The organism is Streptomyces sp. NPDC090088, from assembly GCF_044747345.1.
Classification (GTDB): domain Bacteria; phylum Actinomycetota; class Actinomycetes; order Streptomycetales; family Streptomycetaceae; genus Streptomyces.
Genome location: NZ_JBIVDZ010000003.1, coordinates 1 through 57,671 on the forward strand (window position 1 = coordinate 1; position 57,671 = coordinate 57,671).

At 72.3% G+C, this 57,671-nt stretch carries 39 protein-coding genes, 6 tRNA genes and 1 riboswitch; of the genes, 21 read left to right on the forward strand and 24 right to left on the reverse strand.

Going from position 1 to position 57,671, the window contains the following annotated elements:
• Nucleotides 1-396 precede the first annotated feature (396 nt).
• The gene (locus ACIPSJ_RS15960) at nucleotides 397-945 is read right to left on the reverse strand and encodes a MarR family transcriptional regulator (protein ID WP_359211666.1); all 549 of its coding nucleotides are present in this window, start codon (nucleotides 943-945) and stop codon (nucleotides 397-399) included.
• Between the two features lie 129 nt (nucleotides 946-1,074).
• Here ACIPSJ_RS15960 and ACIPSJ_RS15965 point away from each other — a divergent pair, with 129 nt between their 5' ends.
• Nucleotides 1,075-2,358, forward strand: coding sequence for an MFS transporter (locus ACIPSJ_RS15965; RefSeq protein WP_359212166.1), 1,284 nt, complete (start codon nucleotides 1,075-1,077; stop codon nucleotides 2,356-2,358).
• A gap of 117 nt (nucleotides 2,359-2,475) precedes the next feature.
• Here ACIPSJ_RS15965 and ACIPSJ_RS15970 read toward each other — a convergent pair whose 3' ends face one another.
• Both ACIPSJ_RS15970 and ACIPSJ_RS15975 read right to left on the reverse strand, forming a co-directional pair.
• Nucleotides 2,476-4,122 carry a SpoIIE family protein phosphatase gene (locus tag ACIPSJ_RS15970; RefSeq protein ID WP_359211669.1) on the reverse strand — a complete coding sequence of 549 codons (1,647 nt, stop codon included), beginning with the start codon at nucleotides 4,120-4,122 and terminating at the stop codon, nucleotides 2,476-2,478.
• A 182-nt stretch (nucleotides 4,123-4,304) separates the two neighbouring features.
• A complete protein-coding gene (locus tag ACIPSJ_RS15975) occupies nucleotides 4,305-5,684 on the reverse strand; it encodes an NAD(P)/FAD-dependent oxidoreductase (RefSeq protein ID WP_401346288.1) in 1,380 nt (459 codons plus the stop codon).
• 424 nt (nucleotides 5,685-6,108) lie between these two features.
• Between ACIPSJ_RS15975 and ACIPSJ_RS15980 the strand changes: the two genes are divergently transcribed.
• Together ACIPSJ_RS15980 and ACIPSJ_RS15985 are read left to right on the forward strand one after the other, a co-directional pair.
• Nucleotides 6,109-6,882, forward strand: a complete 774-nt coding sequence (locus ACIPSJ_RS15980) for a helix-turn-helix domain-containing protein (RefSeq protein WP_355728103.1) — start codon at nucleotides 6,109-6,111, stop codon at nucleotides 6,880-6,882.
• A gap of 224 nt (nucleotides 6,883-7,106) precedes the next feature.
• Entirely contained in the window at nucleotides 7,107-9,002 is a 1,896-nt protein-coding gene (locus ACIPSJ_RS15985) for a sigma-70 family RNA polymerase sigma factor (protein WP_401346290.1), read from the forward strand.
• Here ACIPSJ_RS15985 and ACIPSJ_RS15990 read toward each other — a convergent pair.
• Together ACIPSJ_RS15990 and ACIPSJ_RS15995 are read right to left on the reverse strand one after the other, a co-directional pair.
• Entirely contained in the window at nucleotides 8,989-12,285 is a 3,297-nt protein-coding gene (locus tag ACIPSJ_RS15990; protein WP_401346292.1) for a BTAD domain-containing putative transcriptional regulator, read from the reverse strand. The genes ACIPSJ_RS15985 and ACIPSJ_RS15990 overlap by 14 nt on opposite strands.
• A 323-nt stretch (nucleotides 12,286-12,608) precedes the next feature.
• Complete coding sequence (locus ACIPSJ_RS15995; RefSeq protein WP_359211681.1) at nucleotides 12,609-14,687, reverse strand: asparagine synthase-related protein; 2,079 nt, start codon at nucleotides 14,685-14,687, stop codon at nucleotides 12,609-12,611.
• Between the two features lie 759 nt (nucleotides 14,688-15,446).
• Here ACIPSJ_RS15995 and ACIPSJ_RS16000 point away from each other — a divergent pair.
• From ACIPSJ_RS16000 to ACIPSJ_RS16015, 4 genes are all read left to right on the forward strand, one after another.
• The gene (locus tag ACIPSJ_RS16000; RefSeq protein ID WP_359211684.1) at nucleotides 15,447-16,871 is read left to right on the forward strand and encodes an MFS transporter; all 1,425 of its coding nucleotides are present in this window, start codon (nucleotides 15,447-15,449) and stop codon (nucleotides 16,869-16,871) included.
• 152 nt (nucleotides 16,872-17,023) lie between these two features.
• Nucleotides 17,024-18,244 (forward strand): L-2-hydroxyglutarate oxidase, encoded by a 1,221-nt coding sequence (lhgO, locus tag ACIPSJ_RS16005; RefSeq protein ID WP_401347405.1) that lies wholly within the window; start codon nucleotides 17,024-17,026, stop codon nucleotides 18,242-18,244.
• A gap of 54 nt (nucleotides 18,245-18,298) precedes the next feature.
• Complete coding sequence (trmB, locus tag ACIPSJ_RS16010; RefSeq protein WP_359211687.1) at nucleotides 18,299-19,180, forward strand: tRNA (guanosine(46)-N7)-methyltransferase TrmB; 882 nt, start codon at nucleotides 18,299-18,301, stop codon at nucleotides 19,178-19,180.
• Between the two features lie 10 nt (nucleotides 19,181-19,190).
• On the forward strand, nucleotides 19,191-20,543 hold the full coding sequence (locus tag ACIPSJ_RS16015; protein ID WP_359211690.1) for a PrsW family intramembrane metalloprotease: 1,353 nt from the start codon (nucleotides 19,191-19,193) through the stop codon (nucleotides 20,541-20,543).
• 138 nt (nucleotides 20,544-20,681) lie between these two features.
• Here ACIPSJ_RS16015 and ACIPSJ_RS16020 read toward each other — a convergent pair whose 3' ends face one another.
• From ACIPSJ_RS16020 to ACIPSJ_RS16040, 5 genes are all read right to left on the reverse strand, one after another.
• Nucleotides 20,682-21,626 (reverse strand): aldo/keto reductase, encoded by a 945-nt coding sequence (locus tag ACIPSJ_RS16020; RefSeq protein WP_401346296.1) that lies wholly within the window; start codon nucleotides 21,624-21,626, stop codon nucleotides 20,682-20,684.
• Nucleotides 21,627-21,811: 185 nt separating this feature from the next.
• Entirely contained in the window at nucleotides 21,812-22,852 is a 1,041-nt protein-coding gene (locus ACIPSJ_RS16025) for a M23 family metallopeptidase (RefSeq protein WP_359211696.1), read from the reverse strand.
• A gap of 7 nt (nucleotides 22,853-22,859) precedes the next feature.
• A riboswitch (cyclic di-AMP (ydaO/yuaA leader) is annotated at nucleotides 22,860-23,019 on the reverse strand.
• 263 nt (nucleotides 23,020-23,282) lie between these two features.
• Nucleotides 23,283-24,476 (reverse strand): PP2C family protein-serine/threonine phosphatase, encoded by a 1,194-nt coding sequence (locus ACIPSJ_RS16030; protein WP_401346298.1) that lies wholly within the window; start codon nucleotides 24,474-24,476, stop codon nucleotides 23,283-23,285.
• Nucleotides 24,477-24,654: 178 nt separating this feature from the next.
• Nucleotides 24,655-24,728 (reverse strand) — tRNA-Met (locus ACIPSJ_RS16035).
• An 89-nt stretch (nucleotides 24,729-24,817) separates the two neighbouring features.
• Nucleotides 24,818-25,948 (reverse strand): dihydrofolate reductase family protein, encoded by a 1,131-nt coding sequence (locus ACIPSJ_RS16040; protein ID WP_359211702.1) that lies wholly within the window; start codon nucleotides 25,946-25,948, stop codon nucleotides 24,818-24,820.
• 76 nt (nucleotides 25,949-26,024) lie between these two features.
• On the opposite strand from ACIPSJ_RS16040, the gene ACIPSJ_RS16045 reads away from it, so the two are divergent.
• The 3 genes from ACIPSJ_RS16045 to ACIPSJ_RS16055 all read left to right on the forward strand — a co-directional run bounded on the left by ACIPSJ_RS16045 (nucleotide 26,025) and on the right by ACIPSJ_RS16055 (nucleotide 27,996).
• The gene (locus ACIPSJ_RS16045) at nucleotides 26,025-26,546 is read left to right on the forward strand and encodes a MarR family transcriptional regulator (protein ID WP_359211704.1); all 522 of its coding nucleotides are present in this window, start codon (nucleotides 26,025-26,027) and stop codon (nucleotides 26,544-26,546) included.
• A 153-nt stretch (nucleotides 26,547-26,699) separates the two neighbouring features.
• Entirely contained in the window at nucleotides 26,700-27,341 is a 642-nt protein-coding gene (gene ribA, locus ACIPSJ_RS16050; RefSeq protein WP_401346301.1) for a GTP cyclohydrolase II, read from the forward strand.
• Between the two features lie 67 nt (nucleotides 27,342-27,408).
• Complete coding sequence (locus ACIPSJ_RS16055; RefSeq protein WP_401346303.1) at nucleotides 27,409-27,996, forward strand: O-methyltransferase; 588 nt, start codon at nucleotides 27,409-27,411, stop codon at nucleotides 27,994-27,996.
• Between the two features lie 38 nt (nucleotides 27,997-28,034).
• Here the strand turns inward: ACIPSJ_RS16055 and ACIPSJ_RS16060 are convergent, their stop codons facing one another.
• The 14 genes from ACIPSJ_RS16060 to ACIPSJ_RS16125 all read right to left on the reverse strand — a co-directional run bounded on the left by ACIPSJ_RS16060 (nucleotide 28,035) and on the right by ACIPSJ_RS16125 (nucleotide 46,174).
• Complete coding sequence (locus ACIPSJ_RS16060; protein ID WP_401346305.1) at nucleotides 28,035-31,178, reverse strand: caspase family protein; 3,144 nt, start codon at nucleotides 31,176-31,178, stop codon at nucleotides 28,035-28,037.
• On the reverse strand, nucleotides 31,165-31,581 hold the full coding sequence (locus ACIPSJ_RS16065; RefSeq protein ID WP_401346307.1) for a hypothetical protein: 417 nt from the start codon (nucleotides 31,579-31,581) through the stop codon (nucleotides 31,165-31,167). Before ACIPSJ_RS16065 ends, ACIPSJ_RS16060 begins: the two co-directional genes overlap by 14 nt.
• Before the next feature lie 116 nt (nucleotides 31,582-31,697).
• Nucleotides 31,698-32,426: an NAD(P)H-binding protein gene (locus tag ACIPSJ_RS16070; RefSeq protein ID WP_359211718.1), complete on the reverse strand. Its 729-nt coding sequence runs from the start codon at nucleotides 32,424-32,426 to the stop codon at nucleotides 31,698-31,700.
• A gap of 80 nt (nucleotides 32,427-32,506) precedes the next feature.
• Nucleotides 32,507-33,175 carry a nitroreductase gene (locus tag ACIPSJ_RS16075; protein ID WP_359211721.1) on the reverse strand — a complete coding sequence of 223 codons (669 nt, stop codon included), beginning with the start codon at nucleotides 33,173-33,175 and terminating at the stop codon, nucleotides 32,507-32,509.
• 46 nt (nucleotides 33,176-33,221) lie between these two features.
• Nucleotides 33,222-33,749 (reverse strand): MarR family winged helix-turn-helix transcriptional regulator, encoded by a 528-nt coding sequence (locus ACIPSJ_RS16080; protein WP_401346310.1) that lies wholly within the window; start codon nucleotides 33,747-33,749, stop codon nucleotides 33,222-33,224.
• Between the two features lie 53 nt (nucleotides 33,750-33,802).
• A complete protein-coding gene (locus ACIPSJ_RS16085; protein ID WP_359211727.1) occupies nucleotides 33,803-34,393 on the reverse strand; it encodes an ATP/GTP-binding protein in 591 nt (196 codons plus the stop codon).
• A complete protein-coding gene (locus ACIPSJ_RS16090) occupies nucleotides 34,374-34,772 on the reverse strand; it encodes a DUF742 domain-containing protein (RefSeq protein ID WP_359211730.1) in 399 nt (132 codons plus the stop codon). Before ACIPSJ_RS16090 ends, ACIPSJ_RS16085 begins: the two co-directional genes overlap by 20 nt.
• The gene (locus ACIPSJ_RS16095; RefSeq protein WP_359211733.1) at nucleotides 34,769-35,200 is read right to left on the reverse strand and encodes a roadblock/LC7 domain-containing protein; all 432 of its coding nucleotides are present in this window, start codon (nucleotides 35,198-35,200) and stop codon (nucleotides 34,769-34,771) included. Before ACIPSJ_RS16095 ends, ACIPSJ_RS16090 begins: the two co-directional genes overlap by 4 nt.
• On the reverse strand, nucleotides 35,197-37,698 hold the full coding sequence (locus ACIPSJ_RS16100; protein ID WP_401346313.1) for a nitrate- and nitrite sensing domain-containing protein: 2,502 nt from the start codon (nucleotides 37,696-37,698) through the stop codon (nucleotides 35,197-35,199). The genes ACIPSJ_RS16095 and ACIPSJ_RS16100 overlap by 4 nt, the downstream gene beginning before the upstream one ends.
• Before the next feature lie 391 nt (nucleotides 37,699-38,089).
• Nucleotides 38,090-38,162, reverse strand: a tRNA-Lys gene (locus ACIPSJ_RS16105).
• A 109-nt stretch (nucleotides 38,163-38,271) separates the two neighbouring features.
• A complete protein-coding gene (locus tag ACIPSJ_RS16110) occupies nucleotides 38,272-39,798 on the reverse strand; it encodes an amino acid permease (protein WP_359211739.1) in 1,527 nt (508 codons plus the stop codon).
• A 48-nt stretch (nucleotides 39,799-39,846) separates the two neighbouring features.
• Nucleotides 39,847-42,915, reverse strand: coding sequence for an FG-GAP-like repeat-containing protein (locus tag ACIPSJ_RS16115; RefSeq protein WP_401346315.1), 3,069 nt, complete (start codon nucleotides 42,913-42,915; stop codon nucleotides 39,847-39,849).
• Nucleotides 42,916-43,151: 236 nt separating this feature from the next.
• On the reverse strand, nucleotides 43,152-45,326 hold the full coding sequence (locus ACIPSJ_RS16120; protein ID WP_359211745.1) for a DEAD/DEAH box helicase: 2,175 nt from the start codon (nucleotides 45,324-45,326) through the stop codon (nucleotides 43,152-43,154).
• A 320-nt stretch (nucleotides 45,327-45,646) separates the two neighbouring features.
• Complete coding sequence (locus ACIPSJ_RS16125; RefSeq protein ID WP_401346317.1) at nucleotides 45,647-46,174, reverse strand: hypothetical protein; 528 nt, start codon at nucleotides 46,172-46,174, stop codon at nucleotides 45,647-45,649.
• Between the two features lie 205 nt (nucleotides 46,175-46,379).
• On the opposite strand from ACIPSJ_RS16125, the gene ACIPSJ_RS16130 reads away from it, so the two are divergent.
• From ACIPSJ_RS16130 to ACIPSJ_RS16180, 11 genes are all read left to right on the forward strand, one after another.
• Entirely contained in the window at nucleotides 46,380-46,790 is a 411-nt protein-coding gene (locus ACIPSJ_RS16130; protein ID WP_401346319.1) for a hypothetical protein, read from the forward strand.
• Nucleotides 46,791-46,908: 118 nt separating this feature from the next.
• Nucleotides 46,909-47,259, forward strand: a complete 351-nt coding sequence (locus ACIPSJ_RS16135; protein WP_355713737.1) for a metallopeptidase family protein — start codon at nucleotides 46,909-46,911, stop codon at nucleotides 47,257-47,259.
• Nucleotides 47,260-47,328: 69 nt separating this feature from the next.
• On the forward strand, nucleotides 47,329-48,819 hold the full coding sequence (locus tag ACIPSJ_RS16140; protein ID WP_359211754.1) for a metallophosphoesterase: 1,491 nt from the start codon (nucleotides 47,329-47,331) through the stop codon (nucleotides 48,817-48,819).
• Nucleotides 48,820-48,900: 81 nt separating this feature from the next.
• Nucleotides 48,901-48,973, forward strand: a tRNA-Glu gene (locus tag ACIPSJ_RS16145).
• A gap of 47 nt (nucleotides 48,974-49,020) precedes the next feature.
• A tRNA-Asp gene (locus ACIPSJ_RS16150) sits at nucleotides 49,021-49,095 on the forward strand.
• A gap of 24 nt (nucleotides 49,096-49,119) precedes the next feature.
• Nucleotides 49,120-49,193, forward strand: a tRNA-Phe gene (locus ACIPSJ_RS16155).
• Nucleotides 49,194-49,428: 235 nt separating this feature from the next.
• The gene (locus ACIPSJ_RS16160; protein WP_401346322.1) at nucleotides 49,429-52,260 is read left to right on the forward strand and encodes a PKD domain-containing protein; all 2,832 of its coding nucleotides are present in this window, start codon (nucleotides 49,429-49,431) and stop codon (nucleotides 52,258-52,260) included.
• Nucleotides 52,261-52,307: 47 nt separating this feature from the next.
• Nucleotides 52,308-52,634 (forward strand): hypothetical protein, encoded by a 327-nt coding sequence (locus ACIPSJ_RS16165; RefSeq protein ID WP_401346323.1) that lies wholly within the window; start codon nucleotides 52,308-52,310, stop codon nucleotides 52,632-52,634.
• A 71-nt stretch (nucleotides 52,635-52,705) separates the two neighbouring features.
• Nucleotides 52,706-56,674: an ATP-dependent RNA helicase HrpA gene (gene hrpA / locus ACIPSJ_RS16170; protein ID WP_401346324.1), complete on the forward strand. Its 3,969-nt coding sequence runs from the start codon at nucleotides 52,706-52,708 to the stop codon at nucleotides 56,672-56,674.
• Nucleotides 56,675-56,767: 93 nt separating this feature from the next.
• Nucleotides 56,768-56,842, forward strand: a tRNA-Asp gene (locus tag ACIPSJ_RS16175).
• Nucleotides 56,843-57,217: 375 nt separating this feature from the next.
• Nucleotides 57,218-57,412 (forward strand): DUF6274 family protein, encoded by a 195-nt coding sequence (locus tag ACIPSJ_RS16180; protein ID WP_359211766.1) that lies wholly within the window; start codon nucleotides 57,218-57,220, stop codon nucleotides 57,410-57,412.
• The last annotated feature ends 259 nt before the right edge of the window (nucleotides 57,413-57,671 follow it).

The window sequence follows — 57,671 nt, forward strand, 5'->3', positions numbered from 1 at the left end:
TGCGTTTCCGACTCTATCAGACCGTTTTCCGATCCGATTTCCTCGGTGCTTTCCAGGTTTCCGCTCTCGCGTTTCCCTTTCCGGCGGTTCCGACTCTATCAGATCCTTTCGGCGTCTGATTCCCAGTCAGCGGGGGTTGCCTTCCCGGCTGTTGGGCCGTTCCGACGTCTCAAACCTTAGCGGATCCGCTCGGCGATTCCCAATCGGGGCCGCCGATCCCTATTCGAATTGAATTCGGGCACGCCGAAATCAACCCGGTCGGGAGATCGTACTGATGGTTTGAGGTGCCGCTCGGGGCGGCGGAGTTGCTACCGCAGAACCGTTCCGGCTCTGCGGCAACCCGAAGAACTTTACGGATCGGCCAGGGGCGTGTCAAGTACCCCTTGTCAAGATCTTTTAGTCCAGGTCGGTGAGCCGGCCGCCTGCGTCCGGCTGGGCGTGCTCCACGCGGCGCAGCAGGCGGGTGAGGACCTCGCCGAGCACCGAGCGTTCCGCCGGGGTGAGGTCCTGGAGGAGGTCCTCCTCGAAGCCGGAGGCGAGGCGCATGGCCTCCAGCCACTTCTCGCGGCCCTCGGGGGTCAGCTCGACGATCACCCGGACGCGATTGGACTCGTCCCGCTCCCGGGTGACCAGACCCTCGGCGACCATCCGGTCGATGCGGTGGGTCATCGCGGCCGGGGTGAGCCCGAGGCGCTTGGCCAGCTCGCTGGGGCCCATGCGATAGGGGACGCCGGAGAGGACGAGGGCCTTGAGGACCTCCCACTCCGCGCCGCTGATGCCGAGGGCGGAGGTCTGGCGGCCGTAGGCGACGTTCATCCGGCGGTTGAGCCGGGACAGCGCCGAGACGATCTTCTCGACCTGGGGGTCGAGGTCCCGGAACTCACGCTGGTAGGCGGCGATCTGCTCGTCGAGGGTCGGCTCGCCGGCGCCGGTGGTGTCGGCCATGGGCCGAAGTATCGCACGAACGAGCTTGGCGTTGAAGTCCTTCGAGATGTACTCTTTAGCTTCGAACTTTAGGTTCTAAGTCTTCAGACTTCAGCAGTCCGCTGAGTCAACTACCTGAGAGAGGTGAACGTGACCAGGGCGATGGGCGCAGCGATGCGCCGGATCCACGTGGGCAACGCACTCAGTGCATTCGGGCTCGGCTTCACCGTCCCCTACCTGTACGTCTATGTGGCGCAGGTACGGGGACTCGGTGCCATGACGGCGGGGATCGTGCTCGCCGTCTTCGCCGTGGCCGCGCTGATCGTGCTGCCGTTCGCCGGCCGGGCGATCGTGCGGCGCGGCCCGCTCCCGGTCCTGCTCACCGCCCTGGTCCTGGCCGCGACGGGTGCGTTGAGCCTGGGGCTGGCGGGGAGCGCGCCGACCGTGCTGACCGCGGCCGCGCTGCTCGGAGCCGGGCAGGCCGTGATGCAGCCGGCGCTGGCGACGATGATCGTGGACTGCTCGTCGGCGGAGACGCGCTCGCGGGCCTTCGCGACGCAGTTCTTCCTGCAGAACCTCGGGCTGGGTGTCGGTGGCCTCATCGGCGGTCACCTCGTCGACACGACCAGGGTCTCCTCCTTCACGCTCCTCTTCGCGATCGAGGCGGCGATGTTCCTGCTGCTGGCCGTCGTGATGTCGACGGTGCGGATGCCGCAGGCACCGCGGATCGCCGGTGCGCCGTCCGCGTCCACCAAGGGCGGCTGGAAGCAGCTGCTCGGCAACCGCGCGATGGTGCAGCTGTCCGTACTGGGCTTCGTGCTGTTCTTCGCCTGCTACGGGCAGTTCGAGTCCGGGCTGAGCGCGTACGGCGTGGAGGCGGCGGGGATATCGACGTCCGCGCTCGGTACGGCGCTGGCCGCGAACACGCTGATGATCGTGGTCGCCCAGTTCGCCGTGCTGAGGTTCGTCGAGCGCCGGCGGCGGTCCCGGGTGATCGCGGGCGTCGGTCTGATCTGGGCCGTGGCCTGGGTCGTGGCGGGGTACGCGGGGCTGGGGCACGGCAGCCAGGAGATGGCGACGGCCGCCTTCGTCTCGACGTACGCGCTGTTCGGGCTGGGTGAGGCGATGCTGTCGCCGACGGTCGCCCCGCTGGTGGCCGACCTCGCCCCGACGGGCCTGGCCGGGCAGTACAACTCGGCGTTCGCCCTGGTGAAGCAGCTGGCCCTGGCGGTCGGCCCGGCGGTGGGCGGCCCGCTGGCCGCCTCGCTCCCGGCGCCGTACGTGGTGACCTTCCTGCTGTTCTCACTGGGGATCAGCGTGCTGGCGATACGGCTGGGCAAGCGGCTGACCGAGGTGCAGGACCGGCCTTGGCTCGCGTCGAGGAGCGTGGTCGTGGCGCGGGGCGGTGCGACCGCGGAGTCCGTGAGCGCATAAGAGACCCCGTGGACAGCGCCCCTTGCGGGGCGCTGGGGGTACCCCCGGCCGAAGGCTGGGGGAGGAACTGCGCGAGCAACCCCCACGCACCCGCAGCCGCGCGACAACCACACCCCCCTACCCCTTAGGCAGCACGAACTCGCACCACACCGCTTTCCCGCCCCCGGGTGTCCTCCGCGACCCCCACCCGGACGCGATCGTCGCGACGATGGCGATCCCCCGCCCCGACTCGTCCCCCGGTTCCGCGCGCCGCCGCCGCGGCAGGTGGTCGTCGCCGTCCGTGACCTCGATGATCAGTCGGCGGTCGGTGCGGCGGAGCCGCAGCCGCATGGGCGGGATGCCGTGCTGGAGGGAGTTGGCGACCAGTTCGCTGGTGGCGAGGACACCCAGGTCATGGAGGTCGGCAGGGAAGCGCCAGCTGGTGAGGACGCCGGAGGCGAACGCACGGGCGCGGGGTGCCGCCTCGATGCCGCCGAGGAGTTCCAGCGCGGCGTTGCGGAACAGGTCGCCGTCCGGGCCGGTGCGGGCCGGGTGCTGGAGGACCAGGACGGCGACGTCGTCGTAGTGGTCGGCGGTGACGCCGGCCGAGCGGACCAGGCGGTCGCAGACCACCTGGGGGGTGCCGGTGGCTCCGGCCAGCGCGCGTTCCAGCGCGGCGATGCCCTCGTCCAGGTCCTCGTCGCGGCGCTCCACCAGGCCGTCGGTGTAGAGGACGGCCGTGGAGCCGGGGCCGAGCGGTACCGAGCCGGAGGCGTGGATCCAGCCGCCGGTGCCCAGCGGCGGGCCCGTCGGTTCGTCGGCGCGGAGCACCGTGCCGTTCTCGTCGCGGACCAGGATCGGGAGGTGGCCGGCGGAGGCGTACACCAGCCGGCCCTCGTTCGGGTCGTGGACGGCGTACACGCAGGTGGCGATCTGGTTGGGGTCGATCTCGGCGGCGAGGACGTCGAGGAGCTGCAGGACCTCGTGCGGCGGCAGGTCCAGGCGGGCGTAGGCGCGGACCGCGGTGCGGAGCTGGCCCATGACGGCCGCCGCGCGGACGCCGCGGCCCATCACGTCGCCGATGACCAGGGCCGTACGGCCGCCGCCGAGGGTGATGACGTCGTACCAGTCGCCGCCGACCGCGGCCTCGGTGCCGCCGGGCTGGTAGGTGGCGGCGATGCGCAGGTCGTCCGGTTGTTCGAGTTCCTGGGGGAGCAGGCTGCGCTGGAGGGTCACCGCGGTCTCGCGCTGGCGGCGTTCGCTGGCACGGAGGCGTTCGGCGGCTTCGGCGTGGTCGGTGACGTCGGTGGCGAAGAGGAGGACGCCGCCGTCGCGGTCGCCGTTCTCGGCGACGGGGGTGCAGGTGAACGTGTAGGTGCGGCCGTCGAGGGCCTTGCGGGACTTGAGGGTGCGGGGTTTGCCGCTGCGCAGGACCTGGTCGAGGAGGGGGAGCAGACCGAGTTCGGCGAGTTCGGGGAGTGCCTCGCGGGCGAGGGCGCCCGGGGGCCGTACGCCGAAGGCCGTCGTGTAGGCGTCGTTGACGTAGGCGATGCGGTGGTCGAGGCCGTGGACGAGGGCGACCAGGGCCGGGACGCGGTCGAGGACGTCGCGGGCGGGCAGTTCGTCGACGGCGGGAACGCAGGGCGGGCCGTCGGTCAGCTGTTCGGCGCGGGCAGCGGGCACGGAGCCTTCTCCCCGTCGGTCCGGGGGGACCGTGTGCTCGGTCCGCGCTGCGGCGCGGCGCTGCGTTCCGGGGAGCCGGGCGCTCCAGCGCGTGAAGTTCACGAAACCTTGCCTCGTGTCGTCGTCTCCGGCCGGCTACGGGAGCGGCCGGGGGTCCCGGGGGATGTCCCCGGGGCAGTTCTGGGGAGAAGCCTTGTGCTCGGTCGGGGGGCAGTCTGGCAGGGTGGCCGTCGGCGACGACATTCGTCAGACGCCGGGGCGGGCCGTGGAGTTCCTGAGTTCCGTCAGGACGACCCGTTCGAGTCGTCGGAGGGACTGTGAGGAGGCTTTCCACCGGCCGCGAGTTCGAACTCCGCCCGGGGATGTTCGAGTGATCCGAGCGAGACGATCTCCCGTTTGAAGAGCCCGGAGAGGGTCCATTCGGCGAGCACGCGGGCCTTGCGGTTGACGGTGGGCACCCTGCTCAGGTGGTAGACGCGGTGCATGAACCAGGCAGGGTAGCCCTTCAGCCTGCGCCCGTAGATCTGGGCGACGCCTTTGTGCAGGCCGAGGGAGGCGACGGATCCGACGTACTTGTGGGCGTAGGTGTCGAGGGGTTCGCCGCGCAGGGCGTGGGCGATGTTGTCGCCGAGGACCCTGGCCTGACGGACCGCGTGCTGGGCGTTCGGGGCGGTCTCGGCGCCGGGTTCGGGGGCGGTGACGTCGGGAACGGCGGCGGCGTCGCCCGCGGCCCACGCGTGGTCGACGCCGTCGACGGCCAGCTCGGCGGTGCATTTCAGCCGCCCGCGCGGGGTGAGCGGAAGGTCGGTGGCGGCGAGCACGGGGTGCGGTCTGACGCCGGCCGTCCAGACGAGGGTGCGGGTGGGGAAGCGCTGGCCGTCGCTGAGGACGGCGATCCGGTCGGCGCAGGATTCCAGTCGGGTGTCCAGCAGCACCTGGATGTTGCGGCGGCGCAGTTCGGTGACGGTGTAGCGGCCCATCTCGGGGCCGACCTCGGGGAGGATCCGGTCGGTGGCCTCGACCAGGATCCACTTCATGTCCTCGGGCTGGACGTTGTGGTAGTACCGCGCGGTGTAGCGGGCCATGTCCTCGAGTTCGCCGAGGGCTTCCACGCCCGCGTAGCCGCCGCCGACGAAGACGAAGGTGAGGGCCGCGTCGCGGATCGCGGGGTCGCGGGTGGAGGAGGCGATGTCCATCTGCTCGATGACGTGGTTGCGCAGGCCGATGGCCTCCTCGACGGTCTTGAAGCCGATGCCGTGCTCGGCGAGACCGGGGATGGGCAGGGTGCGCGCGATCGAGCCGGGGGCGAGGACCAGTTCGTCGTACTCCAGAAAAGTGGCGCCTTTTCGCTCCTCGGCGGTGGCGAGGGTGCTGACGGCCGCGGTGCGCTTGGCGTGCTCGACGGAGGTCACCTCGCCGATGACGACGTGGCACCGGTCCAGAACGCGCCGCAGGGGTACGACGACGTGACGAGGGGAAATCGAACCCGCGGCCGCTTCGGGAAGGAACGGCTGGTACGTCATATAGGGATCGGGGGTGACGACAGTGATGTCGACCTCACCGCGGCTGAGCTCCCGCTTCAGTTTCCGTTGCAGCCGCAGGGCCGTGTACATCCCGACGTAGCCGCCGCCGACAACGAGAATGCGCGCACGTTCCTTCACCATCCCATGACGCACCCGTGACTGTTGTTTGTCCACAGCCCCGGCAATTTGTGTGACCGGCGATCGACTGTGCGGGTTGTCGGACGCGTGGTCGAGGCCGGAGGAAAGGGGCCAGGTCAGCGGGGGCGGACGTGGGGGCGTGAAAGCAACTAATCGGGACGTAAACGACCCGTACTCCGATCGGGGGGCGCTCCGTGCGGAACGTCCCCCTTCTGAATTGACAGCCTCTCAACTATGTTCGTGTGTCGACGGGGTGTAGGGGATGTGGTCGAACGGTCCGCGACGGGCGGTCCGGCCGGCCCGTGGTCCATGGTTCGGTCATGGACCGGTTGTCGACCGGTCGTCGGTCGGCGCCAGTTCCGCTCGCTCCGGCTATCAGTGCGGGGAGAGTCTCCGGGGGGAGACGTCATTAACCGGGGGAACACAGATGCACATTCAGGACACACATTGGTCATCGGCCTCCGCTCTCGCGGCGGGTGGCGCAACGGTGAGCGCGGCGGCGGGCAACGGGCGCGGTGACGGGCCGCGTACGGCGCCGCTGCGGGTGGACGCACAGCGCAATCTGGAGCACGTGCTGCGTGCGGCGCGCGAGGTCTTCGGCGAGCTGGGGTACGGCGCGCCCATGGAGGACGTGGCGCGGCGGGCGCGGGTCGGGGTCGGCACGGTGTACCGGCGCTTCCCGAGCAAGGACGTGCTGGTGCGGCGGATAGCCGAGGAGGAGACCTCCCGGCTGACCGACCAGGCGCGGGCCGCGCTCGGGCAGGAGGACGAGCCGTGGTCGGCACTGTCGCGCTTCCTGCGGACGTCGGTGGCGTCGGGGGCCGGGCGGCTGCTGCCGCCGCAGGTGCTCCGCGTCGGCGTGCCGGAGGAGGTCGGCGGAAGCGGTGCCGGGGCCGAGGAGGCCCGGGTGCCGCAGCAGCGGACGCAGCCGGGGGCCGGGGAGTTGCGGCTGGTCCCGGAGGAACGGGAGCCGGTGGCCGGCGCCGAGGACGACGCGGGCGCGGCCGAGCTGCTGGAGGTCGTCGGGCGGCTGGTGGAGCGGGCGCGGGCGGCGGGCGAGTTGCGGCCCGACGTGTCCGTCTCCGACGTGCTGCTGGTGATCGCCACGGCGGCGCCGTCGCTGCCGGACGCGGCACAGCAGGCGGCGGCCTCGTCGCGGTTGCTGGACATCCTGCTGGAGGGGTTGCGTTCGCGCCCCTGATGGTGGGCTGTGTCTGGTCGCGCCCGCGGGGCGGTAGCCGATATGCGGCTACCGCCCCGCGCCCCTGAGGGCGCGCCCCCCTTACGGGTGATTGTCGGATCGGCGTGTTGACAAGTGCGCTCGGACGAGTGGTAGGTCTGGCCCTTCAGGTCCTGAACAAAAGCCAATGTGGCAGTCTGACTCGGTGATTCGGTCGGATTGGGCAGGTATCGGGGGCATCCGCGATGAGCGTTGACGGGTGGGACGGGTCGTCCGTCGGTGACGAGACGGCCTTGCCGCAGGTGCCCAGCCAGGGCGGGCGGGCCCAGGTGCCGCCCGTCGGCGAAGCCCCGGAGGGGAACGTTCCGGCACAGCGGGAAGGGAGTGTGCTGCCGCCGCCCCGGGAGCTGCCGCCCGCCGACAGCCAGTTGATCGAGCGGATGCGGGCCGGCGACGACTCGGCGTACGAGGAGCTGTACCGGCGGCACGCGGACGCGGTGCGGCGCTACGCGCGGACGTGCTGCCGGGACGGGCACACCGCCGACGACCTGACCGCCGAGGTGTTCGCCCGCATGCTGCAGGCGGTGCGCGGCGGGGCCGGGCCCGAGTACGCCGTGCGCGCCTATCTGCTCACCTCGGTGCGGCGGGTCGCCGCGCAGTGGATCAAGTCGGCCCGGCGCGAGCAACTGGTCGACGACTTCGCGCTGTTCGCGGCGCAGGCCTCGCGCGGCTCCGAGGTGTCCGACGACACTGCGTCCATTGGCTCCTTCGGAGCGGGCCTGGACCTCGGCGCCGACGTGCTCGCGATGCACGAGGCCGAGCAGTCGATGGCGATGCAGGCGTTCCGCTCGCTGCCGGAGCGCTGGCAGGCCGTGCTGTGGCACACCGAGGTCGAGGACGAGTCGCCGAGCGAGGTGGCCACCCTCTTCGGGCTGGACGCCAACGGCACCCGGGTCCTCGCCAGCCGGGCCCGCGAGGGGCTGAAGCAGGCCTACCTCCAGGCCCATGTGAGCGCCTCCCTCATCGACGACGAGGAGTGCGCCCGCTACGCCGACCAGCTCGGCGGCTACGCCCGCCGCAAGCTGCGCATCCGCGCGGAGCGGGGGCTGCGCAAGCACCTGGAGGAGTGCGCCAAGTGCCGGCTGGCCGCCGCCCAGATCGAAGAGGTCGCCGCCGGTATCCCGGCCGTCGTACCGGTCGCGGTCATCGGCTGGTTCGGGGTCGCCGGATACGCCAAGGCGCTCGGGATCGTCGCCGGTGGTGCCGGAGTGGGGGCCGCGGGCGCGGCCGCCGCGGCGAGCGGTTCGTCCGGCGGGGCGGGCGGCGGCGCGGGCGGTGCCGCCGCCTCGGAGGGGCTGGGGGCGCCGGTGAAGGCCGGGATCGCCGCCGGAGTGGTGGCGGCGGCGGTCGCCGCGGTGGCCCTCGCCCTGGTGAACGACAGCCACCCGGCCAAGAAGGTCGCCGAGCCCGCCCCGTCCGCACCGGTCGTCCAGCCCGAGACCCCCGCTCCCTCGCCTTCGCAGAAGAAGCCGCGACCGGAGCCGGTCGTGCTCGCCCCCGCGCCGGCCCCGACACCCACCCCGACACCGACGCCAAGACCGAGGCACACGCCGAGCCCGAAGCCGACGCCCACTCCCAGTCCGACCCGCACGCCGTCCCCGAAGCCGACTCCCACCCCGACCCCGACCCCGACCCCGCCGCCGGCCCCGGTCGTCTACGAGTGGAGCGAGCTGGGCTTCGACGTCACCGGTGACGGCACCCGGCCCGAGATGCGGCTCGGGGAGAGCAGCTGGGTCTGGCAGCGGTACGGCGTGACGGTCGCCGACAAGGAGTACGCGCACGGCGTCACCGTGCACGGCCGGTCCTCCGTCACCATCGACCTCAACCGGCAGTGCACCGCCTACGACGCGCTGGCCGGCGTGGACGACATGACGCTCGGCCTCGGCAAGGTCACCTTCGCCGTCTACGCGGACGGGGTGCGGCTGTGGCGGTCCGGGGTGGTCGAGGGCGGACAGGCCGCCGTACCCGTCCATGTGAACCTCGACGGGCGCAGGACCGTGCGCCTGGAGGTCGAACCGCTGGGCCCCTTCGACACGGTGGCGCTCGCCGACTGGGCCGAGTCGAAGTTCACCTGCCGGTAGCCGTACCGCCCGTACCACCCGTGCCGCTGGGAGCCGCCGTCCTGCTCAGTTCGCGCAGGACGTCCTCGGTGGCGAAGGTGGCACCGCGCGAGCGCTCGGCCGTGTACCGCCGCGCGGTCAGCACCGTGCGGGCGGCCCGGTCGACCTCCTCGGCACGGCCGTGCTCCGGCTCGGGACGGGCGCTGCCGTCCCGCCATCGGTCGGCGGCCGCGAACAGCCGTACCGCGCCCGCCAGATCGCCGAGCCGGGCCAGCAGGTCGGCGCCGATGTCGACCAGCGCCGCCGTGATCGTCTCCGCGCATTGGTACTGCACCGCCTCGCGCAGCGCCCCGGCCACGATCGGCAGGGCCCGCGCGGGGCCCTGCTCCATCGCCGTGAGCAGGGCCTCGACGGCGTGGAAGGCCGCCATGAACTGCGGCGGCGCGGGGCCGCCCACCGTCGCCGCGCGGGCGGTCTCGTAGCAGGCGCGCGCCCGGGCCAGGTCGCCGTTGTGCAGGGCGATGTGCGCCCGCAGCACGGCCACGTACGCCTTCGTCTCCGCCACCCCGTACCGGTCGGAGGCCTCGGCGGCCCGGTCCAGGGCGGCTTCGGCGCCCGCCCGGTCGCCGGAGCGGAAGGCGATCTCGGCGAGCCGGGCGAGCAGGAAGGGGCTCTCCGCGTACGCCCCCACCTCGTGGGCGAGGCGCAGTGCCTCCTCGTACTCGCCCGCCGCCTCCGCGAACCTGCCGCGTGCCATGTCCGCCTCGCCGGCCGCGCTGCAGACCTGGGCGCGCATCCAGCGGTCCCCCACCCGGCGGCTGAGGATCCGCAGCTCGGCCAGGTCCTCGTCGACGCCCCGCAGATTGCCGGGTGAGTCGACCAGGACATGGGTGCGGTACATCAGGGTGACGCCGACCTCCCAGTCGCCGCCGTGCGTCCGGCAGTTGGCGACGACGGAGGACAGGTCGGGGCCGACGTTCACCGGGTTGCCCAGGTACCAGGCGGTGAGCGGCCAGATGAGGCCCGGCAGCCGGGCGGCCCGGGGGCCGCCCGGTTCGAAGGAGGCCCGGACGAGCGTGATGTACTCCGGGGCCCGCTCGTCCGTCACCAGTTCCGGGGAGCCGCCGGACTCGGATGTCAGGAACAGGTCGAACAGCCTCAGGTCCATACGCGGCTCGTACAACGGATGCCCGGCCTCGGCCCGTGGCGCGGCCAGCAGGGCGCCCACCAGGTCCGCCGCCTCGGCGGCCGCGCGCAGCTCGTCCGGGCCGGCGTCCTCGGGCAGGGCGTCCCGGGCCGCGCCCAGGCGCAGCACCGCGCGTATCCAGCCCGTCGCCTCCTGGCGGTAGTTGCGCAGCCACCAGAACCAGCCGACGGCGAGGACGATCCGGCCCGCCCCCGCCTCGTCGCCCACGTCCAGCGCACGGGCCAGGGCCGCGCGGATGTTGTCCAGGTCGGTCTCCAGGCGGCGGATCCACGGGAGCTGCTCCGCCGACCGCAGCTTCGGCTCCGCCTCCCCCACCAGCGCGCACACCCACGCGTGGTGCCGCCGCTCGGCCGCGGCGCGCAGCCCGGGCACCTCGGCGGCCCGCTCCACGGCGTACTCGTGGATGGTCTCCAGCATGCGGTAGCGCATATCGCCGGTGCCGTCCGGGGCGGCGACGATCAGGGACTTGTCGACGAGCGCTCCGACGAGGTCGGCGGCCGGGCCGGTGCACACGGCCTCCGCCGCCGCGAGATCCCAGCCGCCGGCGAAGACGGAGACCTCGCGCAGGACCGTCCGCTCCCGCTCGTCGAGCAGGTCCCAGGACCAGTCGACGACCGCGCGCAGGGTCTGCTGGCGGGGCAGGACCGTACGGCTGCCGGCGGTGAGCAGCCGGAAGCGGTCGTCGAGCCGGTCGGCGATCTGCCGGGGTGTCAGCAGCCGCAGCCGGGCCGCCGCGAGCTCGATGGCGAGCGGCAGTCCGTCCAGGCGGCGGCAGATCTCGTCGACCGCCGCCCGGTCGCCGAGCGCGGCGCCGGGGCGGACGGCGGCGGCACGCTCCTCGAAGAGCCGGTGCGCCTGCTCCGGGTCGAGGGGCTCGACCGGACGCACCGACTCGCCGGGGACGCCGAGGGGTTCACGGCTGGTGGCGAGGATCGTGAGCCCCGGGCAGTGGGTCAGCAGCGTCTCGGCGAGGGCGGCCGCCGCTTCGATGACATGTTCGCAGTTGTCAAGGATCAGGAGCTGGCTGCGCGGGGCGCAGTGCTCGACGAGCAGGGCCGTGGGATCTGCCTGCGGGATCGCCAGCTCGTTGGTCAGGAGCACGGTCTCGCGCAGACCGAGGGCGCTGACCACCGCGCCGGGCACCGCCTCCGGGCGGTCGAGCGGGGCGAGCTCGACGAGCCATGCCTGTGGGCGGCCGGCGGCGGCCTCCTCGGCGAGACGGGTCTTTCCGGAGCCGCCCGGTCCGGTGAGGGTGACCAGGCGGGCCCTGTGCAATTCGGAACGAACGGCCTTGAGTTCGGGTTCCCGGCCCACGAAAGAGGTAAGGCGTGGACGGAGGTTGCCGGTGCGGGGCGGCGGGGCGCCGAGCGGGGGCGGTTCCTGCTTGAGCAACGACGCGTGCAGCGCCTGGAGTTCCGGGCCGGGGTCGGTGCCGAGGCCTTCGGCCAGGGTGCGGCGGGCGGTCTCGTACGCGGCGAGGGCGTCCGCCGGGCGGCCGGTGTCACGCAGGGCGCGGATGAGGAGGGCGTGCAGCGGTTCGTCGTACGGGTGGACGGCGGTCAGCCCGGTCAGTTCCGGTACGGCGTCGGAGGCGCGGCCGAGGCGGAGGGCCGCGTCGGCCCTGGCGCGGGTGGCTTCCAGCCGGAGCGCCTGCGGGCGGGCGGCGGCCGCGGCGCGGTCGGGGAGGTCGGCGAAGGCGGGGCCGCGCCACAGGGCGAGGGCCTCGGTGAGCAGGCGGTGGGCCGTCGCCGGGTCGCCGGCGGCGAGGGCGGCCGTGCCGTCGCCCACCCGCCGGCCGAAGACATGCAGGTCGATGTCGTCCTCGCTCGCCGCCAGGCGGTAGCCGCCGGGGCCGGAGGCGATGGAGTCCTTGCCGAGGGCGCGGCGGAGCCGGCCGACGAGGGCCTGGAGGGCGGCCGGGGCGTCCTGGGGCGGGTGGTCCGTCCAGATCTCCCCGATGAGGGTCTCGGGGGTGAGGGTGCGGGTGGGGTGCAGGGCGAGGACGGTGAGCAGCGCGCGGAGGCGGGGGCCGCCGACGGGTATGGGAGTGCCCTGGTCGTCGATGGCCTGGGTCACGCCCAGGATTCGGTACCGCACCGGGTCATTGTCGCCGGGGCGGGGAGTGGGGGCACGGGGGTTTCGGTGGCGGGGTCGAACGGTTGCCCGGGGTGAGGGCTGGGGCGGGGGGTTTCGCTTACCGGCGCTGGCAGGGTGCCTCCCCCAGCCTTCGGCCGGGGGGACCCCCAGCGCCCACCCGTGCCGCCCTGCGGCACGCCTGCCCGCGGCTGAGTGGCGAGCCACATGACTGGCGCCCGGCTGAGAAACCCAGGGGCGCGGGGAACTGCGCGATCAGCCCCCACCCGCCCGCAGCCGAACGACTGCCGCACCCACCCCAGTCGCCCTCGGCCACCCCCGGAGGGTCACGCCCCCGACGCCAGCGCGCCCCGCATCGGCCGGATCCCCGCAGGGACCGCACGCGCGCGTGCCGGTGTTCCCGTCCAGCAGGTGCCGCGGCGGGAGAGGAGCCGGCGCAGCCACAGTTCGAGGGAGACCAGGTCGGCCAGGCCGTCCAGCGGCAGGGGCTCGCCCGCCGCCGCCGCGCGGAGCGCCTTGCGGACCACGCGTGCCTCCACCAGGCCCGCCTGGGCCAGCAACGGCGTGGAGAAGAGGGCGATCAGGTCGTCGGCGGCCACCCGCAGCCCCGTGCGGGTGGCCGCCGCGGAGGAGGCATGGGAGGGGGCGCCCCAGCCCGGCGGGAGGTCGGTGACACCGGCGCCCTCCAGGACCGTACGGAGGATGGCCGCGCGGGCCCCCGGCTGGACGCGCAGCGCTTCGGGGAGGTCGCGGCAGGCGCGGACCACCTGGTTGTCGAGGAAGGGCGCGTGCAGGCGCTGGGAGCGGATCTCGGCGGCCTGTTCCAGGACGCGGATGTCGGCGGCGTGCCGGGCCAGCACGGCACGCGCGCGGTAGTCTCCGGGGCGCTGTCCGGGGCCGACGCCGGAGCGGTTCGCCGCCCCCTGGAGCAGAACCGATACTTCTGCCAGGGCCTCGCCGGTCAGCCAGCGGGCGGCAGGGCCCGGTCTCGCCCAGGAGAGCGCCGCGAGGGACGCGCCCACGGCGCCTCCGGGGTCGTCGAAGCGGCGCCGCAGCAGGCGCTCGGCGAGGGACTCGACGCCCGCGCGGTACGGCGTGCGCGCCAGGCGCCGCGCCGCGCCGTACACGCGCGCGGGGACCAGCACGGAGCCGTCGGCCTTGGCGAGCGCGGCGACCGGGCGGACGAGGTGGCGGCGCTTGCGGTCCATCAGCAGGTCGGCGAGGCGCGCGGGGTGCGCGTCCAGGACCTGGCGGGCGCCGTAGCCGGTGAAGTGGTCGGCGCTGCCGGCGGCGAGCCGGGCGCGGTGCCTGGCCGCGTGGACGAGGGACGGGCCCGGTTCGTCGGTCAGGGGGCCGTCGAGGTCGGCGTAGGGGAGCATGTCCTCGCCGCCGGTCACCACCACGTGGTGCAGGCGCGGGTTGGCCGCCAGCGTTCCCGCACGCTGGAGTTCCGCCTCGCGGCCGCCCACGGCGAGGTCGTTGAAGGTGACGGCCAGCAGCCGCTCTCCCGCGCCCGTGCCGTGGCCCAGGACCGTGCCCGGCATGCCCGGCAGGCCGGCGGCGAGCAGCGCGAGGGTGCCCGACGCCGGGCCGCCGGAGAGGTCGGCGCCGATGCCGGGGACCGGCATTCCGCGCGCCGCGCGCCGCTCGGCGGGACCCATTCCGGGCACCGGACCGGGATCGATGTCCGGGACGTGCCGGGGCGCCGACAGCCGCGCGCGTACCGCCTCTACGAGCGCGTCCCGTACGGCGTCCACCGCGCGGTCCGGGTCGGCGGAGGGTGCCGCGACCGCGAGCGAGGCGACCTGCTCGTACCCGGCGACCTCGCGCGCCCCGGTGCGCAGGATCAGCGCATGCCCCGGCGGAATGCGCCGCACGCCCTCGTACGGGGTGGAGTCGTGCACCGCGGCCGGCACGTCGGGGGCGGCCAGGAGCGCGGCCAGGTGACCGTAGTCGAGGTTGGCCTCGATGAGGTCGGCGAGCGGCAGCGCGGCCGTGGCGTAGGCCGTACCGCCTGCCCAGGGGCTGTAGAAGACCGGGCGGGCGCCCGCGAGGTCGCCGCAGACGGTGACCCGGCGGCCGACCTGGACGACGGCGGTGTAGCTGCCGGACCAGGCGGTCAGATGGCGGAGTGCGCCCCCGCGCGCCGTGAAGAGGCCGAGGCGCAGCTCCTCGTCGGTGGCGCCGCAGGTGCCGAGGACGGCGATGCGGTTCTGCGCGTCGGCCTTGATGACCCGGACCTCGTCGGGGCGCCAGTCGCCGACCGCCCAGAGCGGATCGGGGTCGCCCCACAGCAGCTGGGAGCCGACGGGGTGGACGGTCTCGCCGTCGTGGCCCATGGCGCCGGCGGAGCCGATCGTGGCGGCACCGGAGGCGGTGCTGCTCCATCCCACCAACCACCGCATCGACGCCTCCACAGGCTGTGGACAACCATGCACGGTACGAACCGGGTCCCCATGCTGCCATGAAGGACGCGCTCCGGAGGGATGGTGGGGCCGCCTTTGATCCCTGGAAGATTTCGGGGAGTTGCCGCAGGACCGGCCCACGCGCGCGTGCCGCGGAAGGGCCGAGGAGGATCCGCGAAGGGGCCGCGGCGGAAGCCGACTGCCGTACGGCGCCCGGCAACTGCGACGCGAATGCGCCCCCTGTACGCTCCCCCAGGACGCCCTTCGCGCCCTCAATTCCCGTGGTAGGAGCGTTGATCGCCCGCAAAAGGTGGGGTCGATTTTCGGCCAAATCGGCGAAGCCTGGACGGCCTTGCGCACGCTCCGTACATGCTTTGCGCATCGCCCGCGCGTGTGTTTGAACGCGCACAGTCCGGGAGGCGGGCATCGCCTCCCGGACCGGTCCGCCACCCGCGGGGATGTAGGTGGCGGTGTCCCCCAGCCCACTGGATCCAGTACAGCGGGCCGACCCACGCACCATCATGGAACCGCTCCCCCGATGGCCGGAGAAGAGCGCACGGACGGGCGCACGGCCACACGGCGGGGGCACGTCGCGACGTGCCGTGCACGGTGCGTATATGGGCCGCACTCGCGTACGGACCACAATCCCGCCATCCGGAACAATGCCCCTTAACGCTTGGGATGCGGCGAACTACGCTGGGTTTACGAATGCCGCGTGGTTATGCCAGCGCGGCAGCCGTCTGTGTCGAGGGGTGGCGCATGTCCAGGGAGCAACGCGGGCCGAACGAAAAGCTCGGCGCCGTTCTCGCCCTCGCGGGAATCAGCAACGCAGGACTCGCGCGACGCGTCAACGATCTTGGCGCTCAACGCGGGTTGACTCTTCGCTACGACAAGACGTCGGTGGCGCGCTGGGTGTCGAAGGGCATGGTGCCGCAGGGCGCCGCGCCCCACCTCATCGCGGCCGCGATCGGCCAGAAGCTGGGCCGCCCGGTGCCGCTCCACGAGATCGGCCTGGCGGACGCGGACCCCGCGCCCGAAGTGGGCCTCGCCTTCCCCAGAGACGTCGGACAGGCGGTGCGGTCGGCGACGGAGCTGTACCGTCTCGACCTCGCCGGCCGCCGGGCCGGTACCGGCGGCATCTGGCAGTCCCTGGCCGGATCGTTCGCAGTAAGCGCATACGCAACGCCCGCCTCGCGCTGGCTGATAACCCCCGCCGACAGCTCGGTCGCACGCGAGGCCAACAGCGCCGAGGGTGCGGGCGCGGCGCTCAAAGTCGGCCACAGCGATGTGCAGAAGCTGCGGGAGGCCGCCGAGGACGCCAGGCGCTGGGACTCCAAGTACGGGGGCGGCGACTGGCGTTCGTCGATGGTGCCGGAGTGCTTACGGGTGGAGGCGGCACCGCTGCTGCTCGGCGCGTACTCCGACGAGGTCGGGCGGGCGCTGTTCGGCGCGAGCGCCGAACTGACCCGGCTGGCCGGCTGGATGGCCTTCGACACCGGGCAGCAGGAGGCCGCGCAGCGGTACTACATCCAGGCGCTGCGGCTCGCCCGCGCGGCGGCCGACGTGCCGCTCGGCGGGTACGTGCTGGCATCGATGTCCCTGCAGGCGACGTACCGCGGGTTCGGCGACGAGGGCGTCGATCTCGCGCAGGCCGCCGTGGAACGCAACCGGGGGCTGGCCACCGCCCGCACCATGAGCTTCTTCCGGCTGGTCGAGGCACGGGCCCACGCGCGTGCGGGCGACGCACAGGCGGCGGGGGCCGCGCTGAAGGCCGCGGAGGGGTGGCTGGAGCGGGCGCGCGAGGGGGACAACGATCCCTCCTGGCTCGGCTTCTACGGCTACGACCGGTTCGCCGCCGACGCCGCGGAGTGCTACCGCGATCTCAAGGCGCCCCGGCAGGTGCGGCGATTCACCGAGCAGGCGCTGTCGAAGCCGACGGAGGAGTTCGTGCGGTCGCACGGGCTGCGGCTGGTCGTCTCGGCCGTCGCGGAGCTGGAGTCGGGGAACCTCGACGCGGCCTGCGAGCAGGGCGTGCGGGCCGTGGAGGTGGCCGGGCGGATATCGTCCGCGCGGACGACGGAGTACGTGAAGGATCTGCTGCACCGGCTGGAGCCGTACGGGGACGAGCCGAGGGTGGTGGAGCTGCGGGAGCGGGCTCGGCCGTTGCTGATGGCGCCGGCGTGAGGGTCGCCCGGTCGTCTGCCGGGTTGCTGTGACATTGCGGGTGCTGGTGTGTGGGGGCTGGTCGCGCAGTTCCCCGCGCCCCTAAAGGGGCGCTTCACAACCGTGCGTTTGAAAGTGATGTCAGTGGCGCAGTGCACTATCGAGCGTGGGAGGTGGTGCAGGTGCGGGCCGGGATTGCTTACGACTGTGACGTGCTCGTCGTCGGGGGTGGGATCGTCGGGCTGTCCACGGCGTACGCGATCAGTCGTGCCGCGCCCGGGACCCGGGTCACCGTGCTGGAGAAGGAGGCCGGGCCGGCCCGGCACCAGACCGGGCGGAACAGCGGGGTCATCCACAGCGGGATCTACTACCGCCCGGGGTCGCTGAAGGCGCGGTACGCCGTCAAGGGCGCCGCCGAGATGGTCAAGTTCTGTGCGGAGTACGGCATCGCGCACGCTGTCACCGGCAAGCTGATCGTCGCCACCGAGCGGGCGGAGCTGCCCCGGCTGCACGCGCTCGTGCAGCGCGGCCGGGAGAACGGGATACCGGTGCGGGAGCTGGGGGGCGCCCAGATCGGGGAGTACGAGCCCGAGGTGCGGGGGCTCGCCGCCATACACGTGGGGACCACCGGGGTCTGCGACTTCGTGGGGGTCGCGCGGCAGCTCGGCGCGGCCTCGGGCGCGGAGCTCCGCTACGGCGCCCGGGTCGAGCGGATCGACCGGCGGCCGGAACTCGGGGTCGCCGTCCGGACGGCCGGCGGCGACGTCGTCCGGGGCCGGGTGCTGGTCAACTGCGCGGGGCTGCACTGCGACGAGGTCGCACGGCTGACCGGCGACGACCCGGAGATGCGGATCGTGCCGTTCCGCGGGGAGTACTACGAGCTGGCGCGGCCGGAGCTGGTCCGCGGGCTGGTGTACCCGGTGCCGGACCCGGCGTTCCCGTTCCTCGGCGTGCATCTCACGCGCGGGATCGACGGAGGCGTCCACATCGGGCCGAACGCGGTGCCGGCGCTGGCCCGCGAGGGCTACGGGTGGGGGGTGGTACGGCCGCGGGAGGTGGCCGGCACGCTGGCCTGGCCGGGCTCCTGGACACTGGCGCGGCGGCACTGGCGGTACGGCGGCGGGGAGCTGCGCCGGTCGGTGTCGAAGCGCGCGTTCGCGACGGCCGTACGACGGCTGCTGCCCGCCGTGGACGACGGGGACCTGATGCGGGCCGCGGCCGGGGTGCGGGCGCAGGCCGTGCTGCGGGACGGGACGCTCGTCGACGACTTCCTGATCAAGGAGGGGGCCCGGGCGGTCCATGTGCTGAACGCGCCCTCGCCCGCGGCGACGGCCTCGCTGCCGATCGGGCGGGAGGTGGCGCGGCGGGCGCTGGAGATGCTGGGTTCGGTGTGAGCCCGCCCAGGAGGCCTTCCGGGGCGCGGCGGGGGCCGTAAAATCGACTTCACTGTGTCTGACTCGCTCAATGCCCCCGAAACCCCTCAGCCCGCCGAGACCGTCCCCGGCGCCGGCTCCCACCACACGCCCGGTGTGTCCGTCCGGCACACCCGGGCCAAGGGGGAGCCGCGCTTTCCCGACGGCCCGCAGGCCGATCCGGCCGGGTCGCACTTCGAGCGGCGGATCCGCAGCTTCCAGCCGCGCCGCAGCCGGGTGACCGCCGGGCAGGCCGACGCGCTGCAGCGGCTGTGGCCCAAGTGGGGGCTGGACATCGACGGGCAGCGGGTCATCGACCTCGCCGAGCTGTTCGGGAACGCCAACCCGGTGGTGCTGGAGATCGGGTTCGGGATGGGCGAGGCGACCGCGCAGATGGCCGCCGAGGACCCGGGCACCGACATCCTCGCCGTGGACGTGCACACGCCCGGGCAGGGCAACCTGCTCAACCTCGCCGACCAGCAGGGGCTGTCGAACGTCCGGGTCGGCAACGGCGACGCGATCATCCTGCTGCGGGAGATGCTCACCCCCGACTCGCTCGACGGGCTGCGCGTGTACTTCCCCGATCCCTGGCCCAAGAAGCGGCACCACAAGCGGCGGCTGATCCAGCCCGAGTTCCTCGACCTGGCCGCGACCCGGCTCAGGCCCGGGGCGGTCGTGCATTGCGCGACGGACTGGGAGCCGTACGCCGAGCAGATGCTCGACGTGCTCACCGCGCACCCGGAGTTCGAGAACACACAGGCCGAGGGCGGTTTCGCGCCACGTCCCGGGCACCGGCCGCTGACCCGTTTCGAGGGTCAGGGACTGGACAAGGGACATGTGGTGAACGATCTGCTCTTCCGTCGCGTACAGCATCGGGTGCGGCAGAGCGAGCAGCACCGACTGGAGTCACCTCGTTAGGGTCGATGCCGTGGCCAGCTACCCGCCGCCGTACCCGTCGTATCCGACGTATCCGCCACGTCCGCCGTATCCGCCGGACCCCGCCGGGGACGGCCTGCGGCATCCCCGCTGGTGGCAGCGGCGCTGGGTGCGGTACGGGGCGCTGAGCACGCTGCTCGCGCTCTCCGGGCTGGTGATCCTCGCGCTGGTGCGGGAGCAGACGGGCACGGAGGGTTTCCTCGTCGGGCTGGGGCTCGCCGTACTGCCCGTGCCGCTGCTCATAGCCGCGTTCCGGTGGCTCGACCGGGTCCAGCCGGGGCCCTGGCGGAACGTGCTGTTCGCCTTCGCCTGGGGGGCCTGCGCGGCCGCGCTCATAGCCATCGTCGCCAACAGCTTCGCCACCCGCTGGATAGCGACGGCCACCGCGGATCCGAGCAGCGCGGACACGCTCGGCGCGACGGTGATAGCGCCGATCGTCGAGGAGTCGGCCAAGGCCGCCGCCGTGCTGCTGGTCTTCCTCTTCCGCAGACGGGACTTCACCGGGATCGTCGACGGGGTGGTGATCGCCGGGGTCACCGCCACCGGGTTCGCGTTCACCGAGAACATCCTCTACCTCGGTACGGCCTTCGGGACCGACCAGCTGACCGGTGGCACCGGGATCGCCTCCGTCACCGCCGCGACCTTCTTCGTGCGCATCGTCATGTCACCCTTCGCGCACCCCCTGTTCACCGTCTTCACCGGCATCGGCTTCGGCCTCGCCGCGCTCTCCACGGACCGGCAGCGGACGCGGCGCGCGCTGGTGCCGGTCGCCGGGCTGCTGTGCGCGATGAGCATGCACGCGTTCTGGAACGGGTCCTCGACGTTCGGGCAGTTCGGGTTCTTCGCCGTGTACGGCATGTTCATGGTGCCGATGTTCGGGCTGCTGACCTGGCTGGCCGTCTGGACCCGGCAGCGGGAGCTGCGGACCGTGCGCGAGGAGCTGCCGGCGTATGTGTACGCGGGGTGGCTGGGCGCGGCCGAGCCGTTCGTCCTGGGGTCGATGCGGGCGCGGCAGATGGCCCGGGAGTACGCCGCGTACCACTTCGGCAAGCCGACGGGGCGGGCGGTCGCCGAGTACGAGGCGTACGCGACGACCCTGGCGCTGCTGCGGCGCCGGGGGCAACGGGGGCGGGCCGGGGCCGACTTCGTGGTCCGCGAGCGGGAGCTGCTGGCCGAGCTGTGGAACCGGCGGGAGCTGGTCCGCCCGGCCCTGGACTACGCGGCCCGGACGGCCGCACCGAGCGGATGGCCGGGGTACGCCGGCCTTCCGGCGCCGGCCTACGGGGGGCCGGGGTGGTACGGGACGGCGGTCCCGTACCCCTCGTACAACCCGTACCGGACGTAGTACGGCCGGTACGGCCGGTGGGCACCGCCGGAATCCGCCGTCGCGGCTGGGCGCCGCTGCGGCGGAAGAGAATCACCGGCGGAGCATGAGCGGGCGGGCCGAGGCGCCCGTCAGGTCACGGTGCCCGTGAGGCCGCCGTCAGGCCGAGGCCGCCGTCAGCCTGGTGACCTCCTCGTCCGTGAGGTGCAGGTCCGCCACGCCCAGCAGGGCGGGGAGCTGGTCCAGGGTGCGGGCCGAGGCGATGGGGGCCGCGACGGTGGGCTGGGCCGCCAGCCAGGCGAGGGCGACGGTGGGGACGGGGGCCGAGTGGGTCTCGGCGATCTCGTCCAGGGCGGCGAGGACCCGCCGGCCGCGCTCGGACTCCAGGTACTGGGCGGCGCGGCCCGCGCGGGCGCTGTCGACCGTCGTGCCGGGACGGTACTTGCCGGTGAGGAAGCCGGCGGCCAGGGAGAAGTACGGGACCGCGGCGAGGCCGGTGCGCGAGGCCAGGTCCTGGAGGGGGCCCTCGTAGGTGTCGCGGGAGACCAGGTTGTAGTGGGGCTGGAGGGCGACGTACCGGGCGAGGCCCTCGCGGTCGGAGAGGTCCAGGGACTCCTGGAGGCGCTCCGGCGTGATGTTGGACGCGGCGATGTGCCGGACCTTGCCCGCCCGCACCAGCTCGTCGAGCGCGCCGATGATCTCCTCGACCGGGATCTCCGGCTTGTCGAAGTGCGTGTAGTAGAGGTCGATGTGGTCGGTGCCGAGACGGCGCAGGGAGGCGTCGGCGGCGGCCTTGATGTTGGCGGCGGACAGGCCGGGGTACTCGGGGTGCTGGCTGACCTTCGTCGCGATGACGATGTCGTCGCGGTTGCCGCGCGCCGTGACCCACTTGCCGATGATCGTCTCGGACTCGCCGCCCTGGTTGCCCTCGATCCAGGCCGTGTAGGAGTCGGCGGTGTCCACGAAGTTGCCGCCGGCGGCCGCGTAGGCGTCCAGGACGGCGAAGGAGGCGGCCTCGTCGGCGGTCCAGCCGAAGACGTTGCCACCGAGGGAGAGCGGGAAGACCTCGAGGTCGGAGGAGCCGAGTTTGCGAAGAGCAGTCATGCTCTGTATCAACGCGGGCCGCCCCGGCAGGCCATCCCGGCGCAGTACGAAGGTTTCGTAAACAGGCGCACGGGCGTCCCGCCGGAAACACCGGACCGGCGGCCCGGACGCCGGGGGGTTGTCGTCGGGGCCGCCGGGGATCCCGGGGGTCGGATCGTGGCTCGTCGCGGGTCGGGGGTGACCCGTTACGGGTTGAGGCCCTTGCCGCGCAGCCAGGTCATGGGGTCGATGCCGGTGGCCTGGCCGCCGGGGTGGACCTCCAGGTGGAGGTGCGGGCCGGTGACGTTGCCGGTGGCGCCCACGCGGCCGATGACATCGCCGGTGGCGACCTTCTGGCCGACGGAGACGCTGATCGACGACTGGTGGCAGAACCACAGCTCGGTGCCGTCGTCCAGGGTCAGGATCGTGCGGTAGCCGTAGGAACCGGCCCAGCCCGCCTCGGTGACCGTGCCGCCGTGGACGGCCTTGATGAGCGTGCCGGTGGGCGCGGCGAAGTCGAGCCCGGTGTGGTAGCCGGAGGACCACATGGAGCCGGCCTGGCCGAAGGTGCCGGTGATCGTGTACGAGACGACCGGCAGCGTGTACTGCTTGGCCAGCGCGGCGAGGCGCTCCTTCTCGGCCTTCGCCTTGGCGTCGGCCTCGGCCTGCTCCTTGGCGTCGGCGGCCTTGGCGGCCGCCGCCTTCACCGCCTTGGCCTCCGCGGCGTAGACCGCCTTGTCGGCGGCGGCCACGGCCTTGGCGCTGGCCTTGGTGTCGAGCTGGTTCTGCTGCTGCTCGGCCTGGGCGATGATCCGGCTGCGCAGCGCCTCGCCGGCGTCGGACGAGGAGGAGTCCGCGTCGGTGGCGGTCGTCGTGGTGGTGACGCTGCTGAGCGCGGTCTGGGTGGCCTGGTGGCCGCCGCCCTCGCCGAGCAGGGAGTCGACGGACGACGGCAGGTCGGGCAGCGAGATGGAGACCGGCGGCTTGCCGGTGTTGGCGCTGGCCATGCCGCCCGCGCCGACGGCGGCGATGACACCGACGCCGAGCACCGTGGAGCTGCGGGCGAGTCCGCCGCCCTTCTGCTTGGCGACGCGGTGCCGGCCGCGTGCCTGGGCGAGGGAATCCTCGGTGGGGTTCCACTCCTCCCAGGGGCCCTCGTCGGTGCGGTAGCTGCCGTAGCCGAAGGTGTCGGGTTGACGCTGGCTGGGCACGAACGGGGCTGTCGGAGCAGGCCGGTTGGACGCCACGCGGGCGCACTCCTTTCCTTCCGTCGCCTACCGGGTTAGCTGACGGGTTCGGAGCGGGAAGGTCTCCTACGCGCGTATACCGACCGATTCCTACCGGCGGCAGCCGTGCGATTCACCCCAAGGTGGTGGTTCCCCGGTTCCCTTGCGGGATTCGGCGCGTGCGCGCGGAGCCGTCGCGGGTGACGGCTGGGACGACCGCGCTGCGTTATCGAACGTTAATAGACCCAGCTGTCAGATTCCAAGCTGTTCTCCTTGATCATTAAGCTTTCAAAGCATGGACTTACCAGCCACGACAGGTCAAAAACGGTCGAGTTGACCAGGCCTCCTGCTCAACACAGGAGTCACACACGTTTTGATGGTGACTCAGACGTTATGCGGAGGGCGGTCGTCCGGCCACCCTCCGTCACGTGCGCCACCCTTGCCGCCGAGCTCAGGGCCGTCGTACGGCGAGCAGCGCCATGTCGTCCGTCATGCCGCCGCCGGTGTGCCGGCGCACCTCGGCCGCGAGCCGGGCCAGCAGGGCGCCGGGGGCGGCGAAGGTACGGCCGGCCAGCCGCCGTTCGGGGTCGTAGAACCGGCCGTGCGCGTCCCGCGCCTCGGAGAGGCCGTCGGTGTACAGCAACAGGGTCGCTCCGCCGGGGAACGCGTGCTCGGCGGCCCGGTCGGGCCACGCCCCCAACGCGCCCATCCCCAGCGGCAGCGCGGCCTCCGGCGCCCGCACCGCGGACACCCGCCCGTCGCCGTACAGCAGCAGGGGCGGCGGATGCCCGCGGTTGACGATCCGGACCGTGCCGTCACCATTGCCATTGCCATTGCCATTGCCATTGCCATTGCCATCGCCGCTGCCGCTGCCGCTGCCGCTGCCGTCGCCGTCTCCGCCGCCGTGCGGGAGTTCGGCGAGTACGGCGGTGGCGAACCCCTCGTCGGCCTCGACCCCGCCGCGCCGCACACCCTCGCGCACCAGCGCCCGCTCCAGCCGCCCGGCAACGGCCTCCAGCGTGGCCTCCTGCTCGGCGGCCTCCCGGAAGGCGCCGATGACCACGGCGACGGCGGCGACCGCGCCCATGCCCTTGCCTCGGACGTCCCCGACCACCAGCCGGACGCCGTACGGGGTGTCCTGGACGGCGTACAGGTCGCCGCCGATGAAGGCGCCCTCCTGGGCGGCCTCGTAACGGGCCGCGATCTCGAAGCCGCCGATCCGCTCGGCGGGCTCGGGCAGCACGGCCCGCTGGGCGGCCTCGGCGATCTCGTGGGCGGAGGCGAGACGCTGGTCGCCGATGCGGACGATCCGGTTGATGCCGACGGCGAGGACGGCGACGGTGGCCACGGTCAGGATCTCGGTCAGGGCGTCGGCGTCGGGGCGGAAACCGAAGCGCGCGTGCACGGCGTAGGTGGCGAGGAGCGCGGCGACGCCCGTGAGGACGGTGGTGCGCAGGGAGGAGAGGGGGGCGGCGATCAGCGGGGCGGCCGTGAAGAACGGGGCGGCGGTGAAGACCGCCGGGGTGAGAAGGTCGTAGCAGACACCGGCGGCGATCAGCAGGGCGGGCAGGAAGCGGGCCAGGCTGCGGGCGACTGCCGACCCGCCCTCCGGCACCTCTCCAGGGCCCACGGTACGACTCCCCATATGTCCCCTGTGTCCAATGTGTGTCCGTCCAGGTTCGCGGGCGTGCGCGGGTCGGGGCGAGCGGTGTGGGCCGGGCGGATGAGTACGGACGGATATGGCGGCGGTACGGCAGCAGTACGCCCCGGGTACGACTCAGGGCCGGAATCCAAGATCTTGGATTCCGGCCCTGAGTCATCAGTAGCGGGGACAGGATTTGAACCTGCGACCTCTGGGTTATGAGCCCAGCGAGCTACCGAGCTGCTCCACCCCGCGTCGGTGAAACCAGCATACGCCATCAGAAGCACGTGAGTCACACGGGTTAATACCGGTGGGGTCCGCGGGCCCCCGGTTCACACCTCCGCTCAGCCCAGCAGATGCCCGTTGGGCGCCTTCGCCGCGCTCTCGTACTCCGGGAGCACCAGCACCCGCACCCCCGCCTCCCGCAGCATCCCCGTCCCGTCGGCCGCGGTCACGAACGTGTCCGGCTCGCGCCACGCGGTCAGCACCCGCCGTACCCCGGCCCGGAGGATCAGCTCGGCGCAGGGGTGCGGGCGGGAGGCGCGGTGGGTGCAGGGTTCGAGGCTGGTGTAGACGGTGGCCGCGGGGAGGCGGGGGTCGGCCGGGGGGATCTTGGCCAGGGCCGCCTCCTCGGCGTGCACCACCGGGTCGCCGGCCTCCCGGGAGTGGCCACGGGCCAGTTCCGTGCCGTCGGCCGCGACGACCACCGCGCCGACGCTGAACGCGGTCCGGGACGGCGGGCACTCGGCCGCCAGCTCGCAGGCGAGCCGCAGCCACGCCCGGTCCGCGGCGGACACCGCCGCGCCCGCGCCGGGGGCGGTGGGCTCGTAGCGCATGAGGACGACGTCCTCGATCCGGCGGGTCTCGACCAGCCGCAGCCGCCCGCCCTGGTACCCGCCCGGGCCGAACAGCCGGGGCGCCTTCGGGTCGCCGACGAAGAGCGGGGCGAGGACCAGCTGGAGTTCGTCGGCCAGGCCCTGCTGGAGGAGCTGGGTGTGGACGGTGCCGCCGCCCTCGACCATGAGGCGCCGTACGCCCCGTACGTCGTGCAGGTGCTCCAGGAGCGAGGGCCAGTCGAGGTCGGCGCCGAGGGGGACCACGTCGGCGGCGATCCCGAGGGCGCGGGCCCGCCGCGCGCCCTCGTCCGTCGTGTACACGATCTTCTCGCCGCCGGTGTGCCAGAACCGCGCGTCCGGGTCGAGGTCGCCGGTCGCGGTGACCGTGACCTTGAGGGGGTACTCGGACCGGCCGGCGGCGGTCCGGGCCGCGCGCCGCTCCGGGGAGTTGACCAGGAGCCGCGGGTTGTCCGCGCGGATGGTGCCGGCGCCGATCAGGATGGCGTCGACGGAGGCCCGTACCTCGTCGACGCGGTCGAAGTCGGCCGGGGAGGAGAGCAGCAGTCGGTCGGGGCCGGTGTCGTCGAGGTAGCCGTCGAGGGAGACGGCGGCGGACAGCAGGACGTGGGGGTACGGCATCGGACGCGCTCACTCTCGGCGGCGGGCTGTGAACTGGACGCTTGGTTAAAGTTTGAAACAAACCTACACTGGGTGTATGACGACTCGCTGGCTCACCTCGAAGGAGCAGCGCGCCTGGCGCGCGTACATCGCGGCGACGCACCTCCTGGAGGACGCGATCGACCGGCAGCTCCAGCAGGACGCCGGCATGCCGCATCTGTACTACTCGATCCTGGCCAACCTCTCCGAGGCACCGGAGCGCAAACTGCGCATGACCGACCTCGCCGAGAAGTCGAAGATCACCCGGAGCCGGCTGACGTACGCCGTGACGCGGCTGGAGAAGGACGGGCTGATCCGGCGCGAGGACTGCCAGTGGGACAAGCGGAGCAGCTTCGCCCTGCTGACCGACGCGGGCATGGCGGTCCTGGAGCGCACGGCGCCGGGGCATGTGGAGACGGTGCGGGCGGCGGTCTTCGACCATCTCTCCGAGGAGCAGGTGGACCAGCTGGAGGAGATCAGCGCGGTGATCGTACGGGCGCTGGAGGGGGCCGAGACCCCGCGGCCGACGTCGGACGAGGTGCCCTGGCGGCGGCGGTCGTCACCCTGTTCCGGTTCGTGAACCCGGAATTCGCGAAACCGTACGGAAATCTGTTGCTTCAAATTTAAAGCATGGGGTAGGGTTCCAGCCGTGGATCTGCTTCAAATCTGAAGCAGGAATCCGCGACGTCCCGTACCGGGACAGCCGTCCTGCACCCGGACACTGGAGAACCCGATGACCGACCACCCCGCCGCCACCCAGCGCGCCCGCGTCCGGGTCCCGCTGCGCTTCAACGACGGCTACGGCGTCGACGCCGAGCTCGTCACCTTCCACGGCCTGGCCGACGGCCAGGAGCATGTCGCCATCGTCCTCGGCGACCCCGCCCCCGGCACCCTCCCGCTGGTCCGCCTGCACTCCGAGTGCCTGACCGGCGACGTCTTCGGCTCCGCCCGCTGCGACTGCGGACCCCAGCTGCGCGAGGCCGTCGAGCGCATCGCCGAGCGCGGTGGCGTCCTGCTCTACCTGCGCCAGGAGGGCCGCGGCATCGGCCTCTACAACAAGCTCGACGCCTACGCCCTCCAGGACCAGGGCCTGGACACCTACGAGGCGAACGCCGCCCTCGGCCTGCCCGAGGACGCCCGCGACTACACCGCCGCCGCCCAGATGCTGTCGGCCCTCGGCATCGACGAGCTCGACCTGCTCTCCAACAACCCGGACAAGGCCGAGCAGTTGCGCGGCCTCGGGATCACCGTCCGCGACCGCGTCCCGACCGGCGTCTTCAGCACCGCCCACAACGTCCGCTACCTGCGCGCGAAGGTCCTGCACACCCAGCACACGCTCCCGCTGGGCGAGTTGACGGAGCTCAACGCGGGCTGAGCCCCGCCACGGCCCGGCCGGATGTGCTAGCAACGAAGGCACACGCACCCCCGGTGAAGGAGCCTTGGTGGACGACCAGCTGGCACGCGTTCTCGACGACCTCCACCGCGAGGGACGGTCCCACGACGGCCCGCTGGCCGACCGGCTGCGGCGCCTGCGCAACATGACCCCGGACGCCGCCCGGCTGATCGCGACCCTGATCCGCGCCCGGCGCGCCACGTCCGTCCTGGAGATCGGCACCTCCAACGGCTACTCGGCGATCTGGTGCGCCGACGCGGTCCGCGACACCGGCGGCCGGCTGACCACCGTGGAGATCGACGGGGCCCGGGTCACCGCGGCGCTGGCCAACCTGGAGCGCGCCGGCGTCCGGGAGCACGTCGACGTCGTCCACGGCGACGGCGCCGAGGTCCTCGCCGGCACCCCCGACACCTCCGTCGACCTGGTCGTCCTCGACGCCGAGCGACCGGCCTACGTCGACTACTGGCCGCAGCTGCGCCGCATCCTGAAGCCGTACGGCATCGTGGCCGTCGACAACGCCGTCAGCCACCGGGAGCAGGTGGCCGCCTTCCGCGAACTCCTCACCGACGAGCAGGAGTTCGCCGTGGACCTGCACCAGATCGGCGACGGCGTACTGACCGCGATCCGGCTGCGCTGAGCGCCCGGCCACGGCCTCCGGCGACCGGAGCGGGAGAGTCACATACGGAACCAGCGCGTCACCCGGTTGCGCCGGTTCGCGTCGTCCAGTTGGTCCGCGTACTCGTCCATGCCGTCCTCCCGCAGGATGGCGGCGGTGCCCTGCACCTCCCAGGCCCGGGAGCGACGGACGACCGCCTGGACGAGCGCGCCGGCCACCTCGTCGAGGCGGGCACCGCCCAGTGCGGCCAGCACATCGGGCAACCAGTCCTCCAGCGGCACCCGTTCGGCGGCGGAGGTGATCACCCAGTCGAGATCCGCCTCCTTCCCCTGGTCGTGCAGGGCCCCGAGCAGCTCCGCCAGCTGGTACGGCTCCAGGGCCTGGGCCGCCTTCCACAGCACTGCCTTGGCCCGCTCCACGTCCGATCCGTCGAAGGGGCGCGCCAGTCCGTCCCGCAGGACCCGCCCGACCTCCGGATCGTTCACCTCGGTGCGGCGCCGCTGCGAGGAGCGCTGCACGCGCACCGCGTCCCCGCGCGACAGCCCCACCCTGCGCAACCGGGCCAGTACGTACGGCAGGTCGGCCCGGGAGCCGAGCCCGGCGAGCACGTACTCGTCATGGGCCGGCGCGGACCCCTCCAGCACCCGGTAGATCGCCACGACCCGGTCCGCCTCGGAGTACGCCAGCAACGTCCGCAGCTCATCGGGGACATGCTCGCTGTGGCGTTCGTCCTCCAGCAGATGGGCGAGCAGTTGGGACGCGTCACCGCGGTGACCGGCCAGCGCGTCGCCCAGCACCCAGACCACCGCACGGTCGCCGGCACCGGCGGCCAGGCCCCGCAGCGCCACGATCAGGGCCAGCAGCGCGGAGAGCCGCAGGGCGTTCAGTCCCTCGGTGACGGCGGCGCGCAGCGAACGGTCCGCGGCGCTCTCGTCCGGCGCCTCGGCCGCCCGCACGGTGACTCGGACGAGGGTGCGGAAACCGACCTTCGCCACCGAATCCGTGAGGTACTCGTGTTCTTCGTGCGAGAGGAGGCCCGGCAGCGCCCACAGGGTCTCCTCCAGGAGCGGTTCGGAACGCTCGCCGAGCAGGTCGAGCAGCCGGTCCGCTTCCGCGAACCGCCCGCCGCGCCAGTAGTGCAGGAGCACCGGCGCCACCTCCCCGCCCTCGGCGGAGGCCGCGATGTGCGCGTGCAGGGTGTCGACGTCGACCTCGCCGGCCAGGGCGGGAAGCACCCCGAGCAGCTCCCCTTCGGGGCCGTTCAGGACGTCGGCGAGCATCCGGTCGGCGTCCTCCCGCGCACCGTGCGCGCGCAGTTCGGCGACGAAGACGACGCGCTCCGCGGCGGGACGGCCGGCGGCGCGCTCCAGGAGCCGGTCCACTGCCTCGTGCCCGAGCTCGCGCAACGCGGCGATGAGGGCGGCGGCCTGCGCGGGCCCCGCGTCGGCGACGTCGGTGAGCAGGCGCATGGCGTCCAGGGGGCGGCCGAACCGGCGCAGCGCCGTCATGAAGGAGACGGTGTCGTCGGCACCGCGGGGGCGCGCGTTCGCCCACTGCACCACCGTGACGAGGGCGTCGGGCCGGGTCCGGCGGATCCGCTCCATGATCCCCAGCACCGTCCCGGCGGAGGCCGTGCCCAGCAGGTCACGAGCCGCGTCGTCCGCCCAGTCGAGACCGGCCGAGCGCAGGGCGAGCGCCCAGCCGACCCGTTCCTCCGGCTCGGCGGCGAGCAGCGCCCGGAGCAGTTCCTCCGCCTGCCGCTGTGCCCCGTTCTCCTTCATGGAGAGCAGCAACCGGGCGGTCTCCTCCCGTGACCGGGAGGCGGCGAGGGCCTCGGGCAGCGCCAGGTACAGCGCGTACGCGGATTCGGCGGAGTCCCGTTCCAGCAGGGCGTCGGCGACGCGGACGTACTCCGGGTCGGGATGTCCGGCGACCAGCAGGCGCAGTCCGGCCATGGCCTCCTCGCCGAGCCCCTGCTGATGGAGCGCCACCACCAGGTCGGCCGAGCCCTCGGGACCGCTCGTCGCGAGGGCGGGCCGCACCAGGCGCTCCGTCACCGCCAGACCGAGGTCGCGCAGGCTGCGGGCGGCCGCCGCGACGGCCGTCGGACCGGTGCGCGCCAGTGCCGCGAAGATCATGTCGGCCACCTGGCCGAGGCCGAGCTGTTCGAGCACGTGCAGACATTCCGTGACCTGGGCGGCCGACCGCGCGGCGACGGCCTCGCAGGCGAGCTGCGTCTCCCGGCGCAGCCCGGCCGCGTGCAGGTCGCTCAGCAGCGCCGCCGCCTCCTGTTCGGGCCAGCGGGTGGCGACGGCGGTGAGCACGCCGTCGGCCTCGGCGCGGCGCTCCGTCCTCGCCATACCGGTCAGCTGCTCGATGAGACCCGGCACCGTCTCGTCCAGCAGGGCCTCGTACCCGGCGGGCACGGCGGTGTCGAGCGGTACCGGGGTCCGGGGGCGCCGCCGTTCGCCCAGGTGGGCCCGGTTGCGGATGAAGGTGATGCGGGCACCGGCGTTGCGGGCGCGCTGCTGGGGCAGCGGGCCGCCGCCGGCCCGCAGGGCGCGGTCCACCGACCGGTAGATCGTGTCCATGTCGAGGAGGTCGCCGGTGTCGGGGTGGCCCTGGTCGAGCACCTTCACGAGTTCGCCGGTGAACAGCGTGTACTCGGCGCCCACCGGTGCCATCGAGGTCCGGTTCTCCGCGGAGGACGTCATGAGGAAGGTGCCGTCCACCTCCGCGAAGTCGGCGACACCCACGTCCGGACCCATGAAGCCCTTGAGGGCACGGCCGCTGAAGCAGGTGTCGAGGATGACCACCTTGTGCAGGGCCGTGCAGTACCGGAGGATCACCGATCTGACCCGGTCGTAGGACAGGGCCCGGAACAGGTGCTCGCTGGTGGTGTCCGGCAACGCCAGTTGCAGTCCGTCGGGCTGCTCGGGCAGGCCGTGGCCGGCGAAGTACAGCAGGAAACCGTCCTGCGCCTGCGAGGCCGCCGCGTGCACCGCCTCCAGCACCTCGCGGTCGGACGTCGGGTCCAGCAGGACCGTGCAGTTCTCCGCCGGGAGTCCCCACAGATCGGGGTCGCACAGCAGCTCGGCCATGCGCCGTACGTTGTTGGCGACGGCGGGGAGCGGTTCCAGGTGCTGGTAGCCCTGGACGCCGACGATGACCGCCCGGGAGGCGGACGGCTCAGGCTGGGTCATCGGTGCGCGCCCCTGCCTCGGCGGAGGTCGCCGGCGTGGGCGCCGGTGCCGGCTCGCGCAGCGCCGCGAGGATCCGCTCCAGCGCCTCCGGGCTGTCGTCCGTCACGGTCAGCGTGCCGCCCGGCAGGGTCACGGTGAGGCGGGGCGGCGCCGGGCGGGTGGAGCGCCAGGACGCGTAGGCGACCGCCAGGTTGAGGGCGGCGATGCCCTGGCCGACCACGACCTCGATGACGTCCAGCGACCCCATCGTTCCCGTCGGACCCGTCGTCCCGGCGGACTCGCGGGGGATCCGGCGGATCGCGGCCGTACGGCGCAGATCCGAGTCCCCGACGAGCCAGTCGTGGAGTTCGCCGACGATCAGATGTCCGTCCTCGTGATCCGGACCGGTGATTGTGGCACGCATACGACCCCCCATGGCCCCCTGCAACGATTCGCAGCCGCGAGTGTAGGGCGACGGTCACTCTCCGACACCCCGAACGCACGAATCGTCGCCGGACCGTCCCGCCCCGGGCCGGTGGGTCAGGAGAGCCAGTCGGTGTAGTGGGTGGGGGCGAGGTGGGCGTCCGGGTCGGTGAGGACGTCGCCCTTGACGGCGGCGAACATGCCGGCGGTGGGGTCGGTGACGACGGTGCGGGGGTCGCCCTTGTGGGACAGGGTGATCCGGCCCAGTTCGTCCAGGGAGAAGATCTCGGGGCCGGCGACGTTGCGGATGCCGTTCAGCGGGGCGCCCGCGGCGACCTCCGCCACCGCGGCGGCCACGTCCGCGGAGGCGATCGGCTGGATCGGCGTGGCGGGCAGCCGGACGGTGTCGCCCTCGGCGGTCCAGGACAGGACGGCCTCCATGAAGTCCATGAACTGGGTGGCCCGGACGATCGAGTAGGGGATCCGACCGGCCTCCAGGAGATGCTCCTGGACCACCTTGGCCTGGTAGTAGGCCAGCTCCGGCACCTGGTCCACGCCGACGATCGAGAGGATGACGAAGTGGCCGACGCCGCCCTTGCGGGCCGCGGCCAGCAGATTCTCCATCGAGGTCTGGAAGAAGGCCGGGGAGGCTTCGTCGAAGGTCGGGGAGTTCGTCAGGTTGACGACGACGTCGGCTCCGGCCACCGCCTCGTCCAGCCCCTGGCCGCTGAGGACGTCGGCTCCGGTGGACTTCGAGTGGGGTACCGCCTCGTGCCCGGCGGCCCGCAGGTCCTTGACGACCTGCGATCCGATCAGCCCGGTACCGCCTATGACCGCGATCTTCATGACGTACCTTTCGTCGCTCTTTTTCCGCAATATGACATAGAGCGAGCTAGGTGGGCAGGGCAAGAAACGGCAGGGCGGTGTCAGTGGCCGTCGACGAACGTGACCGTCTCGCCGAGCGGCGCCCGGGTCGTGCGGGGTGCGCGTTCCGTGACGTCCTCGAAGCCGATCGACATGCCGCAGAAGAGGACGAGCCCCTCGGGGGGCGAGACGATCTCCGCGACGGTCCGGTGGAACTTCGCCCACGCCATCTGCGGGCAGCTGTGCAGCCCTTCGGCGCGCAGCAGCAGCATGGCGGTCTGCAGAAACATGCCCAGGTCGGACCACTGGGGCCGCCCCATGTCCCGGTCGACGTAGCAGAACAGGGCGGCCGGCGCGCCGAAGCAGTCCCAGTTCCCGGCGGCGGCCCGCTGGCGCGCCTCCAGGTCCTCGCGCGCGATGCCGAGCGCGCCGTAGCGCTGCTCACCGAAGGCCGAGCGGCGCTCGCGGTACGGCGACTTCAGCACGGGCGGGTACTGCTCGTACTCCGGCTCGTCCCAGGGGTCGCCCACGGCCAGGCGCTCACCGGCCCGCTTCTTGAGCTCGGCCAGGGGTGCGCCGGTCAGCACGTACACGTGCCAGGGCTGGATGTTCGATCCCGAGGGCGCCCAGGCCGCGGCGGACAGCACCCGCTCCAGGGTCTCCCTCGGGACGGGCCGGTCGGTGAACGCGCGCACCGCCCGCCGGCTCGCTACCGCCTCGTAGACGTCCATGAGTGCCGACCTCCGTCCGCCCCCCTTAGTCACACCCAAGATGGTATCACTCGATACCATCTCGGGTAAGACGGGTCAGCAGCTCCGTCAGCTTCTCGGGTTCGCCGGGCTCCAGCTCCGCGACCAGACGTTCGGCGAGCGGCTCCGCCGCCACATGGACCGCGTCGAAGAGCTCCCGCCCCTCAGGGGTGATCTCCACCGCCCGCGCCCGCCGGTCCCCCGGAACCGCCCTGCGCACGGCCAGCCCCTTGCGCTCCAGGTCGTCCACGACCCGCATGATCCCCGCCTTGTCCGACCCCGTCGCCGCCGCCAGGTCCCGCTGCACCGTGGCCCCGTGGTCGACCAGCTCGATCAGCACCGCGAAGTGCCGCAGCTCCACACCGAACGGCCGCAGCGCCTCCCCCATCACCGCGGCCGCGTGCCAGTGCGCCCGGCGCAGCAGCAGGCCGAGGGCGAACGGCGAGACATCCCCGGGGCGGTGGGCCGCACGCGGGGCGGAGGCGGAAGCTGGGGTCGGGGCGGAGGGGGAGGCGGAAGCGGGCGCGGCGGGCGGGTGCGGAACATCGGTGGCCATGGAGCCAGATTACTTCGCTCGATACAGTATCGAATGAAACCAAATGTCGGCGGTTACACGGACGTGGTGGAGCGGCTCGCCATCAGATGGTCGACGAGGGCCAGCAGCACATCGCGGCCGTCCGACCGGTCCCGGGCGTCGCAGAGCACCAGCGGCACCTGGGGGTCCAGGGCGAGCGCGCCGCGGATCTCCTCCGCGGTCCGGTCCCGGACACCGTGGAAGCAGTTGACGCCGACGACGAAGGGGATGCCACGGCTCTCGAAGAAGTCGATCGAGGCGAAGCTCACCTCCAGCCGCCGGGTGTCGACCAGGACCACCGCGCCCAGCGCCCCGTTGACCAGGTCGTTCCACATGAACCAGAAGCGCTCCTGGCCAGGGGTGCCGAACAGGTACACCACGAGGTCGCCGCTGATGGTGATCCGCCCGAAGTCCAGCGCGACGGTGGTCGTCACCTTGCTGGTCAGGCCCTCCAGGTCGTCCACGCCGTCGCTGGCCCGGGTCAGGTACTCCTCGGTGTGCAGCGGGGCGACCTCGCTCACCGCGCCGACCAGGGTCGTCTTCCCGACGCCGAACCCGCCGGCGACCAGGATCTTGACCGCCAGGGGGGCGGTGCCGGGCACGTGCTCAGAGCTTGCGTAGTCCATTTCTCACCGCCTCAAGGATGGTCATGTCAGAAACGTCGCCCGGCTGGGCGAGCGGCCGCGGCGCACGGGCCCACATCTGGCCGGAGTCGACCAGATCACCGATGAGGATCTTGGTCAGTGACACCGGGAGACCCAGTTCGGCCGCGACTTCCACCACCGCTCTGGAGTCGCGGCACAGCGCGAGGATCGTGCGGTGCTCCGGCTGCATCCCGCGCACCGCGAGCGCGGCCTGCGCGGTGCCCTCGGGGACCGTCGTCACCAGGGTGATCAGGGTCAGATCCGCCCGCTCGGGGGCGGTGCGCCCGCTGGTGATCGTGTAGGGACGGACCAGTTGCTCGTCGGCGTCATCGTCGTCGAACCCCTCGGTCCAGTGCCTCATCCGGCTCTCCCGGTGTCGTCCGACGGCGGTGTACGCGCGTCGGTGCCCAGCCGCTGGCCGACCTGCTGGACGAGGGTGTGCATGGCGACGCTCATCAGCTCGGCGTCGACCTCCTGGGAGGCGATCACCGCCAGGTGGGTGCCGCGCCCCGCGGAGATCACGAACAGCCACAGGCCGGCCATCTCGACGATGACCTGGTGGACCGGGCCGCCGCCGAAGAGTTGCCCGGCGCCGCGGGCGAGGCTCTGCTGGCCCGTGGCGATCGCGGCGAGCCGCTCGGCGTCGGAGCGGTCGACGGTCCGCGAACGGCTGATCACCAGGCCGTCGTCGGAGAGCACGATGGCGTGCCGGGTGCCCGTCACCTGGTCGACCAGGCCGTCCAGAAGCCAGTCCAGGTCCACGTCGGTGGCCGTCGTTCGCTGCGTCATCCTCGATCATCCGTCCTGGGAGAGGCAGGCCGGCTGGGAGAGGCGGGCCTTCCACCGTTGCCGTTGCCATCGCCGTTGCCGGCGCCGTCACGGCTGCCGTAGCCGTTGCCGTTGGTGTGACCGTCGCTGTCACCGGTGCCGGCGCCGAAGCCGGCCGCGGCGCCGTCGTCGTCCGAGTCGTCCCCGCCCCGGGCCGGCTGGGACGACTGCCTGGACTGCCTGGACTGCCTGGACTGTCGCTGGAACGCGCCGATCGTGGCCCCCGACCGGCCGGACCGGCCGGGGAGCGTCCAGAGGTCCGGCTCGTCCGGCTCGTCCGGCTCGGCCCGCTCCTCCGGTGCCGCCGGGAGCTGGAGTTCGGGCGCCAGGCTGGCCTGGCGGACCCGCTGGGGCAGCGGCCGCGCCTCGGCCGGCGGGGGCGGGGACGCCTCGTGCTCGTCCGCCGGCCGCGGGCCGGAGGCGGCGGTGACGTTCGCCATCGCGTGTCCCCTGGCGCGGACGGGCAGCTGACCGCCCTCCTGCGGGGCCCGCGAACCGATACCGGCGTCGTGCGGGTGCCGCCGCGGACCGGGCCGGTACGGCGGGGTCTCCGGGGGAACCTCGGCCCACTGGGGCGCCGTACCGGGCCGGTCCACCACCACCTGTTCCGGCAGCAGGACGATCACCCGGGTACCGCCGAAGGCGGACGGCCGCAGCTCCACCCGCAGGCCGAGCCCCGCCGACAGCCGGGCGACCACGTACAGGCCGAGCCGTACGTCGTCGGCCTGGGTCATCACGTCGAGCTGCGGTGGCGTCTCCATCAGGGCGTTGGCGGCGGCGTACTGCTCGGGCTCCATGCCCAGGCCGCGGTCCTCGATCTCGACCGCGATGCCCCGGCTGACCGGCGCGGCCCGCACCTCGACCGGGGTCAGCGGCCTGGAGAAGGCGGCGGCGTTCTCCATCAGCTCCGCCAGGATGTGCACCAGCGGACCCACCGCCCGCTCGGACACCCAGGCCTCGTCCTCCACGTCGATCGAGATCCGCCGGTAGTCCTGCACCTCGCTCTGCGCGGCGCGCAGCACGTCGAGCAGCCGGACCGGCTTGTGCCAGCGGCGCTGCGGCTGGCCGCCGCCGAGGATGACCAGGTTCTCCTCGTAGCGGCGCAGCCGGGCGGTGAGGTGGTCCAGGTCGAACAGGCCCTCCAGCACCTCCGGGTCGTCGTGGGTGCGTTCCAGCTCGTCCAGCTTGCGCAGCTGGAGGCCGATGAGGATCTGGGTACGGCGGGCGATCCGCTGGAGCAGCCGCTCGAAGCCGCGGTGCTGTTCGGCCTGCCGGACGGCGGTGGACACGGCGCTGCGGCTGGCCGCGTTCAGGGCCCGGCCGAGTTCGCCGAGCTCGTCGGGGGTGGGCTCGACCAGCCGGACCTCGCGGTCCACGTCGACGTTCTCGCCGCGCTCCAGCCGGGACACCACGTCGGGCAGCCGCTGCTGGAGCTCCACGGCCTCCTCGCGCAGGGCGTCGATGCGCCGGCGCAGGACGGTGGTGAGGCGCCAGCTGGTGATGATGACCAGGACCACGGCGAGCAGGCCGATGGCGCTGACGATGAGCAGGGTCCGCTGGAGCCGGTCGACGCTGTCGGAGGCGACCTTGTCGAGGTGCGCGACCCGGACCTGGACCAGGTTCAGCAGCCGCGGGTAGCCGGCGTCCACCGAATCGCGCCACTGGGTGTGGATCTGGCCGAGGACCAGCTCGCCCTGCGAGTGGTGCGGGCCGGCGACGATGACCTGCTCCTCCAGGTTCTGCTTGGTCGCCCATGACCTGGCGGCCGTCAGCCCCTCGTACGCGTCGCGTTCGGCGCCGGTGAGGGTGAGGGCGGCCCGCTGGAGCAGGTACTCCTGGGCGCCGACGGCGTCGACGAACACGTCGTACTCGTCGACCTTCAGATGCCCGCTCTGCCAGTCGCGGCCGAGCAGGGCGTCCTCGCGTCCGATCATGTCGATGGCGCCGTAGAGGTCGACGATCGTGTGCGCCAGCAAGGTCACGTCGGCGTTGCTGCTGCGGCCCAGCGCGGTGAAGACGGTGATCAGGGAGTCGACGGTGCCGTTGTAGTAGTCGAACGCCGCCTTCTTGCCGGCCGACCCGCCGTCCACCGCCTTGCGCTGTGCGGGGAGCCGGTCGAGATCGCGCACGGTGTCGGCGAGGGCCGTGCCGAGTCCCTGCTGACCGTGCGAGGTGCTCTCGGACGCCACCCGGCGGAAGCCGGTCACCGCCTTGTCGGTCGCCGCGCGCGCGGCGGCCAGCTTGTCGCGGGTGGCGGTACCGGGGTCGGCCTGCGCCTCCGCCGTGAACCGCCGCTCCTCTCCGAGGGACTGGAAGAGGGCGGCCGACGGCCGGCTCAGGGAGGCGGTCAGATCGCGCTGGGCCTTCTCCGCCTGCCAGCGGGTCGCCAGCTGGTACGTACTCAGACCCCACAGGGGCGCGAGCGCGAGGCTCGGTACCACCACGAGGACGACCAGCACGGTCCGCAGAGGCAGTCGACGGACGCCCCCACCAGGCCCGACCGCCTCTGAGGGCACATCAGCCGACGTCTGTTCAGCCTCGTCCGCTGGCCTGTTCTCGGCGGCCGTACTTCTGGTTCGTCTACCCCCGAACCCGCCCAATCCGGTCACCTTAGTGACACTCCCCCCACCGTTTCGCGCATTCATGAGGAAAAAATCGCCCAAGTCCGGCGACTGGTGGGCCGATAGTAGTCAGATTCAACGGGGCCCGTAAGCCCTTTGCCGCACCCCGCGGATCCGGCCTTCGGGAGTTCATTTCCCCGAGTCCGACCGGCAGTTGGCACCTGCGAAGCGCGCCCCCGGAAACGCGCTCGCCCCCAGCTCGAATACCTCCGAGCTGGGGGCGATGCGGTAGGCCGTGTGGGACTCGAACCCACAACCAATGGATTAAAAGTCCACTGCTCTGCCAATTGAGCTAACGGCCCAGGCGATGTTGCCTCCCCGAGCATAGCCGGACGGAGCCGTGTCGCCGATCGGGTATCGGGGTCACGGCCGCGTCACGCGGCAGAAGTGGGACGGAAGCGGTCCCTAGGGTCAGAGATCCACCAGTTTGGCGGTGTCCTCGTGGTGGGCCGCGCCGGTCGGGCGGAGGAACCAGTGCCGGGCCGAGGCCTGCCACCAGATCGCGGCGAAGCCGAGGACCGCGAGGACGGCGACCGGGGCGTAGTTGAAGGACTTCCAGGTGACCGGGGAGACCTGCGGGAGCATGAAGAGGACGGTGATGATCCCGACCCAGGCCACCGACACCACGCCGATGACGAGCGACCAGCGGCCCAGATGCCACGGCCCCCGCTGGAACGCCGCGCCCTTGCGCACCCGCAGCAGGGTCGGGATCACGTACGCCACGTACAGCCCGATGACCGCGATCGACGTCACGGCGGCGTAGGCCGTGTAGTTGATCAGGTAGGGCAGGCCGAGGGCCAGCGCGGAGAGCGCCGCCAGCCAGACGGCCGCCACGGGGGTGCGGGTACGGGGACTGACCGTACGCCAGACCCGGGAGAAGGGCAGCGCGCCGTCCCGTGAAAAGGCGTAGATCATGCGGCTGTTGGCGGTGACCGAGGCCATTCCACAGAAGAGCTGGGCACCGATCACGACGAGGAGCAGGAGCTTGCCGGTGGTGGCGCCGAGCGCGTCCAGGAGGATCTGGGCCGGGGGCGCGCCGGTCGGGGACTTCAGCTCCTTGTCGTAGGACTGGATGGCGAAGGTGAAGCCGAGGAGCAGGACGAAGCCGGCTATCCAGGAGGTCCAGATCGAGCGGACGATGCCCTTCGGGCCCGCCGTCGAGGCGTCGTGGGTCTCCTCGGTCATGTGGGCGGAGGCGTCGTAGCCGGTGAAGGTGTACTGGGCCATCAGGAGGCCGAGCAGGACGACGTACGGGCCGCTGCTCCAGCCCGTCTCGTTGACGAACTTCGTGAAGACGAAGGACGCCGACTGGTGGTGGTCGGGGACGAAGGTCAGCGCGCCGACGATGACCGCGACGCCCACCACGTGCCACCACACGCTCACGCTGTTCAGGATCGCGACGATGCGGACGCCGAAGGTGTTCAGCAGGCCGTGCAGCAGCAGGATCCCGGCGAACAGGAGAATCGTCCGGCCCGGGGTGACCTCGAAGTCGAACTGCAGGTTCAGGTACGCGCCCAGGAAGGACGCGGCACCGAAGTCGATGCCCGCCGTCACCGCCACCTGTCCCAGCACGTTGAACCAGCCCGTGAACCAGGCCCAGGCCGCGGCCGAGCGGGGCGGGGCCAGGCGGTGGGCCCAGAAGTAGAGGCCCGCGGAGGTGGGATAGGCGGAGCAGATCTCGGCCATCGAGAGACCCACGAAGAGGGTCATGAGCCCCACGGCCACCCAGCCCCAGGTGATCACGGCCGGGCCGCCGGTGATCATGCCGAAGAGGTAGAGGGTGAGGCAGCCGGAGAGGACCGAGATGATCGTGAAGGAGACCGCGTAGTTGGAGAAGGCCGACATACGGCGGGCGAGGACCTGCGTGTAGCCGAGCTGGGCCAGCTGTTCCTCGTCGGAGAGCGCCTTGCCTGTCGCGTGAGCCGCGTCATCTGTCATGCCCCCAGCAATTCCCTCACCGGGGGCGTGACATGCGTCACAACTTGGCTAGAAAAGGCCCTTGTAGCCCTGCCAGCCCGTCCCGATCTTCGCCCGCGCCGCGAACGTCCCCCTGCCCGTCCCGGTCATCCGGTACAGATTCCCCGCCGCGTCCCGCGCGACCAGGTCGCTCTTCCCGTCCCCGGTGATGTCCCCGACCCCGACGACCACGTTGTACGACGACCCCCACCCGCTCGCGATCTTCACCCGCCCGCCGAACCCGCCCTTCCCGGTGCCGTAGTACCGGTACAGGTTGTTCGCCTTGTCCTGCGCGACCAGGTCCGCGACGCCGTCCCCGTTCAGGTCACCGGCGCCGACCACCTTCTTGTACGTCTTCCAGTTGCCGTACAGCTTCACGCGCGCGGAGAGCTTGCCCGCGCTGGTGCCCTTGTAGAGGTAGACCGCGCCGGTGGCGGCGTTGCGGGCGATCAGGTCGGGGCGGCCGTCCTTGGTGAGGTCGCCGGGGGAGGTCAGGACGTCGTACTGGTTCCAGCCGGTGCCCAGCGTCGTGTACGGCACCGTCGACTCCAGGTACCCGTCGCAGCCCGGCCGGTACGCGCGCAGGGTGCCGCTGCTCAGCCTGATCAGCACGTCGTTGCAGTTGTCGCCGTCCAGGTCCCCGGTGGGCACCGCCTTGACGGAGGTGGACCAGCCGCTGCCGACCGTGCCGCCCTCGAACTTCCCGCCCTTGCCCCCGTTGAAGATCAGGTCGCCGTACCGGTCGAGGGTGAGCAGGTCGCCGAGGCCGTCCGAGCGTCCGACGAAGTCGCGGTGGACCGGGCGGCCGTGCAGCAGCCGGACCGTGCCCTGGAAGGACAGCCCGGCACCCGCTCCGTCCGCCGGGGTGACCGACAGCGTCCAGTCGTACGGCGCCCCGGGCAGCAGCTTCGTGCCGGCCACACCGTCCCAGCCGATCTTCAGCGTGCCGCGCGCGGGACCGCCGGTCTCGGTGTCGACGACCTTGCCGGTCGCCTTGTCACGGACGGTCAGCGTCCAGCCCGCGACCGGCTTCGACAGCGGCACCCGGGCGACCGGGTACACGGCCGGATCGGGCTGCCGCGCCTCCACCTCCGCCGCGCGGTCCACCGGGCCCAGCAGGCGCAACGGCTGCTGGGTCACCCCGGACGGCACCAGGTGCACCCGCTCCCCGGCGTCCACGTAGGCCGCGTTCGCGCCGGACTCGTCGACCGTCCAGCGCACGTCCCGCTGGGAGACCCCGGTGTCGGGCAGGTCGCCGATCACCCGGCTCGCCGCCGTGCCGTCGGCGACCGTGGTGAGGACCAGCCGCCCGGCCGCCTTGTCGTGGGTGACGACGTACCCGTCGCCGAGCTTCGCCTCGTCGGCGGGGACCGGCACGGACTTCTTCGCCGTACGGTCGTACACCCCGGCCCTGTCCCCGCAGTTCCAGTACAGCCAGCGGCCCAGCGCCTGGAGTTCGGTGGGCGCGCAGCCGGCGTCGGTGGTGAGGGTCTCGACGGTCTTCCGCTGTGTCAGGTCGTAGGCGGTGACCGTGCCGGGGGTCGCGCCCGCGCTCCACAGCAGGTCGCCGGAGAGGGCGGCGGGGCCGGCCGGGAGGGTGCGGACCGGGGCGCCCTCGTCGCGGACGCGGTAGACGGACTGCCCGGTGGCGGCCGTGTAGAGCACGTACGCGCCGGAGACGTCGGTGATCCGGCCGCCCGCCGCGACGCTGTGCTCCCAGAACACGCCGGGGCCGCCCGCCCTGATCCGGTCGTACTGACCCGACCCCCGCTCCAGCCACACGGCCGATCCGTCCGGCGCGCCGTACAGCTGCGAGCATCCGAGGTCTGTCGCCGGGCAGGAACCCACCAGCGCACTGGACCCGTCGTACGACGAGCGCGGCCCGAACGTCGGTGTCCCGGTCGCGGCGACGGTCCGCGCGTACGTGTCGCGGTAGCCGTTGCTGGGGTCGGCGACGACGAGCGTCCCCTGGTCCAGGGCGAGCCCCTGGATCTTGTACGGCGGTTTCGGCAGCGCCTTCAGCTGGGTGACCGTCGGCTCCCCGGCCGGTCCGGGCTGGATGCGCTGCACCCCCCAGTCGTCGGCAGGCCGGTCGGTGCGGCCCACCGCCAGGGCCCCGCCGTCCGAGGCGGCGGCGATGCCGGTGTTCGCCGCGGACAGCAGCACCTTCGAGGGACCGCCGGCGATCGGCTGGGCGCGCACGGCCGTGCCGCCGGGCTGGGTCAGCAGCCAGTCACCGACGACCGCGAGGCCCTGCGCGGGGATCGTGCCGCCGCCGTCCAGCGTGACCGCGACCGGGGCGGCCGACAGATCGGCGCGGGAGTACACCTGCACCGTGGCGTCGCCGGTGTTGAAGAGGACGACCCGGTCGGCGGTGACCTGCGCGTTCAGGTAGACCTTGGCACCGGGCGGGGTCCAGCCCCGGACCTGCCCGGTGTGCGGGTCGACCATGACCGCCGTGTAGGAGCCGCCGCCCGACCGGCCGGCCTGGAACAGCAGCCCGTCCGCGTCACCGCCCTTGGGCTGGCCGAGGACGTACCCGTCGGGCACCCCGGTCACCGGCACGTCCCGGGTGGAGCCGTCGTCCTGCGGGAACAGCAGGTGCATCTCGCGGGTCGTCGTGCCGTTCTCGTCGGTCACCTGCCGGTAGGCCACCGCCAGGTCGGCGTAGGCGGTGAGCAGGCTCAGCCCCTCGGGGGTCCGGATCGTCCGGGTCGTACCGTCGGCCGCGTTCCACAGGTCGACCCGGCCGTCGGCGTACCGGTAGGCGAGGACGTCACCGCCGGCCGTCGCGTAACTGGTGTATCCCGTCGGGTGGACCACCGGCGTCGAGGTGCCGTCCGAGTACCGCGTCCAGACCAGCCCGGCACCCTCAAGGCTGTGGAACACGCCCTGCGCACCGGCGCCGTCGTGCCCGGCGTAGGTGGACTTTCCGTAGAGCGCGCCGGACGTGTACGTGCCGCGCAGGGTCGCCGGTACGACCGTCTCCTGCGCGGTGTCGGCGACGGCGGCCGGCATGGGCAGCAGCGGGCTCAGTCCGGCCGCCAGTACGGCGGTCGCGGCGACGAGACGCAGGCGTGCGGGAGCACGACGTACCACGAAGAGTCCCTCCCCAGGAACGGTGACGGGTTCGGCACCGCTCACTCCGGCACCCGCGGCCCCCCGGCCTGCTCACCCGTCACACAACTGTGCTCATTTTACAGCTCGTTCACAGAAACTGGGAAACTCTTTGCGATCGGAGACGGCCGGCCGGAAACGCCGAGGCCCCCACCGGCGGGGTGCCGGTGGGGGCCTCGGGGACGGCTCACGGAGCGTCAGCCGTTCATGAGGACGCGTCAGCCGTTGCGCTTCCAGCGCGGCTTGTCGTCACGGCGGCCGAAGGAGCCGGAGCCGGAGGACGAGCCGCGGTGGTCGTCGCGGCGGCCGTACGGACGCTCGTGGCCGGGGCGGTCGTGGCTGCCGCCGCGGAAGGACGGGCGGTCGTCACGACGGTCGCGGTTGAACGGACGGTCGCTGCCCCGGTGACCGGACGGACGGTCGTCGCGGCGGAAGCCGCCACGGTCGCCGCCGTCACGGCGCTCGAAGGAGCGGCCACCGCGGTCGTCACGGTCGCGGTCGAAGGAACGGCCACCGCGGTCGTCGCGGCGCTCGAAGGAACGGCCGCCACGGTCGTCACGACGCTCGTCGCGACGGAAGCCGCCCCGGTCGTCACGACGGTCGTCACGGCGCTCACGGTTGAACGGACGGTCACCGCGGTCGGCGCGGTCGCGGTCGAACGGACGGCGGTCGTCACGACGGTCGTCACGCCGTTCGAAACCGCGCTCGCGGTTTTCCCGGCGCTCGAAGGGGCGGCCGCCCCGGTCGTCACGACGCTCGAAGGAACGGCCGCCACGGTCGTCACGACGCTCGTCGCGACGGAAGCCGCCCCGGTCGTCACGACGGTCGTCACGGCGCTCGAAGGAACGCTCGCGGTTCTCCCGCACCGGCTCCTGCTCCGCCGCCGCCACGGTCTCCTCGACCACCGCGGCCTCGGCCACGGCCTGCGCCTCGGCCACGGCCGTCTCCGGGTCCTCGCCGCGCTCGCGGGCGACCCGGGCGACGAGGCGGTCGGCCTCCTCGCGCAGCTCGGCGGCCCGGCGCTGCGCCCGCTCCAGCTCCTTGGTGAGCTGGGCGACCTCGCGCTCGGCCTGCTGCGCCGCGTTGCCCGCGGACTCGGACTGGACCTCGGTCATCGAACGGGCGCCGGTGATCTCGGCGACCTCGGGCTCGAAGGCCGTACCGGAGTTGATGATGTGACGCCCGGCGTCGACGCCCGCGTCCTCCATGAGGCGGAAGATCTGGCGGCGCTGGTGCGGCAGGGAGAGCGAGACGACCGTGCCGGTGCGGCCGGCCCGGGCGGTGCGGCCGGCGCGGTGCAGGTAGTCCTTGTGGTCGCCGGCCGGGTCCACGTTGAGGACCAGGTCGATGCCGTCGACGTGGATACCGCGGGCGGCGACGTCGGTGGCGACGAGGACGTTGACGTAACCGTCCTTGAAGTCCGCCAGGGTCCGGGTCCGGGCGCCCTGGGTCATGCCGCCGTGCAGCGCGTCGGCCTTCACACCGGAGTCGCGCAGCTGCTCGGCGACGCGGTCGGCGCCCAGCTGGGTGCGGACGAAGATGATGGTGCGGCCCTTGCGGGAGGCGATCGCGGCGGTGACCGGCGCCTTGTCCTTGGGCTTCACGATCAGGATGTGGTGGGACATGGTCGTGACCGCGCCCTGGGCGGCGTCGACCTCGTGCGAGATCGGGTCGACCAGGTAGCGCTTGACCAGCGTGGAGATCTCGTTCTCCATGGTCGCGGAGAAGAGCATGCGCTGGCCGCCGGCCGGGACCTGGTCGAGCAGCTCGGTGACCTCGGGCAGGAAGCCCAGGTCGGACATCTGGTCGGCCTCGTCGAGGACCGCGATCTGCACGTCCTCCAGGGAGCAGGCGCCGCGGTTGATGATGTCGCGCAGGCGGCCCGGGGTGGCGACGAGGATGTCGACGCCGCGCTCCAGGGCGTAGATCTGGTTGCCCATCGACGTACCGCCGCAGACGACCTTCATCTTCAGGCCGACGACGTCGCCGTAGGGCTGGAGGGCGTCCGCGACCTGCATCGCCAGCTCACGGGTGGGGGTGAGGATGACGGCGCGCGGGCGCTTCTTCTCGGTCCGGCCGCCGGCCAGCGTGGCCAGGGTGGGCAGACCGAAGGAGAGGGTCTTGCCGGAGCCGGTGCGGCCACGGCCGAGGATGTCCTTGCCGGCCAGGGCGTCCGGGATGGTCGCGGCCTGGATCGGGAAGGGGGTCGTCACGCCGTTCTGCGCGAGCTTGCGCACGACGCCCTCGGGGAGGCCGAGGTCGGCAAAGGTGGTCTGGGGGGTGGTGTCGGTGGTGTCAGCGGTCTCCTCGGAGACCTCGGTGACCTCGGTCACCAGATCGTCGTCCTGGTTGTTCTCGGACACGACGAACTGATCAGTACTGGACACGGACATGCGAATGCGAAACCTTCCGGAGTCTCTTCGGCACGCGCCCGTCAACTCCGTGATTCGCTCACGACCGCCTCAATGCGGTCCGCCACGGCAAGGGAGAGTACGCGCCACACGGCGCGCTCTGTGGTGGCGCCGGGCAAATGGGATCAAACGATCTACCACCATACGCACCCACCACCCCCGAAGGCAAACCGAGCCCCAACATCGCAGCTCACAGCGGGTTCGCCACGGCCCTACAGACCAGACGCGCGGTCTTACGGAGGGCACAACACACGAACCCGCCCACTTCTTCCGCGCCCCCTGAACGCCCCCTTGAATGCCTCCTACGCCGGTGTCCCCGCCGCCGGCGCCGGCTCCCGTTGCACCAGCTGTGTTCCCGAGCCGTCCTCGTGTGCCGACGAGGACGGCTCGGCCGACGGCGGGTCCGTCACGGGGGGCGGCGGCGTGGGGGAGTCCGGGGGCGGCGTGGGCGATGCCGCCGGCGGTGTGGGTGTCACGGGCGCCCCGGTGGGCCCGGCCGGCGCTCCCGGCGGCGCGCTCTGCCCCGGCTTCACCGGCGCGGCCGGCGCCGCGCTGGATCCCTTCGTCGGCCGCGCGGACTCCGACGACGACTCCCCCGGCTTCCGCTTCCCCGCGTGCCCGCGCTTGCCGTCGGCCACCTCACCGCCGTATCCCGCGCCGCCCTCGCCGGACACCCCGGAGCCGCCGTCGGCCTCGCCACCGCCCCGGTGCCCCGCGGAGTGCGACGGCCTGGCCTTTCCCGCGTCGTCCCCCACGTTCACACAGCCGGCTGCGGCCGCGACCGCCATCAGCGTGGCGGCCAGACGGACGGGTGTGTACAAGGGGCGCACGGCGGCCACCTCCGGGGGCGGAGAAAGAAGTCGTCCTGCCCAACTCCCGCCGCCCGCAAGAGGACACGCCGCCCGCACCACCGGCGTACCGGTGGGTCGGCACCGACTTTGGTCGGCGTGCGCCCCGGCGCCCGCTACCGAAGTAGCGGAACCGCAGACCAAACGCCGACGCGCAGGCGGCGGGACCGCCGGCACCGTCGGTTCCATGACCATGAGCGCAGACAGCACACCCCGGGCCGTGGGCGACTACCTGGGCGCCACCGCCGGCGAACTGGACCGCAAGACGACCCCCGACAGACTGGCCGGCGCCGTCAGCCAGAAGGCGCTCTTCCTGCGGCGCGGCAGGATTGCCCTGCACCGGGACCGGCTGGTGCTCGGCGACTGGGGCGACACCGGGGACCTGGTGCTGAGCCGGGCGGACATCACCTCGGTGGAGGTCAGGTTCACCGACCTGTACGGCCGTCTCATCGGCGGCCTGCTGAACGCGGGCAAGCCGCTGATCCTGGGCACCGTGCCCGCCGGGGAGCTCTACCTCCTCGTCGACCGCAAGGAGTTGATGGAGACCACCACCGACCGCGCCTGGGCCGCCCGCATCCGCTCCTGGCTCGGCGAGTGAGTGCGGGCACCTCCGGGGCCGAGGGCGGCCGCCGAGGTCGAGGGCGGCCGCCGAGATCAAGATCGGCCACCGCACCGATATCAGGGTCGCCCGCGCCCCCGTCCCCGACAATGGCCCTGTGCTGGAGATGACACGCGAAGCGTTCGAGGAACTCGTGAGCCAGGCCCTGGACCGGATCCCTCCGGAACTGACCCGGGTGATGGACAACGTCGCCGTGTTCGTCGAGGACGAACCCCCGGCCGACGACCCCGAGCTGCTGGGCCTCTACGAGGGAACCCCGCTCACGGACCGCGGCGAGTGGTACGCCGGCGTGCTCCCGGACCGCATCTCGATCTACATGGGCCCGACGCTGCGCTACTGCGAGACCCCCGAGGCAGTGGTGCACGAGGTAGCCGTCACCGTGATCCACGAGATCGCCCACCACTTCGGCATCAACGACGACCGCCTGCACGAACTCGGCTGGGGCTGAGCCCGGGCGTCCGCATCGACGGGCCGCGCCGGTCGCATACGAGCCCGCAATCCTGGGCATACGGCACCAATGGCCCGAGCCCGAGCCCACGTCCGCCTCCCCGTCCTGGAACTCGCCCCCGAGCAGCACCGTTCGCCCGCCTGGAGCCGTGCCCTCGGCCTGATGACGGTGGTCCTCGTCGGCGCCTGGCTCGGTCTGCTGATCGTCGGGAACGTCCGCTCCCAGGTCGGCCCGATGGACACGACGATGACCCTGCGTCCGTCCCTCACCGGCGGCACGAAGATAAACGTCTCCCCGCTGGGCGCCCTCTACCTGGACACCCACACCGCGCCGGTCCGCCTCGACGTCAACGTCGACCAGCTCGACCCGGTCCGCTCCCAGGCCCTCGTCGACCACCCCGAGCGGCTCTCCGGCCTCCAGGACGAGGTCGCCCACGACGTCGAGCACGGCACCCTCGACCTGGCCGTGCGCTCCTGCGTGGCCGTCGTCTCCGGCGCCACGGCCCTCGGTCTCGCCGTCTACCGCCGCCCGCGCCGCGCCCTGGCCGCCGGCGGCCTCGCCCTCGCCCTGCTCGCCACGTCCGGCGTGACCGCGTACGCCACCTGGAACCCCAAGTCGGTCCTGGAGCCGAGGTTCTCCGGCCTGCTCTCCTCCGCCCCCGCCCTGGTCGGCAACGCCCGCAGCATCGTCACCGAGTTCGACGTCTACCAGAAGGAGCTGGCCCGCCTGGTGACCAATGTGACGAAGCTCTACGACGTCACCTCCACGCTGCCCGCCTACGCGCCGGACCCGAGCACCCTGCGGGTCCTGCACGTCTCCGACATCCACCTCAACCCGGCGAGCTGGAAGATCATCGCCTCGCTGGTGGAGCAGTACAAGGTGAACGTGATCGTCGACTCCGGCGACACCATGGACCACGGCACGGCGGCCGAGAACGGCTTCCTGGACCCGATCGCCGACCTGGGCGTGCCCTACGTCTGGGTCCGGGGCAACCACGACTCGGCGCTCACCCAGCGCTATCTGCGGCGCATGAAGAACGTGCACGTCCTGGACGACGGCCGGGCCGAGACGATCGCCGGGCTGCGCTTCGCCGGGATCGGCGACCCCCAGTTCACCCCCGACCGCTCGACGGTCCCCGGCGGCGACGCGGCCGAGGAGCAGGCCGGGGACCGCCTCGCCACCGCCCTGCGCGAGCAGCGGGCGGCCGACACCCCGGTGGACGTGGCGATCGTCCACGAGCCGTCGGCGGCCCGGATGACCGACGGCGAGGTGCCCATCGTCCTGGCCGGCCACCTGCACCACGAGCAGACGGAGCTGCTGCCGCACGGCACCCGGCTCCGGGTGGAGGGCTCCACGGGCGGCAGCGGGCTCCGGGCGGTGGAGGGCAAGTACCCGGACCCCATCGAGGCCTCGATCCTCTACTTCGACCGCGACTCCCGCCGCCTCCAGGCCTGGGACGAGATCAAGCTGGGCGGGCTGGGCCAGACGACGGCCGAGGTCAGCCGCCACCTCCCGGAGGAGAACCTGCCGGGAGCCACCCCGTCGCCCTCGGGGTCGTAAACCGTTTTGGCGATACTCCCCGCCATCCCATATGCTTCTCACGTCCCCGACGCGCTGAGGAAGCGCCCAGGCGGGCCGATAGCCCTCATCGTCTAGCGGCCTAGGACGCCGCCCTTTCAAGGCGGTAGCACGGGTTCGAATCCCGTTGGGGGCACGCAAGATCGTGTGCGACACTGTTGCACGCATAGCAATACAAAGCTTGGTCCTGTGGAGCAGTTTGGAGTGCTCGCCACCCTGTCAAGGTGGAGGCCGCGGGTTCAAATCCCGTCAGGACCGCTGGGGTTTCACGTGAAACCTCGTGGCTGGGTAGCTCAGTTGGTACGAGCGATCGCCTGAAAAGCGATAGGTCGCCGGTTCGACCCCGGCCCCAGCCACAACAGACAGCCCCTCCGGGATTCCGGAGGGGCTGTTGCCGTAGGGGCCGACCTGCGCTGTTTTGAGCAAGACCAGAGCGGATCATGGCATTCCTTTGAGATCGCTTTGAGAGCATGACGGCTGCATGTCAACGCTGAGCTGAACCGCCCTGGACCCCAACCGGTCGTAGTTCCAGGCCTGTTCACCCCCATCCGGCGTTCTCGTGACCGCACCGCGAACGCTCCCGGAGACCTCATGCCCAGATCCCGCCCCGCCCTCGGACTGCCCCTCGCCGCGATCGTCGTGGCGGGGGTGATGAGCGGCCTGGGCACCGGGCCGGCGCTGGCGGATCCGGGACCGGACGGGACGCTGTACGTGAACCACGACGTCACGTGCAGCGACAGCGGCACGGGGACACAGAGCCTGCCCTTCTGCACCGTGCAGGCCGCGGCCGACGTGGTGGAGCCGGGGGACACGGTGCTGATCCTGTCGCCGGACGACGACCCGTACTCGGGAGCGGTGACCCTGACGCGGTCCGGGACGAGCGACGCGCCGATCACGTTCACGGGAGCGCAACCCGGTTCGGCCAGTGCACGGGCGGTGCTCGGGTGGCCCGGCTCCGCGCCCTCGCTGACGCTGGACGCGGTCCACGACGTGCGCGTGGAATCACTGTCCTTCATCAACAACGGCGGAAACGGCGTGGCGGTGACGGGGTCCGAGGACGTGACCCTCGACCGGCTGGCGATCAACCACCCGGCCCTGGACGCCCCCGCCACGGGCAGCGCGGTGAGCGTGGACGGCGCCTCGTCGGACGTGACCGTGTCACGGAGTTCGATGGGCCCCTCGTACGCGTACGGCGTGCGGACGGAGCCGGGAGCGGCGCGGGTCACCGTGACGACCAACACGATCTTCACGACGCGGCAGGGCGGCATCGCGATCACGGGAACGTCCGGCGCGGACGTGACGAGCAACACGGTCCTCGCGGCCTGTGCCACCGGAATCTCGCTGGACGGCGCAAGCTCCGGAGCGGTGGAGAACAACATCGCCATCAGCGCGGGGGCGGCCCAGAGCAGCACCTGCCCGGCGCCGACCGCTCCGCTCTACGCGGTGTCGGCCGACTCCACGGGCCAGGTCACCGCCGACTACAACGTGGCGGCGAAGGACGGGGGCCCGTCCGCCCCGTCGCGCACCGAGTACTCCTGGGGCGGCACCTCCTACGCCACCAGCGCGGCGTTCCGGGCCGGAACCACGCAGGCCGCCCACGACATCGACGGACTCGGGGTGACCCCCGGGAACCAACCGCCCGAGCGCTCCCCCCTCGTCGACTCCGCCGACGCCGCCGCGCCCGGCGAACTCACCACCGACCTCGCGGGGAACCCGCGAGCCGACGACCCGATCGTCGACAACACCGGGACCGGCACACCCGCTCCCGACCGGGGCGCCCTCGAGCGGGAGGACGTCATCACGATTCCCGCCGACGCCTACCCGTCGAACGGCGTCGCGCCGTTCGACACCTCGGTGAAGACGGACGCCGTCAGCAACTGGGCCAAGGCACTCACGTACTCGGTCGACTTCGGGGACGGCAGCACCCCGGCCACGGGCACGCAGGGCACTCCGATCCCCCACAGCTACAGCACGCCGGGCCGGTACCTCACCCGCATCACGGTCACCGACAGCGACGGGACGAGCAAGCTCGGGACCGGCTGGACGACAGCGGGTACGGCCACACCGCCGGCCGCGGCCCTGTCCGCGACCGCCGACACCACGAACGACGGCCAGACAGACGCGGGCTCCGCGCGGTTCACCGTCCCGGAACCCGCCGACGCCTGGGAGGTCGCCTACCGGACCCTGACGTTCGGCGACGGCGCGCAGGAGAACCTGGCCGACGGCGTCCAGCAGACCACCCACCAGTACCCGGCCCCCGGCACCTACACCGCCACCCTGACGCAGACCGACCTGTTCGGCCGGACCACCACCGCCAGGACGGCCTTCCACGCCGCGGACGCCTTCATCCCCGTGACCCCGCAGCACGACACCGAGAAGACCATCGCCGCCCACGGCGTCCTGAAGCTGTCCGCGGCCACCCTGCACGCCGACTCCGACGGCGTCGACGCCGCCCAGCTCCAGCTCGTCACCAGCAACGCCAAGGCGAGCGGCGCGCTCACCCTCTACACCCACGGCACCACCCGCCCGGGCACCGCCGGCATCACCTTCGAGCCGGGCCGTACGGCCACCGCCGAGACCACGGTGAAGGTCACCCCGACCGGTGCGGTCGACGTCTACAACGGCAGCTCCCGCGCGGTCACGGTCGACGTGGCCACGGTCGGTCTCCAGTCCCACGCCCAGTACGCCGACACCTACCACCCGGCCACCCCGGCCCGGCTGCTCGACACCCGCACCGGAACCGGCGGTGCGCACGCCCCGGTCGCCGGCGGCCACTCCGTCACCCTGGCGGTCGGCGGCACCCACGGCGTCCCGGCGCACGCGACGGCCGTGGTCCTCGACGTCACGGCGACCACCACCAAGGCCTCCGGCAGCCTCACGGTCTCCACCCACGGCACCAGCGGCTCCAGCGTGAGCGGCCCGTTCTGGACCACCGGACAGACCGCCTCCGCCCAGGTCGTGATCCCCCTGAAGGACGGGAAGATCGTCCTGCGCAACGGCAGCAAGGCAGCGGCGAACCTGGTGGCGGACCTCGCCGGCTGGTACGGCACCACCGCGAACGGCTCGGAGTTCCTGCCCGTCACCCCCGTACGGGTCCTCAAGACCGCCCGCATCGCCGCCCACGCCACCCTCAAGCTCAAGGTCACCGGCGCCCACGGCGTCCCCGCGACCGGGGTCACCGCCGCCGACCTGAACCTCACGGTGTCCGCCCCGTCCGGCAACGGCTACCTCGTCGCCTACGCCGACGGCACCGCGCGCCCCGGCGTCTACTCCCTCAGCTTCACCAAGGGACACACCGCGGCAGACCGCGCCCTCACCAAGGTCGGCGCCGACGGCGAGATCGACCTGTACAACGCCGGCTCCGTACCGGTGAACGTCTCCGCCGACCTCCTCGGCGGCTGCATCGTGTTCCCGGCGAGCTGACGGTCCGCTAGGTTCTGCCGGGTCGACACACCATCAGGGCGGGGAAAATGAGTCGGGACCAGGACATACAGCTGGAGAAGGACCGGGCGAGATACGGCCTTCTCGCCGTGGTCATCAGCAACCTCGCGATCGCCGGGGTCGCGGTCGTGGGCGTCTGGCAGCTCCACGGCGACAAGTCGGTGATCATCGGTGTACTCACCGCCGCCTTCACCGCCGTGAGCAGCATGACCACCGCCTACCTGGGGATCAAGGCCGTATCGAACACGGCGAAGTCGATCGTCTCCTCGGCCGCCGCCACGGCCGCCGCCCCGCCCTCGGCCCCCGCCGCGCCCCCCGCCGAACCCTCCGCCACCCCGCCCCAGCGAACCCCGTAGGGACACGGCCGAACCGCCGGAGGCAAAAGGGTTCGCCATGCATTTCCCCGAGGTGAGATCCTGGATCGCGTATGTCTACGCACCCCGCCCCCGCCCTCGGCACTCTCGCCCCTCGCCTGACCGAGCTCTCGCTGCGCGACGCGCACCGGCTCGGGCGCAGGCTCGAAGGCGCACGCAAGATCCGTAAGCCGGAGGCCCGCGCCGCCGTCCTCGCCGAGATCGAGGCCGAGGTGGCAAGGGCCGAGGAACGGATGGCCGGCCGGCGCGCCGTCGTGCCCGCCGTGTCGTACCCCGAGCAGCTGCCGGTCAGCCAGAAGAAGGACGAGATCGCCGAGGCGATACGCGACCACCAGGTCGTGATCGTGGCCGGTGAGACCGGCTCCGGCAAGACCACCCAGATCCCCAAGATCTGTCTGGAGCTCGGGCGGGGGGTGCGCGGCATGATCGGGCACACCCAGCCGCGCCGGATCGCCGCCCGTACCGTCGCCGAGCGGGTGGCGGAGGAGCTGCGGACGCCGCTCGGCGAGTCCGTCGGCTGGAAGGTCCGCTTCACCGACCAGGTGAACCCGGACGCCACCTTCATCAAGCTGATGACCGACGGCATCCTGCTCGCCGAGATCCAGACCGACCGCGAGCTGCGCGCCTACGACACGATCATCATCGACGAGGCCCACGAGCGGTCCCTCAACATCGACTTCCTGCTCGGGTACCTGGCCCAGCTGCTGCCGAAGCGGCCGGACCTGAAGGTCGTGATCACCTCCGCGACCATCGACCCCGAGCGGTTCTCCCGGCACTTCGGCGAAGCCCCGATCGTCGAGGTCAGCGGCCGGACCTACCCCGTGGAGGTCCGCTACCGCCCGCTCCTCGAAGAGGACACGGACGACGCCGACCGGGACCAGATCACCGCCATCTGCGACGCCGTGGAGGAACTCCAGGGCGAGGGACAGGGCGACATCCTCGTCTTCCTCTCCGGCGAGCGGGAGATCCGCGACACGGCGGACGCGCTGGAGAAGCGGAAGTACCCCCGCGCCGGAGGCGCTAGTTGGCAGGGTACGGAGGTCCTGCCCCTCTACGCCCGGCTCTCGCACGCCGAGCAGCACCGGGTCTTCCAGCCGCACACCGGGCGCAGGATCGTTCTGGCTACCAACGTCGCCGAGACCTCCCTCACCGTCCCGGGCATCAAGTACGTCATCGACCCCGGCTTCGCCCGGATCTCCCGCTACAGCCACCGCACCAAGGTGCAGCGGCTGCCGATCGAGCCGATCAGCCAGGCCAGCGCCAACCAGCGCAAGGGCCGCTGCGGCCGTACGTCCGACGGCATCTGCATCCGGCTGTACGACGAGGAGGACTTCCTCGGCCGCCCGGAGTTCACGGACGCCGAGATCCTCCGTACGAACCTCGCCTCCGTCATCCTGCAGATGACCGCGGCCGGCCTCGGCGACATCGAGAAGTTCCCCTTCATCGACCCGCCGGACCACCGCAACATCCGCGACGGCGTGCAGCTGCTCCAGGAGCTGGGCGCGCTGAACCCGGACGAGCGGGACGCCCGCAAGCGGCTCACCGACAGCGGCCGCAAGCTCGCCCAGCTGCCGGTCGACCCACGGCTCGCCCGCATGGTCCTTGAAGCCGACAAGAACGGCTGTGTCCGCGAGGTCATGGTCATCGCCGCCGCGCTCTCCATCCAGGACCCGCGCGAACGCCCGGCCGACAAGCAGACCCAGGCCGACCAGCAGCACGCCCGCTTCCGCGACGAGACCAGCGACTTCCTGGCCTTCCTCAACCTGTGGAAGTACGTCAGGGAGCAGCAGAGGGAACGCGGCTCCAGCTCCTTCCGGCGGATGTGCAAGCAGGAGTACCTCAACTTCCTGCGCATCCGCGAATGGCAGGACATCTACACGCAGCTGCGCACGGTCGCCAAGCAGATGGGCATCCACCTCAACGAGGAGGACGCCCCCGGCGACCGCGTGCACGTCTCCCTCCTCGCGGGCCTGCTCTCCCACATCGGTATGAAGGACGTGAAGGACGGCCCGAAGAACGAGTACCTCGGTGCCCGCAGCGCCAAGTTCGCGATCTTCCCCGGCTCGGCCCTCTTCAAGAAGACGCCCCGGTTCGTGATGTCCGCCGAACTCGTCGAGACCTCCCGCCTGTGGGCCCGGGTCAACGCGAAGATCGAGCCGGAGTGGGTGGAACCCCTCGCCGAGCACCTCCTCAAGCGGACGTACAGCGAACCGCACTGGGAGAAGGACCAGGCGGCCGTGATGGCGTTCGAGAAGGTCACGCTCTACGGCGTACCGATCGTCGCCGACCGCAAGGTGAACTACGGCCGGATCGACCCCGAGGTCAGCCGCGAGCTTTTCATCCGCAACGCCCTGGTGGAGGGCGACTGGCGGACCCACCACAAGTTCTTCGCCGACAACCGCAGGCTGCTGAGCGAGGTCGAGGAACTCGAACACCGCGCCCGGCGCCGGGACATCGTCGTCGACGACGACACGCTCTTCGACTTCTACGACCAGCGGGTGCCCGAGCACGTCGTGTCCGGCGCCCACTTCGACTCCTGGTGGAAGCACAAGCGGCACGAGCAGCCGGAGTTCCTGGACTTCGAGCGGGAGATGCTGATCCGGGAGTCGGCGGAGGCGGTCACCAAGGCCGACTATCCGGACTCCTGGCGGCAGGGCCCGCTCAAGTTCCGGGTCACCTACCAGTTCGAGCCGGGCGCGGACGCCGACGGCGTGACCGTCCACATCCCGCTCCAGGTCCTCAACCAGGTGAAGGACGAGGGCTTCGACTGGCAGATCCCGGGCCTGCGGGAAGAGGTGGTCACGGAGCTGATCCGCACCCTCCCCAAGCCGATCCGCCGCAACTACGTGCCCGCGCCGAACTACGCGAAGGCCTTCCTGGAGCGGGCCGTGCCGCTACAGGAGCCGCTCACCGTCACCATGGCGCGTGAGCTCCGCCGCATGGTCGGCGTGCCCTTCGACGCCGAGGACTTCGACTGGGCGAAGGTGCCCGACCACCTCACGATCACCTTCCGGATCGTGGACGAACGGCGCCGGAAGCTGGCCGAGGACAAGGACCTGGAGGCGCTGAAGCTCCGGCTGAAGCCGAAGGCCCGGCAGGCCCTCTCCCAGGCGGCGGCCGCCACCGCGTCCCGCGAGGGCGGCGAGTCCCTGGAGCGCCAGGGCCTCACCGACTGGACGATCGGCTCGCTCACCCGCGTCTTCGAGACCCGCCGGGCGGGCCAGCCGGTGAAGGCCTACCCGGCCCTCGTCGACGACGGCGACACGGTCTCCGTCCGCCTCTTCGACACCGAGGAGGAGCAGACCGAGGCGATGTGGAAGGGCACCCGGCGGCTGATCCTGCGCAACATCCCGGTGAACCCGGCGAAGTTCGCGTCCGACAAGCTGACCAACGCCCAGAAGCTCGCCCTGTCGGCGAACCCGCACGGGACGGTCCAGGCCCTCTTCGACGACTGCGCGACGGCGGCGGCGGACAAGCTGATCGCCGACTTCGGGGGGCCGGTGTGGGACGAGGAGTCGTACCGCAAGCTCTACGACAAGGTGCGCGCCGAGATCGTCGACACGACGGTCCGGACGGTGGGCCAGGTGCAGCAGGTGCTCGCCGCCTGGCAGGCCTGTGAGCGCCGTCTGAAGGGTGTACGGAGCCCCGCGCTGCTGGCGAACCTCACCGATGTCCGCAAGCAGCTGGACGCCCTCGTGAAGCCCGGCTTCGTCACCTGGGCCGGTATACGACGCCTGCCCGACCTGATGCGCTATCTGGTGGCCGCGGACCGCCGTCTCCAGCAGATGCCGACGAACGTCCAGCGGGACACCACCCGGATGGAGAAGGTCCACGAGATGCAGGACGAGTACGCCTGGCTCCTGGAGCAGCTCCCGAAGGGCCGGCCGGTCTCCCGGCAGGTCCTGGACGTCCGCTGGATGCTGGAGGAGCTCCGGGTCAGCTACTTCGCCCACGCGCTGGGCACGGCGTACCCGATCTCCGACAAGCGGATCGTGAAGGCCATCGACACCCTGGCCCCGTAACCGACCGGCCACGCTAAGTGAGTTCGACCAGGACCCACACCCTCCTGTACAGTCCTTTTCGCAGCACAGCGAAGACAAAGTGCCGCGAAACCTGGTCCTGTGGAGCAGTTTGGAGTGCTCGCCACCCTGTCAAGGTGGAGGCCGCGGGTTCAAATCCCGTCAGGACCGCAGTAAACCGAGGCCCGCATCCCGCAAGGGACGCGGGCCTCGCGCATGTCACCAGCAACAGCCTCTCCCCCACCGCCCTGCCGAGGCGGAGGCCGCGCCCGCGGCGGCAGCCGCCATCGGACTCAGCGAATCCCGTCAGGACCGCAGTAAACCGAGGCCCGCATCCCGCAAGGGACGCGGGCCTCGCGCGTGCCACCGGCGACGGCCCCTGCCCCGCCGGTGCCGGCGCCGGTCGTCGTTACGTCAAGACCGCGGTCGGGAGCCCGGATCTTCGGATCCGGGCTCTTTCGTGTGCGGCATTGACGGCGTCACATTCGGTCGGTACCCAGAAGAGAGGGCCCGCTCCTCCCCTCGGCCCGCTTCTGGAGGTGGCGTATGGCGGCTTCGGTGCGGCATGAGACGCGGGCGTTGCTGAGGGCCCACCTGGCGGCCGCCTCGTCGTACCGGCACCTGACCCGCCACTGTCCGGTCTGCCACCGGCTGCTGCGGCTGGCCATGGACTCCGCGCCGTGCGCCGCCGCCGAGGCTCCCGAGGACGGCGGGGAGGACGAGGAACCCGTCGGCGCGTGACCGGCGCCGGACCCAACGGCCGTACCCTCAGGGGCCGATGGAGCGCGCGGCTCCTCTAGCGCACCTGGGGCAGTACAAACAACCCGCGCGGTATGTGACGGGTGTCACCGCATGAGTTTCCGAAACGACGGAACTTACCCCCTTCCTACAACTGGTCAATTTAATATGTGCAATTGCACCAGCCTGCGGACCCCGTCCACAGTGATCCCCAGACTCCGACAAGGCTGCTCACAGAAGCGCTGGTTAGCGTCGCCGGAGA

What these genes read in the sequence shown, in the direction of transcription:
- ACIPSJ_RS15960 (WP_359211666.1), bottom strand. Translation starts at nt 945, where the DNA reads ATGGCCGACACCACCGGCGCCGGCGAGCCGACCCTCGACGAGCAGATC.
- ACIPSJ_RS15975 (WP_401346288.1), bottom strand. Translation starts at nt 5,684, where the DNA reads ATGGTGAAGGAACGTGCGCGCATTCTCGTTGTCGGCGGCGGCTACGTC.
- ACIPSJ_RS15980 (WP_355728103.1), top strand. Translation starts at nt 6,109, where the DNA reads ATGCACATTCAGGACACACATTGGTCATCGGCCTCCGCTCTCGCGGCG.
- ACIPSJ_RS15985 (WP_401346290.1), top strand. Translation starts at nt 7,107, where the DNA reads ATGAGCGTTGACGGGTGGGACGGGTCGTCCGTCGGTGACGAGACGGCC.
- ACIPSJ_RS15995 (WP_359211681.1), bottom strand. Translation starts at nt 14,687, where the DNA reads ATGCGGTGGTTGGTGGGATGGAGCAGCACCGCCTCCGGTGCCGCCACG.
- ACIPSJ_RS16000 (WP_359211684.1), top strand. Translation starts at nt 15,447, where the DNA reads ATGTCCAGGGAGCAACGCGGGCCGAACGAAAAGCTCGGCGCCGTTCTC.
- ACIPSJ_RS16020 (WP_401346296.1), bottom strand. Translation starts at nt 21,626, where the DNA reads ATGACTGCTCTTCGCAAACTCGGCTCCTCCGACCTCGAGGTCTTCCCG.
- ACIPSJ_RS16030 (WP_401346298.1), bottom strand. Translation starts at nt 24,476, where the DNA reads ATGGGGAGTCGTACCGTGGGCCCTGGAGAGGTGCCGGAGGGCGGGTCG.
- ACIPSJ_RS16040 (WP_359211702.1), bottom strand. Translation starts at nt 25,948, where the DNA reads ATGCCGTACCCCCACGTCCTGCTGTCCGCCGCCGTCTCCCTCGACGGC.
- ACIPSJ_RS16045 (WP_359211704.1), top strand. Translation starts at nt 26,025, where the DNA reads ATGACGACTCGCTGGCTCACCTCGAAGGAGCAGCGCGCCTGGCGCGCG.
- ribA (WP_401346301.1), top strand. Translation starts at nt 26,700, where the DNA reads ATGACCGACCACCCCGCCGCCACCCAGCGCGCCCGCGTCCGGGTCCCG.
- ACIPSJ_RS16060 (WP_401346305.1), bottom strand. Translation starts at nt 31,178, where the DNA reads ATGACCCAGCCTGAGCCGTCCGCCTCCCGGGCGGTCATCGTCGGCGTC.
- ACIPSJ_RS16065 (WP_401346307.1), bottom strand. Translation starts at nt 31,581, where the DNA reads ATGCGTGCCACAATCACCGGTCCGGATCACGAGGACGGACATCTGATC.
- ACIPSJ_RS16070 (WP_359211718.1), bottom strand. Translation starts at nt 32,426, where the DNA reads ATGAAGATCGCGGTCATAGGCGGTACCGGGCTGATCGGATCGCAGGTC.
- ACIPSJ_RS16075 (WP_359211721.1), bottom strand. Translation starts at nt 33,175, where the DNA reads ATGGACGTCTACGAGGCGGTAGCGAGCCGGCGGGCGGTGCGCGCGTTC.
- ACIPSJ_RS16080 (WP_401346310.1), bottom strand. Translation starts at nt 33,749, where the DNA reads ATGGCCACCGATGTTCCGCACCCGCCCGCCGCGCCCGCTTCCGCCTCC.
- ACIPSJ_RS16085 (WP_359211727.1), bottom strand. Translation starts at nt 34,393, where the DNA reads ATGGACTACGCAAGCTCTGAGCACGTGCCCGGCACCGCCCCCCTGGCG.
- ACIPSJ_RS16090 (WP_359211730.1), bottom strand. Translation starts at nt 34,772, where the DNA reads ATGAGGCACTGGACCGAGGGGTTCGACGACGATGACGCCGACGAGCAA.
- ACIPSJ_RS16095 (WP_359211733.1), bottom strand. Translation starts at nt 35,200, where the DNA reads ATGACGCAGCGAACGACGGCCACCGACGTGGACCTGGACTGGCTTCTG.
- ACIPSJ_RS16110 (WP_359211739.1), bottom strand. Translation starts at nt 39,798, where the DNA reads ATGACAGATGACGCGGCTCACGCGACAGGCAAGGCGCTCTCCGACGAG.
- ACIPSJ_RS16120 (WP_359211745.1), bottom strand. Translation starts at nt 45,326, where the DNA reads ATGTCCGTGTCCAGTACTGATCAGTTCGTCGTGTCCGAGAACAACCAG.
- ACIPSJ_RS16130 (WP_401346319.1), top strand. Translation starts at nt 46,380, where the DNA reads ATGACCATGAGCGCAGACAGCACACCCCGGGCCGTGGGCGACTACCTG.
- ACIPSJ_RS16140 (WP_359211754.1), top strand. Translation starts at nt 47,329, where the DNA reads ATGGCCCGAGCCCGAGCCCACGTCCGCCTCCCCGTCCTGGAACTCGCC.
- ACIPSJ_RS16160 (WP_401346322.1), top strand. Translation starts at nt 49,429, where the DNA reads ATGCCCAGATCCCGCCCCGCCCTCGGACTGCCCCTCGCCGCGATCGTC.
- ACIPSJ_RS16165 (WP_401346323.1), top strand. Translation starts at nt 52,308, where the DNA reads ATGAGTCGGGACCAGGACATACAGCTGGAGAAGGACCGGGCGAGATAC.
- hrpA (WP_401346324.1), top strand. Translation starts at nt 52,706, where the DNA reads ATGTCTACGCACCCCGCCCCCGCCCTCGGCACTCTCGCCCCTCGCCTG.
- ACIPSJ_RS16180 (WP_359211766.1), top strand. Translation starts at nt 57,218, where the DNA reads ATGGCGGCTTCGGTGCGGCATGAGACGCGGGCGTTGCTGAGGGCCCAC.